The sequence below is a fragment of the Ectopseudomonas composti genome (genome assembly GCF_900115475.1).
GTDB classification, from domain to species: domain Bacteria; phylum Pseudomonadota; class Gammaproteobacteria; order Pseudomonadales; family Pseudomonadaceae; genus Aquipseudomonas; species Aquipseudomonas composti.
In genome coordinates, this window is record NZ_FOWP01000002.1 from 338,393 (window position 1) to 395,527 (window position 57,135).

A 57,135-nucleotide genomic window follows, 5' to 3' on the forward strand; every position below is an offset into this window, starting at 1 on the left:
CTGGTCAGCGTGATGATCTATCTGGTGTTGGTACCGATCCTGGTGTTTTTCTTCCTCAAGGACCGCGAGCAGATCGGACAGTGGTTTCGCGGCTACCTGCCGCGCGAACGCGCGCTGATCACTCAGGTGGCGCAGGAGATGAACCAGCAGATCGCCAACTACATCCGTGGCAAGTTCATCGAGATCATCATCTGCGGTGTGGTCACCTATATCGCTTTCGCTTACCTGGGGCTGAACTACGCCGCTTTGCTGGCTCTGCTGGTCGGGCTCTCTGTCGTGGTGCCCTATATTGGCGCGGTGGTGGTGACGGTGCCGGTGGCACTGATCGGCCTGTTCCAGTGGGGCTGGAGCGATCAGTTCCTGTACCTGATGGTGGTCTACGGCATCATCCAGGCGCTCGATGGCAACGTGCTGGTACCGCTGCTGTTCTCCGAGGCCGTCAACCTGCACCCGGTGGCTATTATCTGCGCGGTGCTGCTGTTCGGCGGCTTGTGGGGCTTCTGGGGCGTGTTCTTCGCCATCCCGCTGGCGACGCTGTTCAAGGCAGTGATCAACGCCTGGCCGCGTACCGAGCCGGAGTCTGTACAAGCCTGATCGGGCGTAGGAGCGGCTTTAGCCGCGAAGGGCGCAAATACCTGTTATCCCGCCCAATGAAAAAGGCCGCAAATGCGGCCTTTTTCAGGATTGCCATTCGGCAGGTGTGACAACTAGGTTTTGGCAGCGACACCGTAGGGTGCGCCGTGCGCACCGACAAACTGCCGTCACCCGCTCAGCCCTTGTTCAGCACCTCGGCTGCTGCCAGTACCTTGTCGACATGGCCGGCGACCTTGAGGTTGCGCCACTCTTCACGCAACACGCCATCCTTGTCGATCAGGAAGGTGCTGCGCACGATGCCCATGTATTCCTTGCCGTAGTTCTTCTTCAGCTGGTACACGCCGAACTGGTCACACAGCTGATGTTCTTCGTCGCTGATCAGCTCGAAGGGGAACGCCTGCTTGCATTTGAAGCTTTCGTGCTTCTTCAGGCTGTCCATCGACACACCGAAGATCAGGGTGTTGGCCGCCTTGAACTGCTCGAAGCGAGCACTGAAGTCCATGCCTTCGGTAGTGCAGCCCGGCGTGGCGTCCTTCGGGTAGAAATACAGCACCACCTGCTGGCCCTTGAGGGCGGACAGCTTAACCTGCAGACCACTGGTGGCTTCGGCCTGGAAGTCGGCAACGGCTTTATCGAGTTCAACGGACATGGAAACTCCTTCATTTAGAGGTTGTCGGCGATCTCGCGAGCTAGAGCCATGCAATACCGATGGCGGCCCCGCAGAAACAGGTGAGGCCGGTCGGAATCACGCTCGACTCCACGAGTTGTAAATGAGCAGGCCGAACCTGTTTCTAACGCAGCAGGGCCGACGCGCAGCAGATCGTCAGGGATTCTGCGGACGCCAGGGCTCGATCAGCGCATCCAGATTCAACGCATCGGCAAAGTCGAGAAACTGATCGCGCAGCCAGCTGATCTGCGTGCCGGCCGGTAGTGTCACGGTCAGGGTGGCATTGAGCATGGTGCCGCCGGTCTGTGGCGCCTGGTAGGTATCGCAGGTCAGGCTTTCCAGCTCGACGCGGTGATCGATGAAGAATTGGCACAGCTCATTGAGAATGTCCGGGCGATACACAGCGCTGACGTAGGCCACATAAGGCAGTGCCTGCGGACGCACCTCGGCGGCGGCGCTACGAGCCACGTCCACGGTGAAGTCATGCTTCTTGGCCAGCAGCGGCAGGCTTGACTCCAGGCGCGCCAGTGCGTCCCAGCTACCGGACACCTGCAGCACCAGGGCGCTGAACTCACCATGGCGGCTCAGGCGAGTGCCGATCACCGCGCAGCGGTTCTCATGGCTGGTGCGGCTGAGCAGGTTGGTCAGGGCCATGGCATCGCGGCCGAGAGCACTGATAACGAGGAATTGTTCGCGAACGGGGGGGGTGGACATGCAGCCTTCCTAAAGCGATGAACGGTCCGCGCACGAGAAGCCACGGACCAAAGACAGCAGGTTAGCGAAAAGCGCCGCTGAGGGGAATGGCAGAGCCTTGTGCATCGGACGACGGCCAGCACCGATAAGCCCTTGTCCGTTGCTTGTGCCGGACTGGTGGCACCAGTACCATTACGGCTCAATTTTTCCGGCAGGAGCAGTTGCATGATTGCGGGCAGTATGGTGGCACTGGTCACGCCCATGGATGCGCAGGGTGGTCTGGATTGGGAGGCCCTGAGCAAGTTGGTGGATTTCCACCTGCAAGAGGGCACCAATGCCATCGTCGCGGTCGGCACCACCGGTGAGTCCGCCACGCTGGAAGTGCCTGAGCACATCGAGGTGATCAAGCGCGTCGTCAAGCAGGTTGCCGGTCGTATCCCGGTCATCGCCGGTACTGGCGGCAATTCCACTCGTGAGTCGGTCGAGCTGACTCGTGCTGCTCAGGAAGTCGGTGCCGACGCTGCCCTGCTGGTCACCCCGTATTACAACAAGCCGACTCAGGAAGGTCTGTACCTGCACTTCCGCCACATCGCCGAAGCCGTGGCCATCCCGCAGATTCTCTACAACGTGCCGGGCCGTACCGTGTGCGACATGCTGCCGGAGACTGTCGAGCGCCTGTCGAAGATCGACAACATCATTGGTATCAAGGAAGCCACCGGCGACCTGCAGCGCGCCCAGGACGTACTGGATCGCGTCAGCAAGGATTTCCTCGTCTACTCCGGTGATGACGCGACTGCCGTTGAGCTGATGCTGCTGGGCGGCAAGGGCAACATCTCCGTTACCGCCAACGTTGCGCCGCGCGCCATGAGCGACCTGTGCGCTGCTGCCATGCGTGGCGAGGCTGCCATCGCCCGTGCGATCAACGACCGATTGATGCCGCTGCACAAGGCGCTGTTCCTCGAATCCAACCCTATTCCAGTGAAATGGGCGCTGCACGAAATGGGCTTGATGGGCGACGGTATTCGCCTACCGCTGACCTGGCTTAGCCCGCGCTGTCACGAACCGCTGCGCCAGGCCATGCGCCAGTGCGGTGTATTGGCTTAACTCAAGGATTCTACGCATGAAGCGACTGGCCGGATTTTCCGCCCTTGCTCTGATCGTCTCCAGTACCAGCGGTTGTGGCTGGCTCTGGGGTGAAAATGGCTACTTCCGTGATCGCGGTAGCGACTACCTGGAAGCGCGCCAGACTGCACCGATGCAATTGCCGGCCGACGTCCAGGCCAAGCGCCTCGATCCGTTGCTGCCGGTGCCTGCCCAGGTTGCCAGTACCTCTGCGACGCCCGCCGAATTCGAAGTGCCGCGCCCACAAGGCTTGCAGGTGCGTGCCGATGAGCGTGAGTTCAGTCTGCAGCGTAGCGGCGATTCGCGTTGGGTCGTGGCCCAGCGCGTGCCGGCTGAGGTCTGGCCGCTGGCTCGCCAGTTCTTCGAAGACAACGGTTTCCGCATTGCCGACGAGCGTCCGCAGGTCGGTGAGTTCACCACTTCCTGGCAGCGTTTCGACGAGCTCTCTGCCGGTATGGCTCGCCGCCTGAGCAGCCGCGTTTCCGGTGTCGCTCCGGATGCCGAAACCCGTGTGCGCGTGCGCATCGAGCCGGGCGTGCAGCGCAACACCAGTGAAGTCTTCGTCACCAGCGCCGAGCGTCCTGCCGGCAGCACGGCCGATGTCGAGTTCGCTGCACGTAGCGGCAACGCCAGTCTTGAAGCTGCATTACTCGACGAAATGCTGGTGAGCATGGCCCGTGGTGTAGAGCAGGGCGGTTCCGTATCGCTGCTCGCCGCGCGCGACTTCGATGCCCCCAGCCGCGTCAGCCTGAGCGAAGATGGCAACGGCAACCCGGTACTCAACCTCGGCGCCGACTTCGACCGTGCCTGGTCGGGTGTTGGCCGCTCACTGGAGCTTGGCGACGTGCGCGTCGACGACCTCAACCGCAGCCTTGGCCTGTACTACATCAACATGGCCGAAGGTGCCCAGATCAACGAAGAGAAGCCTGGCTTCTTCGGTCGCCTGTTCGGCAGCGCGCCGAGCAAGGAAGAGATCGAAGCCCGCGCCGAGCGCTATCAAGTACGCCTGACGCCGGTTGGCGATGGTGTGCAGGTCACCGTGGAAAAAGATCTCAACACCATTGCCCCGGCCGAGGTATCGCGCCGTGTGCTGAGCCTGATCCAGGATAACCTTGGCTGACCGCCGCCAGCAGGTCGTTGAAAAACGGCCTGCAGCGCGCTCCAGCCGTTAATCGATGGGCGAAACCCGTAAAGGTTTCGCCTGTTTTGTTTGCCAGAAACGGAATGCCGATATGAGCACACCCACTACCTTGAGCCTGAAGAAGATCTACTCGGGCAAGGTCCGCGACCTCTACGAAATCGACGACAAGCGCATGCTGATGGTGGCCACTGATCGTCTGTCGGCATTCGATGTCATCCTCGAACAACCGATTCCGGAGAAGGGCAAGATTCTCACCGCCATCTCCAACTTCTGGTTCGACAAACTGGCGGGCGTGGTGCCCAACCACTTCACCGGGGACAAGGCCGAAGACGTCGTATCGGCCGCCGAGCTGCCGCTGGTCGAAGGCCGCGCGGTCGTCGCCAAGCGTCTCAAGCCAGTCGCCGTGGAAGCCATCGTGCGTGGCTACATCGTCGGCTCCGGCTGGAAGGAATACCAGAAGAGCGGCACCGTCTGCGGCATTGCGCTGCCGAGCGGCCTGAAGGAAGCAGCCAAGCTGCCGCAACCGATCTTCACCCCCTCGACCAAGGCCGCTGTTGGCGACCACGACGAGAACATCAGCTTCGCGCAGTGCGAAACCATCATCGGCGCCGAACTGGCCGCCCAGGTGCGTGATACCGCGATCAAGCTGTACACCACGGCTGTTGAGTACGCTGCTACCCGCGGCATCATCATCGCCGACACCAAGTTCGAATTCGGCCTGGACGAAGACGGCACCCTGACCCTGATGGATGAAGTGCTGACCCCGGACTCCAGCCGCTTCTGGCCGGCCGACAGCTACGCCGAAGGCAGTAACCCGCCGAGCTTCGACAAGCAATTCGTGCGCGACTGGCTGGAGTCCACCGGCTGGAACAAACAAGCCCCGGCCCCAGCCGTACCGGCAGACGTGGCGCAGAAAACCGCCGACAAGTACCGCGAAGCGCTGACGCGCTTGACCGAATAACGATAGCGTCAGGCAGGCACAAAAACGCCGCGCTCCCGGAGGGGAGGGCGGCGTTTTTGTATGTCCAGCCAGGAGGCAAGCAGAATACGCTCGCCCGAGAAAGCAAAAGCCCCGAACTGCAGTGCAATTCGGGGCTTTTCTGTATGGCGGGAAGATAGGGATTTGAACCCGTTTTTACGGGTGCCCGTTGCTGCCCATCGTTGCCCAAAGCCAGCAAAATCGGGGCTTTCGCCGCATCGCTCCTGCCCACTGCGGCCCTTTGTCGCCCGTTGATTTCGACACTTTATCGACACTTCTTCTAGACACGCCTGTTTGCTGTAGCTAGCCTCTGGCCATCAACGTGTACGCTCTGATATGTCTGTCAGAGTAAGTCTTCATCCTAAAGTCCGTGCTATTTATCGCTAGTCTTTACAGGAGTGCGTACAGTGACCCCAAGTGCTAGAGCATGCATTGCTTATATTATTGCTTGCTTATCCGGTTCGAGAGCGTCGTCAATTTACGACTACTCACAATCGAAACACATAAACATAAGTGGAAATGTAAGCCATAGAAACATCAACATCTATGATTACGACAGAGGCTGCCATGTTTCAGGATCGCCAACCAATTTATATGATTATGGTAATGGCGCGCACATACAATTGACCATAAACGGCAATAGCTTTACAGGTTACGACTACCATACAAGCAGTCACTTTAGCGGGCACATCAACGGAAGGGCAATTTCAATTTACGATTATCAAACCTCTTCGCACTATAACTTCACTGCTTAAGTTTACATTGGCACACCACGCAGTGATAAGGCCACCCCTATCGGCAAGCCAGATATAGAGCAATACATCCAAACCGAAATAATACTATTACAACCCTATCAGTTAAGGGGTGTTAATTTTGGAAAATAATCTAGATCTATTAAGTTCCCTTGCTCTAGATATAGATAGCGCTATCGACAATGAAAGAGCCGACTTACTGATCACTTTATCCGATCAAATCAATTGCCTTATAAATGACAAAAAGACTGGCTCTGACAATTTCAAAAGCACTCTAACTTTTTATCTGTCAAATATATATCAGTTTCTTGGAGCACGCAAAGGTGACGCCTGGGACAATCCTGACTATGCAAATGCCATTATTTGCCACAGGAAATTTTATAGATACAATGAGCATGCCGAAAATATTTTGCATAAGGTTCAAGTTAATCACGCAAACTCTCTCGAGTATTTATGCAGGATATTTGAGGCTATTCCTCTATGGAAGAAAGGCATAGTTAATCCAGGTGAACCGCAAGAGGTCGCACTATATAGGCTGGCAAGTGGGCTTTTGAATTTATCTAGCTACCTTTATGATGACTCGCATACCTACTACTACCAGCTTTATTCTTATAATTATCTGAAAAAGCTAAAATCTAAAGGTTTCTTTTATCATTCGGGCATACAGTCTAGCTTTACACCAGAAAGTGACTCTCTAATCTCAAAATTCATTGAGCATGCACAGGATTCATTTGACTCCGATCCTGACCTATTAGGTCATGATTACATGCCAAGACATGCTAAAGAAGAAATGAGGTATCGAGCATGGTGTAAGGACAATGTGCTATTTTTGAACCCATTAAACGATCTTGATTCCGCCTGGGTTGTAGATCACGACGTTCTAGGCTTTCCTCCATATAGCACACCAGTCTCTGAGGGCCCTTATCTGTCTGCATCATTTTCCTCTATGAAAAATGAGTACTGCTTTCATCGGCACGTTTTCTATGAAGGTATAACCAAGCAGTACAGGAGATTCATCGACAAAGACAAATACCTTACAGACACTCTAGATGGAGTGCTTTACAATGGACATATCGAGAAAATAAAAAGCGCACTAAGAGGCTGCTTTAGCATCTTAGACAAAATATCAAAATTGCTAGACAAATATTACAACTTAAACAGCAAAGATGTTGCCTTTAATCGACAGTGGTTTTCTCGTCAAGCAATCCTCAAAGACCAGGCAAACCCTTTCTTAACTGCACTTTATTGGTTAAGCAAAGACTTTAGTCCGCATGATGGCAAGGAACAAAGACCCTCATATTGGCTTGAGGATGAGGCATTTGAAGTGCGCGAACTCAGAAATGAGCTTGAGCACGGCTGGGTGCGTGTAGTGACAGAAAAAAATCACCACTCACTGTTTTGGGGTAACGCACATGATTATGCTTACAAGGTCACCAGCTTAGAGCTTATTGACAAAGGCATGTATGTTTTAAAGCAAACCAGAAATGCCCTTATTTATATGTGCCTTGCTATAAATCATACTGAGAAAAACAAGCCCGACAAGGATGACGGCATAACCCTAAGCAATAGAGTTCCAATTATATAGATATGTCTTTTATAGATTTTTAATTTCTATAATTCAGACCTACTTTTGTCTTGCAGTTGCGCCGCTCAATGCTTCCCTCTTTACCCCAGCAGGCCCAATCCTTCAGTTTTTGTTCCTCCTTGATAACCGTCACCTTTACCTTTCCGGCGGGCTTCTCTGGCTCCACCGGCTGATAACTCTCGCGAAGGCTGAGCACGTTGTCAGCCCCTCGCGGGGTGTAATTCTCATCGTTGAACATGGTTTGCTTTATGGCGGGGCTTTCTGAGCTGGTGGGCTGTTCAATTGGCTGCTGAGACATTGCGTCTCGCCTTGCCTGCTGATCTACGATCAGATCCCAGTCCTTGCTAGGTGCTGGTTCTGCTCGGGTGATCTCGGCAACCGGCTTGGGCTTCGGTTGCTGTCTGTTCTCGGACAGGTTCTTTACGGTGGTTTGCATGAAAGCTTGGCCGGCCACAGTCAGTGCGCCAAGGGTAATGACCATGCCAATCACGCCAGCAAGTACAACACCCAGGTTGCCGCTTTTGCGCGGTCGGCTGGTTAGCCATTCCGGGGCGTCGTCTCTGTTAGCCTTCATCCTTGAATCTCCTTTCCTTACGGGCATACCAGCGCCTAGCTACTTCCTGGGTGATCGCTATCCCGCGTCTTGATCGGTCAAGTTTCTGTTGGCCTCGTCGTACTCAGGGCTGGTCTGGCCGATTTCCGGTAGCACCTCACCAGTGCTGATCCACCAGCGATATTGCGGATAAGCCTTACCCAGAATTTCTATCTCATCCGCCCCAACCCTCGCCCTGCCGCGCTTGATGCTCACCCAGCGGTTGTAGTCGGTCTCTCCGGCACGTGTCAGGTCGCTGAGGTTGCTCTGCCCGATAAGTTGAAGCGCTCTATCAGTAATGGTCATTTGATAGCAATTAATCATTATTTGGACTATGTACAGAACATACTCCAAGAGATATTGTTTGCACTATGTCCATGGATATAGTCCATGGCGTTAGCTACCTATAGACCAACATAGTGCAACAAAGGCCACTCCGATGGAAGGAATCCCCCTGACGCTGAAAGACCTTGTGAACCCGCCGCCGATGATGCCGTGGCGTGAGTTCGCAAACTGGATTCGCATGAGTGAAGACCACGACACCGTTCGCGGCTGGATGCGCAACGGCTACATCCCGCACCGCAAGGTCGGGCGCCACGTGATGGTTAACGTCGCGCTGCTCACTCAAAAACTGTTGGAACAGGAGTGGGACGAATGACCGCCACGAACGAAAGCCTCGACCTCTGCAGCGTGAAGACCTTTGCCGAGCTGAGCGGTGTGACGGTGGAAGAGGTCATCAACTGGGTAGACAGCCAGACCATCCCCAGCATGAAGCTGGCCGACTTCCGCATGGTCAACCTTGCTCGCCTCCGCGCCGATCTGGAGAAGGGCAAGACCGTATTCCGCGCGGGGGACTACGCCCATGTCTAAGCCTGCCCTGGTGTTCGACCCCATCACCGCTATCGGCTTCATCGGCCAGACCGTGCTCGTAGAACTGCGCTGGGGCGGCGACAACGACATGCTCTGGCGCTGCTACCACATCGTCGGCGTGGTGCTGCCGGTGCCGGGAGTCTTTGAAGACGGCTACTTCCTCGTCATGCCGTTCGATGGCAGCGAAGACCTGCCGCTAGAGGTCTACTTCGACAACATCAACGTTATCCGGGGCATTCGCGACCGCCATGCCCCCGCCAAGGTGCTGGAGCGCCTGCAGCTAACGCACCTGCTTCAGGGCCAAACCAAGGAAGGAGAACGCCACCATGCGTAAGCCACGTATCCAGCTCGACACGGCCACGGCTCTTAGCTACGTCGGCAAAACTGCGCTGGTCGAAACCGCCTGGGACGCTGAGCCGGAATCCTTCTGGCAATGTATCCAGATTGTCGGCGTGCTGATCCCGACGCCGGATATGCAAGGCGCCCCGTGCTTCCTGGGTGTTGAGCTCAGCTCCAGCACGCGCAACCCGAACGAGTTCTACTTCGACGACATTTGCACTATCAGGGCGATGCGGCACCGCGACCGGCATGGTTCCGGCAACGTACTGGACCGCATGACCCTGACCCATTCCGCCGATGGTTCCGGGTCAGGGGCCGCGCTCCCGGCTCGTCGGAACAGCTCCACCGTTCCGTCGAACGGAAGCACGGGCGCAGCGCACCCTTGACCCACCACGATGACTATCAGCCTGACCACGGGAGTGTGGGGTAGCTTCACCACCCCGCGCTCCCGAGCCCTCGGCGGCAAGAGTGGGATGACAAGGGCAAAGCCCTTGGTGTGTGAGGGCTGCTGAATGAGCACCGTCGCCGTGCAAGTGTGCATGAGCTGGGTGAACCACCCTGACGGCTCGCTCTCCTGCTCCCAGCTTGGCTGGCAGCAGGCTTATCTGATTCCGCCCGAAGCGGCGGGCTACGTCGACATTCTCGTATCCGGTGGCTTTTCTCTAGAGGCTTTTGGTGTGGGCTTTGGCGGCACCTTGCTTGCCTTCGCTATCGGCCTTTCAGGCGGCATGGTCGCCTCAGTCCTGCGCCGCATGCGCTAACCCGGAGTGTTTCCCATGGAAGCCTTTCACCCTCTCTCTTTCCTTCTCCTGCTCATTTCCCTGGCTTACAGCTTTGGCCAGTTCATCAGCCAGCAGCCAAACGATCTACGCCCGCTTAGATGGCTTGAGGAGGAGGTGGCATGCGCGCCGCGAGCGAGCGGTTCAGTTCAGAGGGAGCGAGCGGCGCGCACGCCGCTGACGCCCCTGTAACACGTCAGATAAACGAAGAATGAAGTGGCAAGTAATGGCCAATAAGGAAACCCAGCAATGAGCATCAAAGACTTCGCCCGTCTCGACCTCAATGGAGAGAACAGCTCCGAAGGCCGGATTTTCATTGATCCTGGTACTGCTCAGATCGTCGATCTGTGCCGGGTTCGCCTATTGCGCTGTGGCGTCGATACCGTCCGCCAGCTCTATCGTGGCCTGCTCCGGCCGGAGCTGCTGTGCCTGTTCGACAAACCCGGCACCATTGTCGACTTCGCAGGAGAGCGCTGGCATGCAGGCCGTGTGAGCAAGGATTCTGGCTACCAGTACAAGCTGCAGAACGCCGACCTGGGCTTTGTGCTGCTGCTCAAGAACTACAACGCCAAAGTCGAGAACATCGGCCCACACCTCAAGGTCGAGGTGTCCCCGCATGCCATTGATGCTCTGTCGCCTGAGCGCCTCCAAGCCCGCATGGATTTCTACGCAGAACAGATCCTCACCAACATCGAGCGCAACCAATGCGCCGTCCACCTCGCCCTGGATCTGCAAGGCTGGACCCCGCCCAGCGATATGGTCGCCCGCATGCACTGCCGCGCCCGTGCCGCCCGCGATATCTCCGGCATCAAGGAAATTACCTGGGAGACCAAAAGCAGCGTGTACGGCCGCGGCGAAACCTACATGTTTGGCTCTGCCGGTGGCGTCCAGCTGGCGATCTACAACAAAACCGAACAGGCCAAGGCCACTGACAAGCTCGACTACTGGGAAGGGGTCTGGCGGCGTCGTGACAGCTTCGACGAAGGCGATCCTGACAACTACAACCCGGACCAGACCGTTTGGCGCGTAGAGCTGCGTTACCACCACTCGATCATCCAGCAATTCGCCAGTGGCTCGGTCGATCTGCAGACCGGCAATGCCATCGAGACGAACAGCTTCGCCGCCTTCGCCCCGCACCTCGATGGTCTTTGGCGCTACGGCCTGCGCCAGTTCAAGCTGCTGGCTCGCCCTGGATACTTCGAACCCATCTGGACGTTGATCCGTGACGATGCCCGCGTCGATCTACCGGTCGATTCCCTTCTGGATGACACCGACTACAGGCGCAGCTACAAGACGTCTCGGGGCTTCTCCGGTAAGAATGTGGAACTGTTCCTGGGAAACTTCGTAAGCCTGCTGGCACGGGAGCGAGTGGGCGCTAGAAAGGGTTTTTATCGGCTCAAGGAGTGGGAGTGCTGGCCGGTAATCCGCGATCACTATGCCGCCAAAGGCATGGACGAAGACGCACTCTATAAACACATCAAAGGCATCCTCGAGGAGCGGCATGTGCGGTGGGGCAGGGCGGTCTGATGGCTATCGAGCAACTGCCTGACGGACGCTGGAAAGTCGACGTTGAACCCATCAAGGGCCGGCGTTTTCGTAAGACGTTCAAGACCAAGGGAGAGGCCCAGCGCTTCGAAGCCACCTGCAGGGCCAAGGTCATCAATGCACCTGAGTGGGCGCCCAAGCCAAAGGACCGCCGCAAGCTCTCTGAGTTGATCGACCGTTGGGCAACGCTGCATGCCCACACCCTGAGCGATGGTGAGGCAAGGCGTCGTCTGCTGGATGCGTTGGCCAAAGAGCTTAGCGATCCGGTGGCCATCAAGATGACCGGCAATGAGTACGCTGAGTATCGAACCCAGGCGATCAAAGCCGGTGCCAACCCAAAGACCTTGAACAACCGCCTGGGCTATCTGCGCTCAGTCTTCAACGTGTTGCACCAGCTTGGCGAAATCGACTACGCCAACCCGCTGGCTCGCGTCCGTCCTCTGCGTCTGCAGGAGAAGGAACTGGCCTACCTGACCGATAGCCAGATAGAGACGTTGTTCGCCACCATTCACCGCTATTGCCGGACGCCCCATGTCGCCATGATTGCCGCCATCTGCCTGGCCACGGGTGCCCGCTGGGGTGAGGCTCAGGCCCTGACGCCCGACCGGGTACGCAACCAGCTGGTTACGTTCGTGAACACCAAAGGCAAGCGGGTTCGCTCGATCCCCATCGCCCTGGAGCTGGAACAACAGATACACCGGCACTTCAAGCAACACGGCCAGTTCAGCAATTGCCTGAACAGCTTCGACAAGGCCCTGGGTGAGTCTCGCTTGCCGGTGCCTGCTGGCCAGTCCTCACACGTGCTTCGGCACACTTTCGCCAGCCATTTCGTCATGAACGGCGGCAACATCCTCACTCTGCAGAAGATCCTGGGCCACACCACTCTGGTCATGACTATGCGTTACGCGCACCTTGCACCCGATCACCTGCAGGACGTCGTCAGGTTCGGACCGGCTAGCGATCACCAGCGCTTCCTGGCGATCATCACCCCGGCCGGCTGAGTGCTTTCTTGTGTCAGGTGCTTGGCTTAAGATGCACACAACGTATATACGTTGTAGATACAGCCAAGACATGAGGTGACGCACCATGGCCAAAGAAGCCGTTTTCAACCTGAAGCTTGAACCCGAGTTGCGCGAAGGCTTCATGGCTGCCGCTCAAGCTGCACACCGGCCGGCTTCCCAGGTTATGCGCGACCTTATGCGCGACTTCATTCGCCAGCAGCAACAGGCCAAAGAGCATGATGAGTTCGTGCAACGCAAGGTCGCTGTTGCCAGGGCATCGGTAGAAGCGGGTCGTGGCCGATCCAATGATGATGTGGAAGCTGAATTCGCCGCTCGCCGTGCTAAGGCCTTGGGTCACTGATGCAGGTTATATGGACCCCCGAGGCCCTGCAGGATCGTCTGGATATCTGGGAATATATCGCCACTGAAAACCCTCGTGCTGCCGTGCACATGGACGAGCTATTCAGCGCTGCTGCAGCCTCGCTGGCTGACTTCCCCGAGAAGGGCAGACTGGGAACGGTCGCCGGTACTCGCGAACTGATCCCCCACGAAAACTACCGCCTGGTCTATCAGGCTGAGCGTGACGCCGTCTGGATTCTCGCCCTGGTGCACGTCGCCAGGATGTGGCCGCCGATCCAGAGCTAGCTGCAGTCTCTAGCCGCTTTCGACACTTCTTCGACACCTTGCATGCCGCAGAAAGCAAAAGCCCCCGAAACTCTAGGAATTTCAGGGGCTTAAGCTTGAGATATGGCGGGAAGATAGGGATTTGAACCCTAGGTGCCATTGCTGACACAACGGATTTCGAATCCGTCCCGTTCGACCACTCCGGCATCTTCCCAAGCGGCGCGCATCATAACAGCTCAATCAGCTTTGGCGAAGCTTATTTTGAAAATTTTCTTGTGCTATCAGGTGGTTGGGGTAAAAACCGTTGGGGCTTTGATCCGTGCCTTCCCGACGATTCCGATTCGCTCGCATTCGTTGTATCCACACGGGGGCGCTGTGCCGCCGCTAGTGAGTGGGCTTGGTGATGCCCTCAAGCACCTAATCGAGAGGACAAGGCGTTCAATTGATATGAGAGTCGCGTCAAAAAATAAGCGCCAAAATTATGATGCGTAGTCGTTAACCTCTGCTGAACTCAAATATAAGCTCTGCCTCAACTCGAAGCCGCTGCCACTTAAGGCTTGTGGTTGCCGGGTGGCGGGACTGAGTGGGCCTGTGATGACCCTTTTATCCATGGAGTTCAGTCATGATCGATCTTGCCACCTGGAACCTGACCATCCCCGTAGGCGTGCCTGCGGCCGTCATAGATACGCCCATCCTGGCCGGTGGGTATCAGGATGACTATTTTCAGTCACGGGACGGGCGGATTTTCTTCTGGGCACCGGCCAGTGGTTCTACCACCAGCAACTCGGTGTATCCACGGAGTGAGTTACGGGAAACCTACGCCGACGGCTCTCTGCGTAATTGGCCGTACAGTGCTGCAAACAATATGTTGAGTGCTACCGCCAGAATCACTCAGGTTCCAGGCAGTGGCATGCTGGCGTTCTCTCAGATTCACTCCAAACAGAACACTTCGCCGCCTTTGATGCTGGGGTATCAGTATTCGCCGCAGAGCGGTTATGGAAACGTGGTGATCGCGTTTCGCGGGCATCCTGCTGATGCTGATTCGACCAAGATCGTGCTGTCGAACAAGATCAGGCTGGATCAGGACTTCAGCTATGAAATCCACCTGGCCAAGAACGGCCTGCTCACCATTGGTCTGTTCGAACCCGGTGGGGCAGTGAAAACCTGGAGTCGTAGCTTGAACAAAGCATGGGCAAGCCATGGCCTGTACTTCAAGGCAGGGGTTTATACCCTCGACAACAGCGGTAATGAGACCAACGCGGGAGCGGCAAGCTTCAGCCAATTGAAGGTCGAGCACCGCTAGCCTTCACTTGTGGTTTGGCCAGCGCTGCCGGTGGGTCATGAGGGCTAGTTGTTGCAGCTGGGGGCGTCGGCCACTTCGCCCGCACTCTGGGAAATCTGCAGGTGGCAGCTACGGCGTACCGTGCTGTCGAGTATCTGGCTTTGCAGTGGCAGCAGGTCACCTATCAGTAGGTTTTGCAATAGCGGGGTGGCCTTGAAGTGGTTGTCGCCGAGTATGGTGTTCTGCATGCCTTCCACTCGGATCATGGCTTTGCCGATGCTTTCCAACGTATTGCCGGTGATCACCAGCTTCCCCGTGGCGGGCTGGGCGTTGCGCAGGCTGATGGCGTATTCGGGGGTCGAGTGGATGCGGTTGTCGATAATCAGCGCACCACTCAGTTCTGCTGCGTCGATGGCGTTCAGTTTGCTATTAGCGATCAGGTTGTTCTGGATCAGCAGGCCTGAGCCATCGCCGATCTGCCGCAGCATCAGGCCATAGCCCTGAGATGCGCCCAGGCGGTTACCTTGGATCAGCAGGGCGCCGTTCTGAGCGCTGACTTCGATGGCACTCTTGCCAGCGTGCAGAATCAGGTTGTTTTGAATGCGCCCGCTACTGCTGCCGCTGACACGCACGCCACTGTTGTTCTTCACGCCGTCGATGCGGTTGTCGGCAATCAGAAAGCGGCTGCTGCCCACGTCGATGGCATATTGTTGTTGCTTGGTGAACTGGTTGTTACGAACCAGCGCCTGGCTATGGTTCAGCTCCAGCGCACTGGCCATTTCCTCGAAGCGGCTGTTGTCGATCTGGATCTGGGCAGGGGCGATATTGGCCGACTGTTGCGAGCTCAGGCCGCTGCTGACGCCGCGCGCGAGATTGGCGTTATAGCCGATCCTGACCAGTTGCGACTTTTCGATCAGCAGCCGGCTGCCAGCCCAGTTCATGATGAAGGGGCGGGTAGGGCGATCGGTGGCCGTGGCGCGGCCGTCGCTCCAGCTTTGCAGGCGCGAGTTCTGCACGCGCAGCGACCCCTGATTGATCAGCGCCGTGCCTGATGGGCCGAACAGGTAGAGCACCTGGTCATCGATCAGCAGCGCGGCATCTTCGGCGATCATCAGCGGGTAGCTGAGCAGGTAGCCATCTTCATGGCGACCCAAGACCTTGGCGTCGTTCAACTGCACCTGCAGTTGCTCCAGAGTGACGCTGCCGCCGCGGATGACTACTGCACGTGGATGCTGTGCCTGATAGCCGGCGATGGCTCTGAACAGGCCATTGTGTACGAACGGTTCGAAAGGCCAGCTGCCTGCCTGGGCGGAGTACATGGGCTCCAGGCTGACACTGCCGCGCTGCCTGGGAGCCTGGATGTCGAGCACAGGCGGCTGGCTGCGCTGCATGATCAGGGCACTGCTGTGCTGTTGCTGCTGCTGTTGCCACTGTGGGTCGAGGGTGTGCAAGGCTGCCGGGGCGCCAAGGGCTGCCAGGCTGACGGTACAGGTCATCAGCAGCATTACGCGAGATAGAGTCAGTGCCTGTGACATGGCGACATCCTGGGTCAGTTTAGCTGGGGGTAAAGCGGCTTGAGATCGCCGCCAACCTGGCTGTAGTTGTTGATCTCTTCACCCTCTGCCTGGTACAGGCGGCGGCCCCACTGGTGCTGCGGATAGCGGTTGAGGAAGGGCAACAGCCAGACCATCTTGTGCGGGCCGACATCGCTCTGCCGCTCGGTCAACTCAGGCAGGGTCTTGGGTTCGAGCACGGCGCGGGCGGCGAAATTGGCCAGGCCGGCGAATTTGGCTCGTTCCTGTTCGGTGAGCGGGCGACCGTTGAACTCTGCTGCCTCGACCAACAGCGTCAGCGGAACCAGCGCGTAATGGCTGTAGTCCGCGGCCAGTCGTCCCCTGGCCACTTCCAGTGGCAGGTACTGATAGTCGCCTGCGCCGGGGGTGAGTTGACTGAAGGCCCGGCGCAAGGCGACGTCAGCCCAGGCCAGGCCCTTGTCGTCATCGAGCAGCATGGAGGTGGCGGCGACGGCCCAGGCGGCCCAGTAGTCGTGGTTGTTGAAGTAGACGCCGGTGTCGTAGCGGCGTGGTTCGTACTCGGCGACGACCTTGGCGGAAAGCTGTTGCAGCCAGCGAGTCTGAACAGCACTGAGCTGGTAGCGCTGGTCGCTCAGCGCCTGCACCTTGAGCAAGGTCGAGGCGATGGCGGCCAGGGCCCACTTGCGCGAGGCGACACCGGTCTTGCTGGCGTCATCGCTGAGCAGGGCCGATTTGCTGGCCCAGGCATCGAGCCACTGATCCAGGCAGGCCAGGGCGATGTTGGCTTCGTTGGCCTTGCGGGTGCGCTGGAAAACCTGGGCGGCCTTGATCAAACCGCCTATGTAGCCCTGTACCTGCTTGCGGATGCGTTGGGTGTCCTTGCTCTGCTGCGCGACCAGGCGACTCTTGCTGGCGTCGCTCTGGTCATACTTGCTGTCCAGTTGCAGGTGGCCGGTATAGGCGGCAGGTGGCGTCTTGGGGCAGCGCTCCTGTCGATAGTCGCCCACCAGCCCTGCAGCCACCGTTGATTGCGGCGCCCAGATCGACTGGGTCGCGTTGGCGCTCAGCGAACCGCAGAGCAATAGCAGCAGGGCTGTCAGGCGGGGGCTTACAGGCATAGCTTGGTCTCGACCTTGAAAGGCTGTTCAACGGTCTGCGTGGGTTCAAGCAGCACCGACAGCAGGTTGGCATCGCGAAACTCCGGAGCACGGCTCAGCTCCAGGTAGTACTGCCCACCAGTGACGATGGCCTCTCGACGGAACCACACTTTGTCGCGGGTGCCGTTGTCGTAGTAGGTGATGATGTAGAAGTTCTTGATGTTGGGGTCGCTGATCCGAATGTCGAGCACGGCATTGCGCCCCTTCAGATCCCGGCGTCCTTCGCCCGTATTGCTGAGCAGTTCCAGGCGGTCGTTCAGGCCCATGCTCGGGCGTTCCAGCTGGGCTTCGAGCACGCTGTCGCTGGCCTTGCAGCCACCGTTCACCGCCGGGATCAGCTGGCGGTAGGTCAGCTCTCCGTCCAGTGGGTAGTTGGCTGGCAGCTCCCAGATGATGAGCTTCGGCGCCTTGTCAGGCGAGTAGTTGCTCGACAGCAGGTATTCCAGCAGCGAACCGTCCTGACCGGCACCCGGCAGTGCATAGTTGATCAGGTCGGTGCTCAGATACTGCTTGAGGAATCCATCGAAGTTGAACTGCTTGGTTTCGTCTTCGCGAGCGGCGGAGTTACTGGTACCGACCAGCACCACTTCAGGGTCGGGTTGCTCCTCGAACAACTGCGCGGCGTCATTGCTCTCCGGCACGGTCTGGTAGCCAGGAACGAATTGATAGCCGAAGTGGTTGCCGCAGATTGCCGACAGCCCGAGGTTCAGCGTGCCGTCCTTGTAAAGCGTCAGGGTCTGCTCGGTGACGTAGTTCTTGCGCGGCAGCTGTGCAAAGACAGGGCTCTGGCGAATGGCCTCGGCGGTTACGCGAGCGGTGGACTGTGCGCCCACGGGCGTCCAGTGGTGGTCGCGGCGGAAGAAGAAGTCCTTCGGCGGATTTTCCACCAGGGGCATGATGTCAGGCACGATGGCCCCGGCGTCGCGCATCTGCTGCAGGAACCGGCGCAGGTTGCCGCTGGCTTTCTGGTAGTCGAAGCCGTGTGCCTGTCCAGGCAGCAACTGGGCACGGTGCATCAGACCACGGGTCGGCTGTACGGTGACCGCGACCTGCGTGCCGTGCTTGGCGAAGGCTTGCATCAGGCGCGCGAACTCCGGCTGGGCGGCGGCTGGAATGCCGAAATTATTGGTCAGGTCGACCTCCGAGCGAAACAGCCAGCGGTCCTTTCCGGGCACGATCTGCTTGAGCGCCTTCATGTTGCCCTCGGCATACTCCTCGGGTGCGCTGAGGCGCGGGCAGATCAGGCATTGCAGGTCCTTGCAGTCTTCGGCCTGCTCTGTTGGCGTAACGGCTGGAGTGGCGTGCGCACCCGCGGCAATCAGGCTGCCGATGGCCAGTAGGAAATAGTGCTTCATGCTCTTGGAGGTCATCGTCCACTCACTTGTTTGACCAGGCCTTCGGGATTCATTCCGTAGGATCTATGCTGTTCGCCAGGGTTATCGCGCGGAAGCCGCTACCAGCCGGCAGCAGGGCATAGCTGTAGGAGCGGCCCTTTTTCAAGAACAGCTCGTCGAAGTCGACCAGTTTGGCGTCGCCGGCATAGGCGGCGAATGCGATTTTCAACTCGTTGACCATACGGCTGCCGGTCTGGTCGTGCTCGATCGTGTCGACCACGACATGCTGGCCATCCAGGGTCTTGAGTGCTGCCGGCTTGTCGGTGAAGTTGTAGAAGGCGATCTGGGCTTTGCGTGGCTCGTTGACGAACTGGTCGGCAACCAGCAGCAGCTGGCCGTCGCGATACACCACTGTGCTGGCGGTATTGGCCTTGAGTTCGCGCTCCAGTACCTGGCCGGCGGCGGCGATGCGCTGCATGCCGGGAGCGACGAAGCGATAGCCACCAAACTGCCCGGCAGTGACGGACTGCGGTTTGTTCTTGCCGCTGAGCGTGACCTCGATGTTGCTATCGCTCAGGTTCAGAACCCTGACGAATGCCGAGTTGGCAGGGGCGACCGGGTCGTAGAGGTCGGCGTTGTTGTCCTGGGCGGCCTGGGCGACGGTGGCGCTGAGTAGCAGCAGGGTCAGGATTCGAAGAATGAACATGGGCATACGGATACCTCTTGCTAGTGTCTGGGTATGTCAGGGCGAAGGAATCTGGCGCTGGGCGAGGAGGGTACGCAGGGGGAACTCCCAGATAACCGTTTGCACCTCGCCACCCGCCGCGGCAGGGCCGGCCAGGAACTCGTTCATGGACTCGAATGGGCCGCGTGCTTCCAGGGCGACGGTCACCAGGTCGCGCTGCAGGGCCTGCTTGAGAAAGCCGGCAAAGTTCCAGTCATCGATGCGGGTGTAGCTGGTGCCGACCAACGCCAGGGAAATGGCCTCTTCACCGAACAGGCTGTCATCGAGGCCGCCCTTCTCCTGTTTGAGGGTTTCATGCAGCTGGATGTACACCGGCTCGAAATAGCTGGGGGCCAGCCTCGGGTCGAATTTCAGGTAGTTGAGCAGGTCGCCGCTGATCTGTTTTTCGCCGGCGGCTTGGGTGATGTAGGAGGTGTCACCCTGCAGATCGGGGAATTGCTGCGCCAGGGTCTGCGCAGCCACCTCGGCCCCTTTCGGGCTCCAGTGGGTGTCGTTGCGCAGGAACAGCGGTTCGGAGGCTGCGACGTTCTGGTAGGTGCTGCGCAGGTCCACCGTGTCGATGCCGCGCTCGGCCAGGCGCTGGCTGAAGTGCTGATAGAGGTCGCTGATGGGTTCGCTGGGCACGTAGGTCGAATGCTCGGCGTAGGTGTCGAGTTTCATCGGCACCGGCAGCATGATCAGGCGCTTACCCTTTTGCGCCAACTGCTGATGAATCTTGTCGATCAGTGCCAGTTGCTTGTCCAGGTTCTGCTCCAGATCGCTGGGTACCAGGTATTCCTGGTTGGTGAACAGCCAGCCATCGCGGCCCAGTACCACGCCACTCGCACCCTCGCGGAAGATGGCCTGCTGGATATTGGCCCACAACTCGACCGATGGATCGCGCAGGAACAGACGCTTGTCGTAGAAATGCTCGAACTTGCGAACCAGCTTGCCGTCGAGAAACAGCGACATGGCCTGTGTCTGGGTGCTGGAGAAGGCGAGCACCGCGGGCAACGAGTACAGGAACATGCCGCACAGCAGCACGCAGAACAGGATCCCATTGATCTTGCTGGCCGAGCTCATTACCGGAAACATGTCGGCAACCTCAGAACTGGAAGTACAGGAAAGGGGAGAACGAATTTGCCGCCAGGCGTGTGATCGTCAGCAGGAAGCCGAGCCACAGTAGCAGCGTGCCGAAGCCGCTCACGTGCTGCATGAAATACGGTTGCTGGCCCGCGCTGGCGTAGTAGCGGATGTTGATCGAGCCGGCGATGACGATCCACAGCAGGGCAATCAGGGTGAAGGTCATGGTCATGGCAGAGGTGCCGAACCAGTAGAGGTCCAGTGAGCCAATGCCATTGAGACCAATCAGTGCCTTGTAGATCTGTAGGGCGTGGGGCAGGGCGCCGGTAAAGAACAGCGGCATGCAGGACGCCAGGAGGAACATGCAGCGGGCGTTGCGCCAGAAGTTGTAAGGCGTGTTGATCTTGGTGGCGATGCCCAGCCGGCGTTCTATGACCATGGCTATGCCGAAGAACAAGCCCCAGAAAATGAAGGCGAAGCTCGGGCCGTGCCAAAGACCAGAAAGCATCATGGTGATGACCAGGCCGGTAAGCATGCCGACCAGGCGCTTGCGTACCAGTGGCATGTACACGTAGTCGCGCAGAAAGTCGGCGAGTGTCATGTGCCAGCGCTGCCAGAACTCGGTAATGCTTTGCGCAATGTAGGGCTGGTTGAAGTTCTCGGCGAAACGGAAGCCCATCATCATGCCCAAGCCGATAGCCATGTCGCTGTAGCCGGAGAAGTCAAAGTAAAGCTGTAGCGCGGAAATCAGCAGGCCGAACCAGGCGTCCGCCATCTGTAGGTCGCCACCGCCGATGAACAGTGTATTCATCGGTGCCAGGGAGTCGGCAATCAGTACTTTCTTGATGAAGCCGAGCATGAAGCGGCAGGCGCCCAGGGAAAACAGTTCCAGGGAGTGGCTGCGATTCTTCAGCTGTTTGTCGATCAGGCTGTAGCGCAGGATTGGTCCTGCGATCAATTGCGGGAAGATGGCGATATAGGCAGCGAAGTCGATGAAACGATCGGTGGGGTCCGCGTTGCGCCGGTAGATGTCGACGATATAGCTCAAGGCCTGGAACACATAGAATGAAATGCCCAGTGGCAGGATGATGTGCTCCAGAGTGAAGGTATTGATACCCAGCGGCTCAAGCACCGCGACCAGCACGTCTGCGCCGAAGTTGGCGTACTTGAAATAGCCGAGGGTGGCGAGGTTACCGATCACGCCGACGGTCAGCAGGCGGAAGGCGACCTTCTTCTGGCCTGCGTCCATCCGTGCCTTGATGCGCAGGCCGAACCAGTAGTTCCAGTAGGAAATCGCCACGAACAGCAACAGAAAGTCGGGGCGCCACCAGGCGTAGAACAGGTAGCTGCCGAGCACGATGACGTAGGAGCGCCAATGGTCCCTGGCCAGGTAGTAGCAGAGCAGGAAGACCGGCAAGAACAGGAACAGAAAGACATTGGATGCGAAGATCATGCTGGCACCGTTCTCGGTCAATAGGTCAGGGTAATGCCCAGCGTCACCTGGTAGTCATCACCGATTTCCAGTGCACTACCGGCCCTGAAGTAACTCAGGCTGGTCAGGGTGTTGAGTTGGATGCGCTTGCCGTCGTAAGCCAGCGGGAACATGCGCCAGTAGTGGTTGATATCCATTACTTGGCCCAGGTGCGATGAGCCGGTATCACGTACCACGCCTTCGTTGGTGGTGCGCAGCGGCAGTTGTGCCGAAGCGTTTCGCAGGCGCAGGTCGCTCAGGCGCACGTCCAACTGGCTACGGTCGGTTGGCCGGGTTTCCAGGCCGACACCGTAGAAGGCCAGGTTGCTCAGGTTGACGCTGACCAGGTTGCTGACCAGGCGACTGCTGTAGCTGAACGGGTCGTTGCGCCGGTCCGACTGAATGCGGTTGAGGCTGAAACCATCGTTGCCGCTGTCGTCCGGGCGGTCGGTCAAGCCGGCGGTGAGGCTGACGCGCGGTGTCCAGGGCAGGCTTTCAACGCGTTTGCCAACGTCGCCGACTACTGCCCAGCCGCGTTTGTCGCCGCGATCACGCTGGCCGTTGTTCTGGGTGATCTCCTGTTTGCCGTCGAGTCTGACGACTTCCAGTTGGTAGTCGCTGACCAGCGAGGTCAGCTGACGTGTATCGCCGCGCAGGAAAATGCCATAGCGCAGGCCATCGAAGTCCTGGCGATCATCCGGCGAACTCCCCGAATAATCGTCCTCGTGCAGCAGGCGGGCGCCGATCCAGTGATCGGCGTGCCAGCGCCAGGCGTACTCGGCCATCAGGTAGCGGATGTCCTTGTCACGCGGGTCGAGGCGGTTGTCGTCGGAGTTGTAGTAGTAGAACTTCTCGGCGACTGCGACGAAGCCGCTGGCAAAACTGTCGTTGTAGTCCAGGCGCATGGCTTCGATGCTGTCGTCCCACCAGATGCCGAAACGATCACTGAAGCGCTGACGACCGAAGGTGGCGGAGAAACGTGGGTCGTCGCCCAGCAGGTTGCGGCGTACGTAGAACTCGCGGGCCTCGCTGTAGGCATGACGACGGCGGCTCAGGTTCTCGTCGTTGCCCTCGTTGTCCTGCAGGGCGTTCGGATCGGTGTCGTAGTTGAGCCACAGGCGACCGAAGGCTTCCCACTTGGCCCAGCGCTGCTCGGGCGAGAACCAGCGGTAGGACGGTTCGTAGCGCAGGCTGAAGAAGGTGCGGCGATCTTCGCCCAGGCGGGTCTCGTCGGGGCCGTAGCCGGTGCGCATGAAGACCTTGTGGGTCAGCAGCGAGGTGACCGGTTCGAGCTCGGGCGACAGGCTGCTGGCTGCCGCCGGTTGATTGTCGATTTCCTCGGCTTGCGCCAGGACGGGGGGCAGGCAAGCGATCAGCAGTGCGGCGCAGCGCAGGGTATTGGGGCGGATCACAGGGCGAACTCCTCGATGAGACGATTGCCATCACGGGTGGCAGTGGTGCGTTGCTCGGGCGTGAGCCTGGAGCCAAGTGCCTCTACCAGCGCCGCAGCGCGTTGATCGCCCAGTTCCTGGGCGGCGAAAGCAAAGGTGTAGGCCTTGGCGTTGTCACGGCAGATGGCGCGGCCGTAGGTGTAGAGGCGAGCAATGCGCATCAGGGCATTGATCGACCCGACCTTGGCTTCCTGCAGGTACAAGGCCAGGGCGCGCTCCTGATCGGGTTCATTCAGCACACCCTGGCTGTACATGTCGCCTTCGAGCAGGGTGGCCTCGGGGTAGTGTTCGGCCTGCAGCTCGGCGATCAGGCGCTGGCTCAGGTGTGGGTCGAGGGTGCGCCACAGCACCATGTGCAGCCTGGCGCGCAGTGCCTTGATGTTTTGCGCGGTGATGGGCTGTTCACGCTCGGCCATGCTCAGGCTGAGGTTCTGCCCCTGGCGCTGTTCCAGGCGTTGGACAAGGTCTACAACCGGCTCCGGGCCGTAGCGGTCCGGGGCGGTCATCAGGAAGTTGGCCTTGCTCATCATCGCCGGGCCGAAGTCCCGGGCGATGGCGTTATCCAGCCACTGCAATACTTCACGGTCGAGCTGCTCGACGAGGCTGGCATGCGCCTGGGCTTTCAGCTCGCGGGCCTGTTTTTCGTCGTCGGTCTGCGCGCGTGATTGCGGGCGGCTGTTGTTGTAGGCGCTGATCTCGGCGTTACGCACTTCCGTCAGTTGCTGGGCGATGCGCTGCACCAGATCGACCGGCAGCGTATCCATGCGCGGCGCCAGTTGTTCGGCGAAGGCGCGGAAACGTTCGTTACGCGCCTCACCGAGAAAATCGTAGTAGCGGTACACGGCGCGCGGGTCGTTTTCGACCGCCAGCCGGAACCATTTGTCCGCCGCTGCCGTGTCCCCGGCGCGTGCCGCCGCCACTGCGCGATAGAGCGGTGCGTGGCAGTACATCAGACAAGCGCGGTCATAGAGCTCGATCAAGTGCGCGACTTCCGCCTCGCTGAACAGGTCGGGAAAGACCAGAAACACTTCCAGGCGGGTGTCGACGTTGACGAAGTCGCGTCCAGCCGGGAAACGCTGTAGCGCCTGGCGCATGTAGGCGCGGTTGGCCTGCTGCCAGCGTGGTTTGTAGTCCACCAGGCGTGCCAATGGCACCAGTGCGCCGATGTCTCCGCGGCCATCGGCGAACGCCTGCTTGAACAGCTCGATGGCGCGCGCGGCGTTTGCCGGGCTGCGGCCGGCCAGTACTTCACCGAGCAGCCGCGTCGCGCCCAAGTCGCCACGTGCGGCCAGGGCCCGCAGATCCTCTTCGACTGCTGCCTGGTTGTCCTGGAACAGCGCGTAGCGAATCTGATCGAGGCTGCGGGCCGCGTGCGCCTGGCTGGCGATCGCCAGCGACAGGGCAGTGGTACAAAGGAGGGATCTGAGCGACATGGTGACCTCAGAATGCCCAGCGCAGAGGCAGGCCAAGTTTGAACTCGACAGCCGCCGGCAATTGATAGTCACTGAGTGGCAGCTGGCGATCAGGCTTGATGGTCAGCTCGACCATTTGCCGTTGAGCATCCACGCGGCTGGAGACGATCTCGCCGGAGAAGGTCTCGTCGCTGCCGAGTACGCGCATTTCTACCGCACGAACCCGCTCGAGCTTGTCCATGCGATCAAAGGGCACGCTGGCCTTAATGTTCAGCGGCTGGCCCTGTGGCAGCAGGTGTACCAACTCCTGCTGTTTGTAAGCGAAGCCATCCAGGCGCGGCGCCGGGAAGTAGAGACTGCAATCGCATGGGCTGGCAATTACGGTTTCCACCGTCACTCGACCCAGCAAGGCAGCGGCGTCCTGTTCATTGAGATTGGCCACCGCAGCGATGTCCGCTGGGCTGGTGAGGCTGCTGGCCAGTTGCGTGGAGACGCTGGCCAGGGGTTGCCCGGTGCTTACACTGGTCTGCTCGGCATTGATCAGATAACGCAGATTGCCGTTCTCCGGCATGCTGATGACATAGGCGTTGGCGCTGACGACCGCTTGTGCGGCGGGCATCTGGAAGAACAGCAAATAGCTCTTGTAAACGATCAGGGTCAGTGCGCCGGCGCCGGCGCAGAAGAACAGCAACGAGCCGAGGGCCGCCTTAAGGCGCTCGCCGGGCGTACGCGCATTGGCCTGTTTGGTCTTGCGCTCCTTGATGTAGTTCTCGCGCTGCATGACGTTGAACAAGCCATTGATGTCGGCAATGTCGCCGGACATGTAGGCGGAAATGATGTAGCGCAGGATGTCGCGCTTCTGCCGGTCGAGTTCGACGAACTCGGCTCCGACCTCACTGCCCCGCTGAGAAACGATCTTCAGCTTGGTGTCGATGTTCAGGTCGACCGTGTGCAGCTTCAGCTTGATCGAGCCATTGAACAGGCTGCCGATCTTCAGCGGTTGATCCAGCAGCAGGCCGATGCCGCCCAGGGAAATATCCTGAATCTCGCATTCCAGATCCTTGACGCCGTTACCTTGCAGGGTCAGTCGGGCAGGGATCTTGGCGCGAATGAACTGGCGTTCATCGATCGCTTCATGAACAACGTTTGCAGGGAGGACAGTAGTGCTACTCATGGCATTCGCGCCTTTGCTTAAGGTTGCGTGAGTTCCAACAGGACCGAGATGACCCCGAAGAAAATGGCAATGGAGGACAGCAGCATGGTTTTCGACGTCCAGCGATTGAGGGCCGCATCGAAGTTCACGTTGCCGTTGCTGATCGTGGTCTTCTGTCGTGTCCAGCTTTGCTGGTCCATGTGGAACATGGTGTAAACCTTCATCACCGAGCCGACGATCTGGTTGTAATAAAGAACGAAGGGATAGATCGGATCGACCGGGTGTTTGGTGAAGAAGAACAGCAGCGTCACCAGGGTGCGCGATAGCAGTACCCAGAACAGGTAGATCAACAGGTACTGCACGCCGAACAGCAGGCCGGCCACCACTGAGGCGCTGAGCCCCATCAGGCAGGTCCACATGGACACGCGCTGGTCGTACAGCACGTACATGGTGAACAGGCCCAGGCGGTCGAGGCCCAGCAGGCGGGTGGCGCGGAAGTTCTGCCGCAGTGAGTTGCCGTACCAGCGATACATCAGCTGCCTGGTGGCACGCAGGAAGCTGTTATCTGGTGGATGCTCGACGGTCAGCGTATGGCTGTCCGGTACGTAGAAGGTGTCCCAGCCGGCACGCATCAGGCTGAACCAGGAGGATTTGTCGTCGCCGGTGAGAAACTGGAAGCGCCCCAGCCGCCAGTGATCGAGGAAGTCGGCTTCCACGTCCTTGATGAATTCCGGGTTGGTCATCACGCTGGCGCGGAAGAACGACAAGCGCCCGGTCATGGTCAGTACGCGTTTGCTCAGTGCCATCGAGCACATGTTGATGTGCCGCTGGACGAAGCGCATGGTGTGCCACTCCTGCATCAACTTGCTGCCTTCCACCTCGCAGAACTCGTTGGTGGTGATGCCGCCTACGCTGGGCAGATAAGCGAACAGGGTGACGGCGCGCTCCACGCAGCCCGGCAACATCATGGTGTCGCCGTCGACGACGCCGACCACGGAGTTTTCCAGGGGCATTTGCCTGGACAGGGCGCGGAAGGCGTGCGCCAGGCCATCGCGTTTGCCTGTGCCGCGAGCGCGCACGATGATCAGCTTGATATCGTCGCGATCACGCACCTCCTGGCGCATGATGTCCTTGATGAAATTCTCGTCTCCCTTCTCCACGATCGAAGCGATGATGGTGCAGGGCACTGGCATGCGCTGTACTTCCTGGAACACCGACTGGTAGACCTTGAAGGTGGTGTGCGTTGGAATACGGAAGCTGGTCACCACCATGAACATGTGTTCGGGCAGTGCGGCGTCGCCCATGCGTTCGACGGCCTTGCGCATGCGCGGGAAGCGCCAGTGCAGGAAGTACATGCCACGCAGGTAGTGGGTCGCTGCGTTGCCATAGCGCCACATACCCAATGCACCGATCAGGAAGATGAATTTCTGGTGTGACGGGTCCAGGTAGCTGGGGTCAACCATCTCCGAGGCGAGTGCAATGAGTGCGATCAGGCAGAGCCAACCGCACAGTTTGACGAAGCCGGGTGAGGCCTCGAACCATCCCAAGGGTGCTGTAAAAAGCCTGAGCATGGGCGTGCTTCCTCCATTGAAGCCGTGTGGGCACGTCTTGCCGTTGTTAACTGATCGTCACGTCGTCGGTGCGACCGTAGACATCCTCGAAGCGCTCGATGTCGTCCTCGCCCAGATAGCTACCCGACTGAACCTCGATGATTTCCAGAGGAATCTTGCCGGGGTTGGCCAGGCGGTGAACGGCGGCGATGGGGATGTAGGTCGACTGGTTTTCCCAGAGCAGGAAGGTCTTGTCGTCGCAGGTCACACGGGCCGTGCCGGATACCACGATCCAGTGTTCGGCGCGGTGATGGTGTTTCTGCAGTGAGAGGCTGGCGCCCGGTTTCACCACGATGCGTTTGACCTGGAAGCGATTGCCGCTATCAAGCGAGTCGTAGCTGCCCCAAGGGCGATAGACCTGACAGTGGTTGTCTGTCTCGCTGCGGCCCTTGCAGGTGAGGTTGTTGACCAGTTGTTTAACGTCCTGCACGCGATCCTTGTGCGCGACCATGACGGCGTCCTTGGTCTCCACCACTACCACATCGTCAAGACCGACCAGAGTTACCAGTTTGCTTTGGCTGTGCACCAGGCAATTGCGGCTGTCATGAATCATCACGTCGCCAGAGCGGCTGTTGCCGTTGTCGTCTTTGTCCTGAACATCCCATAGCGCGGCCCAGGAGCCAACGTCGTTCCAGCCTGCGGCGAGCGGTACCACGCAGGCACGATCGGTCTTCTCCATCACGGCGTAATCGATGGAGTTGTCTGGGCAGCATTCGAATGCGCTCGGGTCGATACGGATGAACTGCATGTCGCGCGTGCTGCGGCTCAGCGCCAGTTGACAGGTGTCGTAGATGTCCGGGTCATGACGCTGTAGCTCCTCGAGGTAGCGGCTGCAGCGGAACAGGAACATGCCACTGTTCCAGACATAGTCGCCTTGCGCGACGAATTCACTGGCTGTCTCCAGGTCGGGCTTTTCCACGAAAGCCTCGACCGAGAGGACGCCGACTGGAAGTCCGGCGGCATCCGGACCGGTCTTTATGTAGCCATAACCGGTTTCTGGCCGTTCAGCCGGTACGCCGAACAGCACCATCGCTCCTTGTTCCGCGGCCTTGCGAGCTACACCCAGCGCCTGATGAAACACTGGCACATCGTCGATCACGTGGTCGGCTGGCAGGACCAGCAGCAGTTCGTCCCGACCTTCGGCCAGCAGGTGCATGGCCGCGATCGCAACCGCGGGGGCGGTATTGCGTCCGAAGGGCTCCAGCAGGATGGTCTGGGCGTCTTGAGAGATGCTCGCGAGTTGTTCGCTGACGATGAAACGATGATCCTCGTTGCACACCACGATGGGTTTGCTCATGCCCTCGATCGCCAGGCGTCCGAGGGTCTGCTGCAGCATCGTCTCCTCACCGGTGAGGGCGAGAAACTGTTTGGGGTACTGCTTGCGTGATAAGGGCCAGAGGCGAGAGCCGCTGCCACCAGACAAGATCAGAGGAATCATGTTGTCACTCCTTGTAGTCACCGATTCAGGGCTGTTGGCAGGAAAGCGGCAGACGACGCCATAACCAATCGAACGGCCCCTGATGGAGCCGTCTCTGTTTTGTTAGTTTTCGCTTACCAGCAGATGCCTTCCTTGTTCGCCTGAGTGGCGTGCTCCATGAAGCCGATCAGATCGATGATCTGCTTGTCCTGTCCGATGTTCTTCACCACATCGGCGAAGCGTGGCTCACCGTTGCCGATGATCACCACGTCGGAGGCGGCTACCACGTCGTCCAGCTCCTTGCACAGCAGCGAGGAGACGTGCGGAATCTTCGATTCGATGTAGTCCTTGTTGGCGCCGAACACGCGGGCGTACTCAACGTTGCTGTCGAAGATCCTCAGTTCGTAACCCTTGCCGATGAGCATTTCGGCCAGTTCCACCAGCGGGCTTTCACGCAGGTCATCGGTGCCGGCCTTGAAGCTCAGCCCCAGTAGGCCGATGCGGCGCTTGTCGTAGCTTGCGACGATGTCGAAGGCCTTCTTCACTTGGACGGCATTGCTGCGCATTAGCGAGCCGATCAGAGGCGCCTCGACGTCGAGGCTGCCTGCGCGGTAGGAAAGGGCGCGGACATCCTTGGGCAGGCAGGAGCCGCCGAAGGCAAAGCCAGGCTTCATGTAGTACTTGGAAAGGTTGAGTTTGTGGTCCTGACAGATCACGTCCATCACTTCGCGGCCATCGACGCCAACTGCCTTGGCGATGTTTCCGATCTCGTTGGCGAAGGTGACCTTGGCTGCGTGCCAGACGTTGCAGGTGTACTTGATCATCTCGGCCACTTCGATGGACTTGCGGATGATCGGAGCGTCCAGCTCGCTGTACAGCTCCTGAAGCAGATCGCCGGACTGTTCGTCCAGTTCACCAATTACGGTCATCGCCGGGAAGTCGTAATCCTTGATCGCTGTGCTTTCACGCAGGAACTCAGGGTTGGTGGCCACGCCGAAGTCGATACCGGCTTTCTTGCCGGAAGCTTCTTCGATCAGGGGGATCACCACATTCTTTACCGTGCCTGGCAATACCGTACTGCGTACGACCACGGTGTGACGTTCCTGCTTCTCACGCAGGGCTGCACCGAGCTGTTTGCAGACCGACTCCATATAGCCAAGGTCGAGATCGCCATTGCGCTTGCTCGGGGTGCCGACGGCAATGAATGAGAGCTCGCTGGCCAGAACGGCCGCGCTGACGTCGGTGGTGCCGCGTAGCAGCTTGGATCGTACGCCGGCGTCTAGCAGCTCAGCCAGGCCGGGTTCGACGATGGGCGACTTGCCCTGGTTGATCAGGTCGATCTTGGTCTGAGACACGTCGACCCCGATGACCTCGTGGCCGCGGGCCGACAAGCAGCCAGCACAAACAGCGCCCACATAACCCAATCCAAAGATGCTGATTCTCATGGTTCCATATCTCTCAGTAGTTGAGCCGGTCGGTTTCTAAGTACTGACCAACATCCGTGTTCATGATCGCACCCCTAAGATTGCAGGCTAATTACTGTGGCAATCTATTGGTTGGATCTGAGATGGCGCGGATACTAAGTTGGCTGTTTTGGCATTTCAAGCAAAACATGAACCAAGCTTTTGATTGTTCAGGTTTAATTTTTGTTTTTATATTATTTTCAATAAAAACAATAAGTTATATTTTGGTGTTATTTGGGCGTCAAAAAATAGTCGTGTTCTTTTGCGTTATTTTTATGGCGCCATAAAAATATCAATATTTATTGCGTGCTTGTGTGGCACGGGTTGATTGGCTTGCTCGAAAGTTGTGCGTATATATTGGCTTTATGTAACTGTTAACATTCGGCGCACGCGTGAGATGAATGTGCGCACATTACGCGGGACTGAAAGAGTGCTTGCTATGTGAGCGGCGCCACGAAATTGGTGCTTGGCACAGTGCCACTGCCTGAACTACTCTCCGGTCACCGGGCTAACGAAGTGGTCAACAGGCAGGATGCCGGCCCCATACACTTCGTTAGCTCGGTGTTCATTCCTTTCGCTGGCCAGAGCGAGGCGAGTGGAAAAACAAAGCCCTCCGAGAGAGGGCTTTGTCGTTTCTGCAAGACGCATTGCGCGTTTGCTGCTTGTTAAAAGCATCCTTGCTGCCTTTCCATCCCCGCCCTTAACCTTCGTTGCTGGTTAGCCTAGGCGATATCTGGCGTTTTGCCATGTGTCTGCCGGCTCCTGCTTCAGTCGATGCTCTGCAGTTGTGCCTTGTCCGGTCGCGGGGCAATGAGGTGTTCGGGCAGGTCGAGCAGGTCGGTGTCGTAGGTCTCCAGCGGTGGCGGGCGGCGTTCGAAGCGGGCGCCGAGTACCAGCATGCAGGGCGTGAGCAGCAGCGTAAGCACCGTGGCGAAGGCGAGGCCGCCGGCGATGGCGCTGGACAGCTGTGTCCACCACTGGGTCGAGGGTGCGCCGAAACCAAGGCTTGGGGTGACCAGGTCGACGTTGATGCTGAGCACCATGGGCATCAGGCCGAGGATGGTGGTCACAGCCGTCAACAGTACTGGGCGCAGGCGCAGGCTGCCGGTTTCCAGCGCCGCTTCGCGCGGTTCCAGGCCCTGGCGACGCAGCTGGTTGTATGTGTCGATCAGAATGATGTTGTTGTTCACCACGATGCCGGCCAGGGCGATCAGGCCCATGCCGACCATGACGATGCCGAACGACTGGCCGTTGATCAGCAGGCCCATCAGTACGCCCGCAGTGGAGAGGACGATGGCCGACAACACCAGTGCCGCCTGGTAGAGGCTGTTGAACTGGGTCACCAGGATGATCGCCATAAGGAAGATGGCGACCATGAAGGCGGTCATCAGGAAGGTCGCTGCCTCACGCTGGTCGGCGTCCTCGCCAGCGAATTTCACCTTGACCTCCGCTGGCACTGCGCCAAGTGCCTCGCGCAGTGCCTTGAGGCGTTCGTCCAGGCGCGCGCCTTCGGCCAGGTCGGCTTGCAGGGTGATGGTGCGATCCCCGTCGACGCGGCGCAGCGTGCCGACCTTGGGTGCCGGCTGCAGGTCAACGAAGTTGCTCAATGGCACTTGGCCCGCCGGGGTGTTCAGCGTCAATCGGCCAAGCTGGTCGAGCGAGCGCCAATTACCGGGCAGACGCACGCGAATGTCCACTTCGTCGGTGGCATCTTCGGGACGGTAGGTGGCCAGCTTCAGGCCATTGGTGATCATCTGTACCGCGTTGCCGACACTGAGCACATCGGCGCCAAAGCGCGCGGCGGCTTCGCGGTCGACCTTTATGCGCCATTCGATGCCGGGCAGGGCGCGGTCGTCTTCTATATCGACGAAGCCGCCGAGTGTGTGCATTTCCCCTCGGATACGCTCAACCCACTGTTCGCCGAGCGCGGGGTCCAGCGAGCTGATCTGCAGTTTCACCGGTTTGCCGTCAGTGGGGCCCTGTTCCTGCTTGCGAAACTCCAGCACCACGCCGGGGATGCCGGCGGTGCGTTGGCTCATATCGGCGAGAATGTCCTTGGCCGGACGGCGCTGGTGCCAGTCGACGAACTGGAATTGCAGGGTGCCGATCACGTCGGCGCCGAGCTGGCCTTCAGGCTGCGCCAGGGAGCGTGCGTACAGTGCCTTGACCTCGCGCATGCCCAATACCTGCTTCTCGACCTGTTTGAGCAGGGTGTCCTTTTCCTGCACCGACAAGTCGCCGCGTGCGCGTAGCCATATTTGTGCACTCTCCGGTTCGACATCGGGGAAGAATTCCACGCCATGGTTGAAGCGGCCGTAGCCGACATAGATCAGGGCGACCAAGGTGAGCATGCCGAGGAGGGTCAGGCCCGGACGCTTGAGCAGCGTTTCCAGCAATTTGCGATAGGCACTGCCTGCCGCGTTGGTCGACGCAGCGTGCGGCCGAGGCTGGCCGCCGCTGACGGCGCCGAGCACCGGCAGAAAGACCAGCGCCATGGCCAGTGAAGCCAGCAGGCAGATGATCACGGTGGCGGGCAGGTACTTCATGAATTGCCCGACTACGCCTGGCCAGAACAGCAATGGCAGGAACACCACCAGGGTGGTGGCGGTGGAGGCGATCACCGGCCAGGCCATCCGCGTGGCAGCGTTGGCCCAGGCCTGGCGTGGTGTCTGGCCCTGCTGCAGGTAGCGGTCGGCCAGTTCGGAGACGACGATGGCGCCGTCGACCAGCATGCCGGCCACCAGAATCAGGCTGAACAGCACGACGATATTGAGGGTGAAGCCGAGCATCCAGATCAACAGGATGCCGCTGAGAAACGCGCCGGGAATGGTCAGGCCGACCAGCAGCGCCGAGCGCATGCCCATGCTCGCCACCACCAGGATCAGCACCAGCACGATGGCAGTCAGCACGTTGTTCAGAAGGTCGCCGAGCATGCTCTGCACTTCCTGCGACTGATCCATGATGTAGCTGACTTCCACGCCCGGCGGCAGCAGGGGTTTGGCCTGCTCCATCAGTGCCTTGACCTGGTCGATGGTCTCGATGATGTTGGCGCCGCTGCGTTTGGCGACCTCCAGCACGATGGCCGGCTGGCCGTTGATGCGGGCGAAGCCGGTCGGGTCCTTGAAGGTGCGGCGGATGGTGGCGACGTCGGCGAAGGTGACCACGCTGTCGCCGACCACTTTGATCGGCATGTTCATCACGTCTTCGAGGTCTTCGATGACGCCCGGCACCTTCATACTCATGCGCCCGGCACCGGTATCCAGGCTGCCGGCCGCGACCAGGCGGTTGTTGCGACTGACCAGGTTGAACAGCTCGTTGTAATCGATCCCGTAGCTGTCGAGCACCTGCGGGTCGACGACGATCTCCAGCAGATCCTCGCGGTCACCACCGATCTCCACCGACAGCACTTCGGCAATGCCTTCGATGTTCTCTTTCAGGCGCCGCGCGATATACACCAGTTCGGTTTCGGCAATCGGCCCGGACAGCCCCACTGACAGCACCGGGAACAGTGCCACGTTGACCTCGGTGACGATCGGTTCGTCGGCCTCTTCAGGCAGTTTGCTGCGAGCGGTGTCGACCTTCTCGCGCACGTCGGCCAGCGCCACCTTGGCATCGAAGCCCGCGTCGAACTCCAGTGTCACCGATGCATGGCCTTCGCTGGACACCGAGCGCATTTCCTTGACGCCTTCGAGGCTGCGCAGTTCCTGCTCCAGCGGACGTACCAGCAAGCGCTCGCCGTCCTCCGGGCTGATGCCTTCGAGGGTCACCGAGACGTAGATCATCGGGATGGTGACGTCGGGGTTGGACTCCTTGGGCATGGCGATGTAGGCCACCAGCCCGCCGCAGAGCAGGAACAGCAGGATGAGGATGGTAGTGCGGCTGCGATCGAGTGCAGCAGCGATCAGTGCGTGCATCTCAACTGCCCTCGGCCGCGAGTTGTGTGCGCACCTGTTGGCCGGACTGGACGAAGCCCTGGCCAAGGGTGATCAACGCCACTTTCGGCGGCAGGCCGCTGACCCAGGCGCCCTGGTTGTCGACGCTGATCAGCTCGACCGGGGTGAACTCCACACGCTGTGCGTCATTGACCCACTTGACGCCGTGGCGGCCGCTTTCGTCCAGGCTGAGCAGAGCAGGGGACAGGCGATGAGCCATGGCTTCGCCGGTCTGGATATGCAATGTCGCGCTGGCGCCGGCCAGGCGCAGGCCATCCGGGTTGTCCACCTTGACCTCGATGCGGAAGCTGCGCGAGCCAGGGTCGGCGGCTGCGGCGATGAAGTGCAGCTCTCCCTCCAGCGTGCGTCCGTCGAGCAACTCCACCTTTGCTGATTGGCCCAGTTCGAGCTGGGTGACCTGCTGCTGGGCGATCTGTGCGCTGACCTTGAGGCGGTCGATATCCACCAGGGTCAGCAGGCTTTGTCCGGGTTGCACGAAGTCGCCCAATTCGACCATGCGCTGGTCATAGATGCCGGCAAACGGCGCCTTGATCTTTGTGTTGCGCTGCTGCAAGCGGGCGCTATCGAGTTCGGCGCGGGCCTTGGCCAGCTCGCTTTCCAGGCGCATCAGTTCATTGGCCGAGATCAGGCTGCGTTCGCGTAGACGCTTGGCGGCCGTGACATCGCTCTGACGTTGGCGTACATCGGCCTCGCTGCGCGCGACCTGCGCAGGGCGGTCGTCCGGCGAGAGGCTGAGCAGCAGTTGGTCGGTAGCGACGCGGTTGCCCTTGTCCTGATCGAGCTTCTGCACGCTGCCACTGACCTGGGCGCGCAGCTCCACCCGGCGCCAGGCTTCGATCTGCCCCTGCACCACGTGCTGGCGCTGCATGGGTTGGGCTTCCAGCCATTGCACCTCGACCCTGGCCAACTCGGCTGTTGCGGCAGGCTTGTCGGGTTCGGCCTCGACGCTGTCGCGGGCGACGAAGCGGTCTCCGCCGAGCAGCCAGAGCAGCAGCGCGATGGCGATGACGACGGCGATGATCCAGGGGCGTTTGCTGAGTTGCGCGAACATGGCAGTGGCTTACTCGTTAAAGGCGGGCGCTGCCAGCAGCGCGGCGGCCTGGCCTTGTAGGCCGGCAATGATGAAATCAGTGACGCGATCGAAGTAATCGTCGAGCGCGATGTATTCGCCCCAGTGCTCGAAGCCGCCGGAGGCGATACGCGCCACGACACCATTGACGCAGGCCTCCACGCCCCACAACAGATGTTGGCAGTGCGCAGGAGAGAGCTGCAGGCCGAAACTGTTCTGCAGAAGGCCGCTGAACAGCGTCATGTACTGACCTTCCAGCTCGATGAACTGGTCGCGGTAGAGCGCCTCCAGGCGCTCCTGAAACGCAGGGCGATCACACAACAGGCAAAGCTGTGCTTGCAGCGGGTCGGCCTGGAGCAGCTCGAAGGCACGACGAATCACCAGGCGCATGGCTTTTTCTGCGGGGGCAGTACGGGCGATTTCCTCCATCTCGGCCAGGTGCTGGCGCGAGCAATCCACCACCAGGCGCGCGTAGAGTGCTTCCTTGCTGGAGAAGTGTTTGTACACGGTGCCCTTGCCGATCCCGGCATGACGCGCCACCTCGGCGATGGTGACGCGGTCCCAGGAGTGATCCTGGAACAGCTGGCGGGCGGCTTCGAGCAGGGCGTTTTCGCGTTGCTGGAAGAGTTGATCCTGGTAGCGCATGGACTTTCCGCTGAAGGTTGTGACCGGCGGTCATGCTATGACTGCTGGTCACAGTGCGGCAAGGTGGGAGTTGTAACAAGGCAATTAGCGGGTTGATGCCGATCAGATGGGAATGCCCGGTACGCTGCGTGGCTCGGGGAAACCCATATGTGTCGCTGGTGGTGCTGCGAAACCGTAGGAGCCGGCTTGCCGGCGATGCTTTTCTGAAAATGGTAGAGGGCGGATCGCCAGCAAGCCGGCTCCTACACACTCACCTTCACATGCGTGCCTCTGTCTTATGCCTTAGCGCGCCACGCTGACGCCTTCGAGGCTGGCGAACGAGGTGTCCTTGGCGGTGAGCAGGAAGTCGCGCATGAACGGTGCGTCGAGCATGTCGGTGCGGATCGCCGCGTAGAGCGTGGCGAACAGGCCTTTTTCTCCCAGACGCTTGGCGCTGACGTAACCACGCGAGCTGTACTCGTGCAGCGCCCAGTTGGGCAGGCCGCATACGCCACGCCCGCTGGCCACCAGTTGCATCATCATCACCGTCAGTTCGGAGGTGCGCACCTGCGCCGGCTCGACATCGTTGGGTTCGAGGAAGCGGGTGAAGATGTCCAGGCGGTCGCGTTCCACCGGGTAGGTGATCAGGGTTTCCGTGGCCAGATCCTGCGGTTGGATAAAGGCCTTGTGCGCCAGGCGATGCTGGTTGGCTACGGCGAGCATGGCTTCGTAAGTGAACAGCGGCACATAGGTGATGCCCGCCAGCTCGATGGGATCTGAGGTCACCACCAGGTCCAGATCACCACGGGCCAACGCCGGCAGTGGTGCGAAGGAGAAACCCGAGGCCAGATCCAGCTCCACCTCCGGCCAGGCATCGCGGAACTGGTCGATGGTCGGCATCAGCCACTGGAAGCAGCTGTGGCATTCGATGGCCATGTGCAGGCGGCCGGCAGTGCCGCCGGCCAGACGCGCCAGGTCGCGCTCCGCACCGCGCAGCAGGGGCAGGGTGGCGTCGGCCAGTTGCAGCAGGCGCAGGCCGGCGCTGGTGAAGCGCACCGGCTTGGTCTTGCGCACGAACAGCTGCAGGCCGAGGCGCTCTTCCAGCTCCTTGAACTGGTGCGACAGTGCCGACTGGGTCAGGTGCAGGCGCTCGGCGGCGTCTACCAGGCTGTCGGTTTCGCGCAGGGCGTGCAGGGTTTTCAGGTGGCGTAGCTCGAGCATGGCGATTCTCGGAAAGGTTTTCGCTCATCCAATACGGAGGCTGGATGAAAATGACTCATACAGCCTACATGAGTAAATCTTTAGATCAAGACGAAAATCTTGAGTTTGTCTCACTCGCGCTCGATGCCGAGAATGGCGCCATCTCGATTGATTCTGGAGTTTCACCACATGGCCCTGTCCCATTCCCTAGGTTTCCCGCGCATTGGCCGCGACCGCGAACTGAAGAAAGCCCTCGAAGCGCACTGGAAAGGTGAGCTGGATGAAGCCGGCCTGCGCGCCGTCGGCAAACGCCTGCGGGCCGAGCACTGGCAACTACAGAAAGATGCCGGCATCGACCTGCTGCCGGTGGGCGACTTCGCCTGGTACGACCAGGTGCTCAGTCATTCCCTGGCCTTTGGCGTCATCCCCGAGCGCTTCCGTCCGGCCGCCGGCAAGCCGACGCTGGATACCCTGTTCGCCATGGCGCGTGGCACCAGCGCTACTTGCTGCGGCGGTGCTCATGCCCAAGAGATGACCAAGTGGTTCGATACCAACTACCACTACCTGGTGCCGGAATTCAGTGCGGATCAGCAGTTCGCCCTGAGCTGGGAACAGCTGTTCGAGGAGGTGGATGAAGCCCGCGCCCTCGGTCATAGCGTCAAGCCGGTGCTGATTGGCCCGCTGACCTATCTATGGCTGGGCAAGGCCAAGGGTGGCGACTTCGACAAGCTTGAATTACTTGAAAGCCTGCTGCCGGTCTATGGCGAGATCTTCCAGCGCCTGGCTGCGCAGGGCGTGGAATGGGTGCAGATCGATGAGCCGATCCTGGTACTGGATCTGCCGCAAGAGTGGAAGAACGCCTTCGAGCGCGCCTACAACCTGATCCAGCGTGAGCCATGCAAGAAGCTGATCGCCACCTACTTTGGCGGCCTGGAAGACAACCTCGGCCTGGCCGCCAACCTGCCGGTGGACGGGCTGCATATCGACCTGGTGCGTGCGCCGGAGCAGTACCCGACCATTCTCGACCGGCTGCCGGCTTATAAAGTGTTGTCGCTGGGCGTGGTCAACGGGCGCAACGTCTGGCGCTGCGATCTGGAGAAGGCCCTCGAGGTGCTGCGTCATGCTCACGAACGACTGGGCGAGCGGCTGTGGGTCGCGCCGTCCTGCTCGCTGCTGCACAGCCCGGTGGACCTGGCCCGTGAAGACAAGCTCGATGCCGAGCTGAAAGGCTGGTTGGCCTTTGCCGTGCAGAAATGTCTGGAGGTCGCCTTGCTCGGCAAGGCCCTGGAGGCGCCGCAGGATGCTGCCGTTCACGCTGCACTGGAGGCGAGCCGCGCAGTGCAAGCCGCCCGTGCTGCATCGACGCGTATTCACAAGCCCGAGGTGCAGGCCCGCCTGGCGGCGATTCGTCCGCGTCATGCCCAGCGTCAGTCGCCGTTCGCCGAGCGCATCGAGCAGCAGCGTGAATGCCTGCAATTGCCATTGCTGCCGACCACCACCATTGGCTCCTTCCCGCAGACTTCGGCTATTCGCCTGGCGCGGCAGTCGTTCAAGCAGGGTAAGCTCAGCGCGGCCGAGTACACCGAGGCCATGCACAGCGAAATCCGCCATGCGGTACAGGTGCAGGAACGCCTGGGGCTGGATGTGCTGGTGCATGGTGAGGCCGAGCGCAACGACATGGTCGAGTACTTCGCCGAGCAGCTCGACGGCTACGCCTTCACCCGTTTCGGCTGGGTGCAGAGTTATGGTTCGCGCTGCGTCAAACCGGCGGTGATTGTCGGTGATCTGAGCCGGCCCAAGGCCATGACCGTGGAGTGGATCAAATACGCTCAGGGCCTGACCAACAAAGTCATGAAGGGCATGCTGACCGGCCCGGTGACCATGCTGATGTGGTCGTTCCCGCGCGAGGACGTGTCGCGTGAAGTGCAGGCCAGGCAACTGGCGCTGGCGATTCGCGACGAGGTGGTGGATCTGGAAGCCGCCGGCATCAAGATCATCCAGATCGACGAAGCCGCGTTCCGCGAAGGGCTGCCGCTGCGCCAGGCTGCCTGGCAGCACTATCTGGACTGGGCCACCGAAGCCTTCCGCCTCACTGCCAGCGGTGTGCGTGACGAGACGCAGATCCACACCCACATGTGCTACAGCGAGTTCAACGATGTGATCGAGTCCATCGCGGCGATGGATGCCGACGTGATCACCATCGAAACCTCGCGTTCGGACATGGAGTTGCTGGAGGCGTTCGAGCGCTTCGACTATCCCAACGAGATTGGCCCGGGCGTCTATGACATTCACTCGCCGCGCGTGCCTGATAGTGCCGAGATGGCCGGGCTGCTGCGCAAGGCGGCGCGGCGTATCCCGCTCGAGAGGCTGTGGGTCAACCCCGATTGCGGGCTGAAAACCCGCGCCTGGCCGGAAACCGAGGCAGCGCTGGTCAACATGGTGGCCGCAGCCAGGCAGCTGCGTGTCGAACTGGCCTGATTTCCCGGCACTCGTCGCGGCTGAAGCCCCTCCTACAGATAGGTAGGAGGGTGTTCGCGACGCTCTGGCTCGCACCTCTCGTCACCATCCGGGCAACCGTTCGTCCCCCTTCATCAAACTGTCACGCGGATGTGGCAGCGCCATCGAATGACTTTCACCAGAATCGCGCTTCAGTGGGGTTCTGCGTTTCTGGTGTTTTGTCATGCGTGTACTGATCTTTCTCACCGCATTGCTGTGCGGCCTGCCGTCGTTTGCGGCCAATCGTTGTGATGTGAATGAGCCAACTCGCTATGCGAACGTCGGCGACGTGCGCCTGGCCTATCAAAGCGTTGGCAGCGAGCTCGACCCAGCGCTGCTGCTGGTGATGGGCCTGGGTGGGCAGTTGATCCACTGGCCTGACGAGGTGGTCGAGCGTTTGTGCCAGCAGGGCTTTCGCGTCGTGCGTTTCGACAACCGCGACGTTGGGCTGAGCAGTTGGCGCAAGCCTGCTCCCAGCATCAACCTGCCATACGAGGTGTTGCGCTATCGCCTGGGGCTCTCGCTCGGGGCGCCTTACCACTTGCGTGACATGGCCGGCGATGCGTTGGGGCTGATGGACCTGCTCGGTGTCGACAGCTTCCATGTGTTGGGCGCGAGCATGGGCGGCATGATCGCCCAGCACCTGGCCGACCTGGCGCCGCAGCGGGTGCTGAGCTTGACGCTGGTGATGACCAGTTCCAGTGCCCAGGGTTTGCCTGCGCCCAGCGATGCACTGGTGGCGCTGCTGGCGCGGCGCGAGGCGGGCAGTCGTGAGGCCGCCTTGCAGCAGCAGGCGGACCTGCTGGCGGCCTTGGGCAGCCCGGCCGTGCATGATGACCGTGCCTTGCTTCTGCACCAGGCCGAAGTCGCCTATGACCGTGCTTTCAACCCCGAAGGGGTGCAGCGCCAGCTGTTGGCGATTCTCGCTGAATCTAGCCGGGTCGAGCTGCTCAATCGCCTGAAGGTGCCGACATTGGTGGTGCACGGTACTGCCGACCCGTTACTGCCAGTGATGCATGGCGTACACGTGGCGGCGCATATCAAGGGGGCCGAGCTCAAGTTGATTCCGGGCCTGGCTCACCGTTTTCAGGATGCCTTCAAGGAGCCGCTGCTGGCTGCGGTCTTGCCGCACTTGGCGGCACACCGAGGCGATCTGGGTTTGGCGCATCTATGAGAGCAAGAGCGTTCAAAGCTCCTGATTGTGCTTGATCGCTTCGCGTCGCTGCAGGTTGTCGATGTGCTCGCTGCTATGACGCATCAGTTTGTCGGCCATGACCATGCGTTCGATATAACGGGTGATGCTCTGTTCTGCGTCATGGCGAGAGAGGTAGGGGCCCTCCAGCGTACCTTCGCGCGTGGCGAAGAAGTACTGGCCATTGACGGCGCTCACGCGTGAGCTGCGGTAGTGCGTTCCCGGTTGAGGGTCGAGGCTGCGTTGGCCGAACATGGCGGGAACTCCATCTGCAGGTGCTGGATGATCTGAGTCTACTGTGGGCAATACGGTCTGCTTGGCAAAACGACAGATGGTCGACTTTGGCGGATTTTTAGCAGGTTTTGCCGGATTTTCTGTGTTTTTGACGCCGGTTGGCTGGCGTTTTGCGAATGTCGAGCAGTACAGTTTCGTTCGGCAACCGGGCTGAACTGTTGCTGTGCCGGTGTGCATGCCTCTCCTAGAATGCTCTGCTGCGGTCGACATGCTCTGTTGGCTGCCTGCCCGAGGTTGCCATGCACATTTCCTCCGGCCGTTGGATGTACGGCCTGCTGCTCGCCCTGATCACTTCCGTGCTCTGGGGCATCCTGCCAATCAAGCTGAAAGAAGTTCTCCAGGTCATGGATCCGGTAACGGTCACCTGGTATCGCCTGGCCGTGGCAGGTTCTCTGCTGTTTGCCTACCTTGCCGCGAGCCGTCGGTTGCCGCGTTTTCGTCCGTTGGGGCGCAAGGGCGGTTGGCTGCTGGCGCTGGCCATCGGCGGGCTGACGGCCAACTACGTGCTGTATCTGGTCGGGCTCAATTTGCTCAGCCCCGGCACCACGCAACTGGTGATCCAGGTCGCTCCAATCCTGCTGCTGATCAGCAGCCTGTTCGTCTTTCGCGAGCGCTTCAGCCTGGGCCAGGCGCTTGGCTTGATGGTGATGTTGCTGGGCTTCGGCCTGTTCTTCAATCAGCGCCTGGGTGAGCTGCTGACTTCGCTGACCACCTACACCACCGGGGTGCTGACCGTGCTGGCGGCTGCTTTCGTCTGGACGTTCTATGGCCTGGCGCAGAAGCAGCTGCTGACCAAGTGGAATTCGGTGCAGGTGATGATGGTCATCTACCTGGCTTGCGCGCTGTTGCTGACGCCTTGGGCGCAGCCGCTACAAGCGCTGCAATTGAGCCCGCTGCAGGGTTGGCTGCTGCTGGCTTGCTGCCTGAATACCCTGGTGGCCTATGGCGCCTTCGCCGAGGCCCTGGCGCATTGGGAGGCTTCGCGGGTCAGCGCGACCCTGGCGCTGACGCCGCTGGTGACTTTCGTCTCCGTGGCGCTGGCCTCGACCTGGTGGCCAGACCACGTGCTGCCTGAGCAGGTCAACTGGATCGCCTACGCCGGCGCCGTGGTGGTGGTGCTGGGCTCGGCACTCACCGCGCTCGGCCCATCGCTACTGGCGGCTCTGCGGGCGCGCAAGGCCAGGCGCCAGGCCTAATGCCGATAGACGTAATGTTTGGCACGGATGGCCTTTGTAGGGTGCGCCGTGCGCACCAATGACGGCAACACCGGCATTTCGGTGCGCCTACCTAACTGTATCCCGACACTTAACTGACTGGCATTAGCCGCCAGGGCCAGTCTTAATCCAGCGGTAGCTCGGTGGTGCGTTTGACCTCGCTCATGGCGATATGCGAGTGCGCTTCGTGCACGTGCGGGCGCTGCAGCAGGTGGTCACGCAGAAAACGCTCGTAATCGGCGATGTCCTTGGCCACCACCTTGAGCAGGTAATCCGAGCCGCCGGCCATGCTGTAGCACTCCAGCACCTGCGGGTAGCCCACCACTGCTTGCTCGAACTCATCCAGATTGCCGCGACCATGGGCCGACAGCTTGATGTCGACGAACACCGTGATGCCGAAGCCCAGGCGCTTGTGGTTGAGCAGGGCGACCTTGCGTTCGATCAATCCCTCTTCCTGCATGCGGTTGATCCGCCGCCAGCAGGGCGACTGCGACAGCTCGACCTTTTCCGCCACCTCGGCGGCGGAGAGGTCGGCATTGTGCTGCAGCAGGCGGAGAATCCGGCGGTCGATGGGGCTGAGCTTTTCCTGCATGATTTTTTCCAATTTATTGTGATTGTTGGAAGGATCATGCGAAGTATCGCCTTCGCTACTCAAAAATAGAAAGAAAAAAGCGGAACCCTCCGGTCATGATTTAGGCAAATCCGCCGCAGTGATCCTGTCGTGGAAATCAACGGAGCGTGTTTACCGTCGCGCTCCTCGTGCTCGCCATAAGAATAAAAGGAGCGCTCCATGTCACTGGCCGAAATCCGCCTGGATGACAAATACCGCCTCGCTACTGGTCACCTTTACCTGACTGGCACTCAGGCGCTCACCCGCCTGCCCATGCTGCAAAAGCAGCGTGACGCCGCCTTCGGACTCAATACCGCCTGCTTCATCTCCGGCTATCGTGGCTCGCCCCTGGGCGGCCTGGATAAGAGCCTTTGGGATGCGCGCGAGTACCTGAAAGAAAACCACATCCACTTCCAGCCCGGCGTCAACGAAGAGCTGGGTGCGACGGCGGTATGGGGCAGCCAGCAGGCCAACCTGTTCCCTGGCGCGCGCTACGACGGCGTGTTCGCCATGTGGTACGGCAAGGGGCCCGGCGTCGACCGCAGTGGTGACGTATTCAAGCATGGCAACTCGGCCGGCGTTTCCAAGCATGGCGGTGTGCTGGTGCTGGCCGGCGACGACCATGGCTGCAAGTCCTCGACCATCGCCCACCAGAGCGAGCATGCGTTCATCGCTGCGTCGATGCCGGTACTCAACCCGGCCAACGTCCAGGAAGTGCTCGACTACGGCATTATCGGCTGGGAGCTGTCGCGCTACAGCGGCTGCTGGGTGGCGCTAAAGACCATTGCCGAGAACGTCGACTCTTCGGCTGTGGTGGACGTCGACCCACTGCGTATCCAGATCAAGATTCCCGAGGATTTCCAGCTGCCCGAAGACGGCGTGCACATCCGTTGGCCCGATCCGCCCCTGGCCCAAGAAAAACGCCTCAACGTCTACAAGATCTACGCCGCGCGCGCCTTCGCCCTGGCCAACAACCTCAACCAGGTCAAGCTCGATTCGCCCAACCCGCGTCTGGGCATCATCACCACCGGCAAGTCCTACCTCGATGTGCGTCAGGCTCTGGATGATCTAGGCCTGGACGAAGCGCTGTGCGCCAAGGTCGGCTTGCGTGTGCTCAAGGTCGGCATGAGCTGGCCTCTGGAGCCGGTGTCGGTGCATGGCTTCGCCGAGGGGCTGGACGAAATTCTGGTGGTGGAAGAAAAACGCAGCATCATCGAAGACCAGCTCACCGGTCAGCTCTACAACTGGCCGGTGGGCAAGCGCCCGCGCGTGGTCGGCGAGTTCGACGAGCAGGGTAATTCGCTGTTGCCCAACCTGGCCGAGCTGACCCCAGCGATGATTGCTCGGGTGATCGCCAAGCGCCTCGCGCCGATCTACAGCAGCCCGACTATCGAGGAGCGGCTGGCCTTCCTCGATGCCAAGGAGAAGGCCCTGGCTGCGCCCAAGCACAAGACTGCGCGCACGCCGCATTTCTGCTCCGGCTGCCCGCATAACAGCTCGACCAAGGTTCCGGAAGGCAGCCGTGCTCTCGGTGGCATCGGTTGCCACTACATGACTCAATGGATGGATCGCAGCACCGACACCTTCACCCAGATGGGCGGCGAGGGAGCCACCTGGATCGGCCAGGCGCCATTCACCGATACGCCGCACGTGTTCCAGAACCTCGGTGACGGCACCTACTTCCACTCCGGCCACCTGGCTTTGCGCGCAGCCGTGGCCGCCGGGGTCAACATCACCTACAAGATTCTCTACAACGATGCGGTGGCGATGACCGGCGGCCAGCCCATCGACGGCGAGCTGCGTATCGACCAACTCAGCCAGCAGGTGCATGCCGAGGGCGTCAAACGTATCGCCTTGGTCAGTGACGAGCCGGACAAGTATCCGACCCGCGCCACCTTCGCCCCAGGCGTCACCTTCCATCACCGCCGCGAACTGGACGCCGTGCAGCGCGAGCTGCGCGAGGTCAAGGGCTGTTCGGTGATCCTCTACGATCAGACTTGCGCCACCGAAAAGCGTCGTCGGCGTAAGCGCGGCAAGCTGGTCGATCCGGCCAAGCGTGCGTTCATCAACCCGGCGGTATGCGAGGGCTGCGGTGATTGCAGCGTCAAGTCCAACTGCCTGTCGGTGCTGCCGCTGGAAACCGAGCTGGGACGCAAGCGCGAGATTGACCAGAACGCCTGCAACAAGGACTTCAGCTGCCTGGAGGGCTTCTGCCCGAGCTTCGTCACCGTGCATGGCGGCAGCCTGCGCAAGCCTGAGGCCGTTGGCCTGGGCGCGCTGTTCATCGCCTTGCCGGAGCCAAAACAACCGGCCCTGAACCGGCCTTGGAACATCCTCCTGCCGGGTGTTGGCGGCAGCGGCGTGACCACCGTTGGCGCGCTGTTGGGCATGGCGGCGCATATCGAAGGCAAGGGCTGCACCGTGCTCGACCAGGCAGGCCTTGCGCAGAAATTCGGCCCGGTGATCACCCATATCCGCATCGCTGCGCGGCAGGGCGATATCTACGCGGTGCGCATCGCCGCCGGGGAAACTGACCTGCTGCTGGGCTGCGACCTGGTGGTGTCGTCCAGTGAGGAGGCGCTGGCCAAGCTCAACGACAAGATCGCCCATGCGGTGATCAACAGCCATGAAGCGGCCACCGCCGAATTCACCCGCAACCCGGATGCCCAGGTGCCTGGCGCAGCCATGCGCGAAGCGCTCAGCGAGGCGGTGGGCGAGGGCAAGACCCGATTCGTCGACGCCACGCGCCTGGCCACTCGCCTGCTCGGTGACAGTATCGCCACCAACCTGTTCATGCTCGGTTACGCCTATCAGCAGGGCCTGGTGCCGGTATCGGCAGAGGCGCTGAACAAGGCCATCGAGCTCAACGGCGTGTCCGTTCAACTCAACCAGCAGGCATTCCTCTGGGGGCGTCGCGCCGCGCATGACCTGGCTGCAGTGGAAAAACTCGCCGCGCCCAAGGTCGTCGAAGCGCCGCATTGCAGCACGCTGGAGGAGATCGTCGCCGACCGTGTGCAGCGCCTGACCGCCTACCAGAACGCCGCGTATGCCGAGCGCTATCGCGAGCTGGTCGAGCGTGTACGCAAGGTCGATACCGACGCTCAGCAGCACCTGAGCAAGGCCGTGGCGCGCTACTACTTCAAGCTGCTGGCCTACAAGGACGAGTATGAAGTGGCGCGGCTGTACAGCGATGCGACCTTCCGCAAGCAGCTCGAAGCGCAGTTCGAAGGCGACTACCAGCTGCAGTTCCACCTGGCGCCGAGCTGGCTGAGCAAGCCGGATGCGGTCACCGGCCAACCCCGCAAGCGCAGCTTCGGCCCCTGGATGCTCAAGGCGTTCGGCGTGCTTGCGCGCTTCAAGTTCCTGCGTGGCAGCGCGCTCGATCCGTTCGGTCACAGCGCCGAGCGTCGCCTGGAGCGCGAGCTAATCGAGGAATACGAAGCCAACGTGGCCTACCTGCTGGGTGAGCTCAATGCCGGAAACTACCGCACGGCAGTGGCGCTGGCCGAAATTCCCGAGCAGGTCCGCGGTTACGGCCACGTCAAGGAAGCGGCGCTGGCCAAGGCGCGCGAACAGGCGAGCCAGCTCAAGGCACGCCTGACCGTCAGCGAGATCGCCGCGGTACAGCTGTTCGAACCAGCAGCCTGACCGCTCACTCATCCCCTTTGCCACCCTCTCCCATACGGGGGAGGGGCGGCTTTTTACATCCGAGGTAACCCGATGTCCGTCTTCAATCACGTCGACTTCGATCAGCACGAACAAGTGGTCTACGGCCACGACAAGGCCAGCGGTCTGAAAGCCATCATCGCCATTCACGACAGCACCCTCGGCCCTGCATTGGGCGGCTGCCGCATGTGGAACTACGCCACGGACGAGGAGGCACTGCGCGACGTGCTGCGCCTGTCGCGCGGCATGACCTACAAATCGGCGCTGGCGCGTTTGCCGCTCGGTGGCGGCAAGGCGGTGATCATCGGCGACCCGCACACCGGCAAGAGCGAGGCGCTGTTCCAGGCCATGGGTGATTTCGTCGACAGCCTGGGCGGGCGCTATGTCACCGCGGCGGATTCAGGCACTGGTGTGGCCGAGATGCGCATCATGGCCGAGCGCACTCGCCACGTGGCGGGCGCAGGGCAGCGTGAAGCTTTTGGTGGTGGCAGCCGTGACGGTGATCCGTCACCCTCGACCGCCTATGGGGTATTTATCGGCATTCAGGCGGCCGTGGCGCATCGCCTTGGCCGCCAGGATCTCAAGGGCGTGCGTGTGGCCATCCAGGGCGTCGGCCAGGTCGGCTTCGGCCTGGCCAAGTTGCTCAAGGAGGCCGGTGCGCAGTTGTGGGTGACGGATATATTCGAAGCCAACGTGCAGCGCGCAGTGGGCCAGTTGGGCGCTACTGCGGTCGGCCAGCACGACATCTACCGCCTCGACGTGGACGTGTTCGCGCCGTGTGCACTGGGCGCCATCATCAACCTGCAGACGCTGGAAGCCCTGCGCGCGCCGATCATCGCTGGTGCGGCCAACAACCAGTTGGCCGACGCCAGCCTCGCCGAGCTGCTGCGCCGCCGCGAATGCCTGTACGCGCCGGATTACGCGATCAATGCCGGCGGCATCATCGATGTCTGCTACGAGCGCACCGGTGGCAGCGCCGCCGAACTCAAGGCGCATATCGAAGGCCTCGGCCCGACCCTGACGGAAATCTTCCAGCGCGCTGAGCGCGAGGGTGAGACCACCACCGCGATTGCCGATCGTATGGCACTGGAGCGCTTGCGTGGCGGCCTGCAACCGGTGCGCGCTGCAACGACCACCAAGGTGGTTTCCCAGGGTTGGCAGCGTTAGGAAGTGAGCGGTGGCGGCATGACAAATGTGCGCGCCGCCGCTAAGATGCGGCCCGGTCGTAGCCAATACGGCCGTGTCCCCTTAGTTCAACGGATAGAATAAGCCCCTCCTAAGGGCTAGATGCTGGTTCGATTCCAGCAGGGGACGCCATCGACTTAGCAACGAAAAAGCCGGCTACTGCAGCCGGCTTTTTCGTTGATGGCCTCCTGTCTGGTAGCCAGATGCGCAGGGCTGGTTCAGGCGTATTCCAATTCCTGGTCCAAGCGTTGTACGGGCAGCAGATCCAGGGTGCGGGTATGCAACGCTTCCAGCGAGGCGCGATGGCCGACGCTGATGATGATGGCGTCCGGTAAGGCATGGCGCAGTTGCGTGTAGCAGCGCCTTTCGCTTTCTTCATCCAGTGCCGAGCTGCTTTCATCAAGGAACAGCACCTGCGGGCGCAATAGCAGGGCGCGCACGAAGGCGCAGCGCTGTTGTTCACCGATGCTCAGGGTCTGCGACCAGTCGAGTTCGCTATCCAGGCGTGCACTCAGGTGGTCGAGGCCGCACTGGTGCATCGCCTCCAGCAGGCGGGGATCGTCCTGCGGATGCGTCGCCGAGGGATACCAGAGCATGTCGCGCAGGGTGCCGAGCGGCAGGTAGGGCTTCTGTGCCAGGGTAAGGGTGCTGCCCAGATCGTAGCGTGCCACGCCGCTGGCATGGTTCCAGATGCCGGTCAGCGCTCGTATCAGTGTGGACTTGCCGAAGCCGGACGGGGCCCTGATCAGCAGGCTTTCACCGGGCTGCAGGCGCAGTTCGACATCGGTGAGCAGCGTCTGGCCATCCGGCAGCCAGAGCGAAAGACCTGTGGCTTCGAACCCTTCAGCATTGTGCTCGAGGCAGACGCCCCCCCCATCGCTGACCTGGTCCAGGCGTCGCTGGAAACCGATCAGGCGATCGACCACCGCTTTCCACTCGGCCACCTCGGGGAACACCTTGACCAGATAGGCCATGGCCTCGTGCACCTCGCCAAATGCCGCGCTGAGCTGCGTCAGGCGGCCGAGAGGGAAGGCGCCAGCGAAGAATTGCGGGGCCATGATGAACATGGGAATGATCATGGCGCTGCGCATGTAGAAGGTGGAGTAGCCGAGCACGATCTTCTGCTGCTTCACCAAGGCCCAGAAGTTCTCCAGCGCGGCGCCCAGGCGTTGGCTGAAACGGGCATGCTCTTCGCTCTCACCCCGGTACTGGGCCACGGCCTCGGCGTTTTCGCGCAGGCGCATCATGGCGAAGCGGAAGTCCGCTTCACGGCGCTGCTGAATGAAGTTCAGGCGCGGCAATGTGCGCCCCAACCAGAAGGCGCCGCCGGTGCCGAGGATGGAGTAGAGCAGGGCGGCCCACACCAAGAGGCCGGGGATCACCAGCTCCTCGCCGGCGAAGGGAATCTTCACCAGGCTTGAAGCCTGCCAGAGGATATGCAGGAAGGAGAACAGCGAGACCAGAGCGGTCATCAGGCCCAGGCTGAGCTTCAGCGACAGGCTGATGAGCAGGTTGATGTCATCGGCGATGCGCTGGTCGGGGTTGTCCGTCTCTGGCACGCCGAGCTGCAGCTTGAGGTAGCGATGGCGTTGCAGCCATAGCTGCAGGGTGTTCTCGGTGGCCCAGCGGCGCCAGCGCAGAGTGAGTTTCTGCTGGAAGTGGAAGGCGGCCACGGTGAACGTGGCCAGGCCCAGTTGCAGGAAGAGGAACTGCACTCCGCCGATCAGGAAGGCATCGTAGTCGAGCGCCTGCAGGGCGTTGTAGAAGTGCAGGTTCCAGAAGTTGTACAGCAGGTTGACCCCGACCAGACACAGGTTCATCAGGATCGTGCCGAACAGCAGTAGGAAGGCGGGGCGTTTTTCGGCAGACGACCAGAACGGCCGGGCGAGCAACCAGAAATCACGTAATGTCTGCATGTGGCCTCAAGTTGCCCAGCATAAAACGCGTTGAGTTTATAGAGGGGCAGCTTTACCATCAACGCTAATCGTTCTCATCATTTTTGACCCACTGTGGCGGAGGCCAGCCATCGAACTACCGGACTGGTTGTGCCAAGCATGGCCACCCATCCAGCGTGTGATACAGGTCGAACGCCAGGGGCTGGCGTCGGTGGCGCTGCCTGAGTTGGCAGAGATAAGCGTGTTGTATCCCATGCTCGAACGCTTCGCCGAGCTCTATCCCGGTATCAAGCGCCCTCCAGTCGCCTCTCAATGGTCGATGAACTACCTCAGTGTCATGTTGCCGGCCATGCTGGCGGCCGTGTTGACGCGCGAGCGAGGTATCGCCTTCTGGGAGCAGGAGGTCGCGTTGTTGCATGACGCTGGTCAGCCGCGAGCGCTGTGGCTGCCGACGCTACCGGCTTCGCTTGCTGCCCAGCAGCGAGATGATTACTGGGCGCGCCTGCTGCATGAACACCTGGAACCGCTGTTCGCTGGCATTGCAGCTTGGGGGGGATTGGCGCCGAAGGTACTTTGGGGCAACTTTGCCGCCATCTGGGATGGCGCCTTCGCTCGCCTTGACACCAACCTGGAACGTGAAGGCTTCGCCGAGGCTCATCGCTGGCTGGAGCGGGCCGTGGTCGCTGACGGGCGGATCAAACCGAGAAGCCTGCAGTGGATGGTGGATTCGCCGGCGCCAGAGGTATGCGCACGCATTCCCCTGCGTCGTCATTGCTGCCTGCATTACCAGTTGCATGCCCCAGTGGTCGACAAGCCACAGGTGCTGTGCGAGTCCTGCCCGAAGTTGCATCGCTTGCCGCAGGCGGAGCAGGCGAACTATCTGCGCTACATCTACGGCGCAGAGGGCTAGTTCGCTCGCGTTATCCAGGCGCTTAGCCCGAGGCAATCCGGGCGGATTGCCTAGCGGAAGGCAATTTCCCTGATTTCATTCGGACTACTGCGCCATCTCGGCGACGCCTCGATTTGCCGATGTCATTACAGCGCCTCGTCCAGCTTCCGCTTCACCAATTCCAACACCTGTTCTGGCTGCTCGAAGACGAAGAAATGGCCGCCCTCGAAGCGATGCAGTGCGCAGCCTGCACGGTTTTCCGCCTGCCAGTCGTGCAGCGTTTCTTGGCCTACATGGGCGTCGTCTTGTCCGGCCAGCACGCTCATTGGTACGTCCAGGCGCGGGCGCGGCTGGTAGCGATAATGGCGCAGCAGGGCGAAGTCGGCGCGAATGGCCGGTAGCAGCAGGGCCATCAGTTCCTGGTTCGCCAGCACCTCGGGAGGTGTGCCGGCGTAGCCGCGCAGTTTGATCAGCAGTTCACCATCGCTCAGCAGATCGTAGCGCGGCGCACCAACGCGGTGACGCGGTGCGCCGCTGGCCGAGACGAATAGATGGCGTGGCGGCGCCAGTCCACGCCTGACGCAGTGATGCGCCAGTTCGAAGGCGACCAGAGCGCCGAGGCTGTGGCCGAAGAAGGCGTAGGGGAGGTCGTCATACCCGGCGATGACCTCGCCCAGGCGTTCGATCAGTGTGGCGAAGTCATGCACGGGCGGCTCGCCGAAGCGCGCGCCACGTCCTGGTAACTGGATGGCACAGAGCTGGACGTGCGGCGCCAGTTGCGTAAACCAGGGCATGAAACTGCCGGCACTGCCGCCGGCGAACGGGAAGCAGAACAGGCGTAGGCGAGCAGCGGGCAGCGGGCGGGTGTGGATCCACGGCGAGAGTGAGGCGGGCTGGCTGGATAACACTTCGGAATGCATGGCTCAGCATTCCTCGGTTGAAAGCTGCCGCGAGCGGCTGGGGCTGGCTTCGGACACGCTGCCCTGATCCACCTTGATCAGCCGGTCTGCAAGCGAGAAGTAGGCATCGTCGTGGGAAATCACGATCACCAGTTTGCCGCGTTGGCGCAGGTCAGGAAGGATCTTGGTATAGAAGAAGCGCTTGAACACTGGGTCCTGATCCGCCGCCCACTCGTCGAACAGGTAGCAGGGGCGGTCATCGAGGTAGGCGGCGAGCAGGGCCAGGCGCTTGCGCTGACCGGTGGACAGATCCAGTGTGGACAGGCGCCCGCCGTCGATATTGACCTTGTGTGCCAGTTGCAGGTGCGCCAGGTAGTCACGGGCTTGCTGCATCAGTTGCGGGTCGTCGCCGTCAAGCAGATGCTCGAACAGACAGAAGTCGGTGAAGATCGCCGAGAAATGTTGGCGGTAGAGATGATTCTGGGTGCTTGAGGATACCTGGCCGTCGAGCAGCAGGTCACCGCCCTCGGGCTGGTACAACCCGGTCAGCAGCAAGGCCAGGGTGGTCTTGCCGCTGCCGTTGCCGCCAGTGATGAAAACCACCTCGCCGGCGCGCAGTTCGAGGTCGAACGGGCCAAGGGTGAAGCGGCCGTCCTCGCCTTCACGGTAGTAGGTATGGCGCACCTCGTGGCAGCTCAGCGAGCCCACGCTACGTGCAGGCACCAGGCCGTCGCCTGGTGTGCCGGCTACCTCCAACTGCCCTTCGAGGGCGCGGATCTTGCGCAGTGAGACGCTGGCCCGGCCCAGGGTGGGCAGGGCGTTCATCAGTTCCGATAGTGGCGTGATCATGTACAGCAGGCTGAGGATATAGCCGGTCACCAACGTGGCACTCAAATCGATGAACTGTGGCGCGAGGAACAGTACCGTACCGATCAGCAGATAGAAGATGCCATTGCCCCAGTTGAGCACCAGAGCGTAGATGCTCATGCCGCGCACGAAGTCGCGGCGGTACTGCTGGCTGATGGGGTAGAGCAGGCGCTCGAAGAATTGCACGCGACGTGAGTGGTTGAGCTGGAGCTCCTTGCTGCCGTCGGTGAGCAGGCGGTACTGGTCAAACAACTGATCTTTCAGTTCACGCGCCTTGCCGATGGAGGTCAGGGCCTTGCGCTGTGGCCAATGAAAGCTAGCAGCACCGAGCAGGATCAGGGCGACGGTGAGCCCCAGCAGCGGCAGGCTGAGCCAGCCCAGGTAGCCCAGGCAGGCCAGCACGATGCCGCTGTTGACCAGCAGGATCGGAACCAGTTCGACGGCTTGGCTGATGGTCTGCGTATCGTCGGTGAGCATCGCCAGCAGGCGGTGCTTGCCCAGGCGTTGCAAGCGCGGATAGGGCGTATCGATCAGCTTGCCGCTCAGGTGCAGACGCATGTCGCTGACCGCCGTTTGCCCCAGCCGCAGCAGGCTGACATCGGAGACGATACGCGCGGTCACTACCAGTGCCACCAAGCCGGCGAACAGCAACCCATCGGCTGGTCGTAGCTGGCTGAAACCGGCCAGGGAGTGGTTGATGTTGGCGATCAGACCGGCCGCCGCCAGACCACAGGCCAGACCGGTGGCGGTGGCGATCAGCAGGGTACGCCAGGAGCGGCGTGCCAGTAGCAGTAACAGATCCATTTCCGTTGATCATCCAGATCGTTGAGAGAGGCTGGGCAGAATGCTGTGTTTGACTATAAAAGCAAATCATTCTTGTAAAGAATGCAAATTATGTTGAAATGATAGCGATTTGTATTCCGTCGCTTTGTCGGGATAGGGGGAGGTTGGAGCATGTCGTTGCGGCCTTCAGGTACCAAATAAGACCCATGAGAACTACGGCTCGATGATCATATTCAAGAAGAACACGTTGGCGCTGGCTGTAGCGTCCGGTCTGATGGCTGCGACTCCGCTGCTGGCAGCCGAAGAGGCCAAGAAAGAGGAAACCCTGCAGCTCAAGGAAGTGGTCATCACAGGGGAGAAGATTCAACGCAGCCAGGACAAAACGCTGTCCAGCGTTGCGGTGGTGACCAGTGAAGACATGCGCATCCATGGCGATCAGGATCTTCAGGGCGTGCTGGATCGCACCCCGGGCGTTTACGCTCAATCGGGTAACGAGAACTGGGGGATTCGCGGTATTCCGGTGAGTGGATTCGATGACCAGGGGCCGGCTGCGATGAACGGTGCCGTGTCCGTCTATGTCGACGATGCACTGCAGGTCAATCGTTTGCTCACTCACAATCCGATGCAGCTCTGGGACATGGAGCAGGTGGAGATTTACCGTGGTGCCCAATCGACCACCCAGGGACGTAACTCTCTGGCAGGTGCCATCATCATGAAGAGCAAGGATCCGACGTTCGATCCAGAGTTCTCGGTGAGAAGCAACGCAGGCAAGTATGGTGAACGTGGGACGTCGGCCATGGCCAACGGCTCTTTGGTCGATGGCATCATCGCCGGGCGCTTGGCTGTCGATTACCAGACGTCTGACGGCTATATCGAGAACGAATTCCTGGACATGGACGCCAACCAGCTGCGCTCGTCCAATATTCGAGGCAAGTTCCTCATTCTGCCGTCCGACGATATGGACGTGCTGCTGACCTTCAGCCGCACCAAGCAGCGCAGTGGCCTCAATGCGACGGCCGCATCTAACGGCAAGCCCGATTACTACAGCATTTACGAAAACACCGAGACCTACAACACACTGAACCAGAACACCGCTACCGCCAAAGTCGATTATCGTCTGGACGACTTCTGGACTCTGACCAGCGTCACCTCTGGCACCTGGTCCAAGTACGACTCCATTCTCGATTTTGACCGCACGACTGCTGTCAACCCCACCCAGACCGCTCCCCGTCACCATGAGCAGTCCCTGGGTAGTCAGGAGTTTCGCCTGGGTTACGCCTCGGATCGTGTAGATGGCGTAATCGGCGTATATCTAGGGCGCTCCAAAGGCGAGATCGACGATCAATTGGTCAACAACGGAACGGTGTTGCTGAACCAGAAAGGTGAGATCAAGATCAGGAGCCAGGCCTTGTTCGGTGAGCTTAATTGGGAGTTCGTGGACGACTGGAAACTGATCACCGGGCTGCGTTGGGATCATGAAAAGAACAACACCAAGATCAACTATCCGATCCGGGTGGTCTCCGTTACAGACCCTGTCGTAGACGAAGACATCAGTTCTAGCGTGCTGCTGCCGAAGATTGGCATCAGCCATGATCTCACCGAGAACCAGGTACTCGGTCTGACCTGGCAGCGTGGCTATCGCAGCGGTGGTGTGAACATTCGCAGTCGCGCCCGCCACGATAGCTACGATCCTGAGTTCACCAGCACCTATGAGCTGGCCTGGCGTGGCAACTGGCTGGACCGCCGCCTGCGTACCACGGCCAACCTTTACCACACCACGTGGAAGGACCAGCAGGTGTCGTTCCGCAATATTGCCGATGGCACCACTCAGGTAGCCAACGCTGCCGAGAGCCGTATGGTGGGCCTGGAGTTCTCCGCTGAGTATCTGGTGACATCGCAGCTGCTGGTCAATGCTGGTTTCGCCTACAACGACACCAAGTACAAGTCCTTCGTCCGCGATGGTGTGGATCTCAGTGGCTACGAGTTCGTCTATGCGCCAAAGCAGATGGCTAACCTGGGAGCCAACTACACCTTTAATAACGGCCTGATGATAGGTGGCAATGTCGTTTACCAGGGGCGGAGCATTTCCAACTTCGATGCCAACAACGCACGTGAAATCACCAAGGTACGTCGCAACGACAGCGTCACCCTGGTGAACCTGAACGCTGAACTGCCTATCGGCAACCTGACCCTCAGCGGTTATGTGCACAATCTTTTCGATGAGGAATACATCACCAACAACCAGAGCGACGACCTACTCGATGTTGGTGCGCCAATGACCTTGGGCGTGGCTGCGCGCTACGACTTCTAAGGACGGCTCTCGTCCCGGGAAAGGGCGGCGGTATTGATGCCGCCGCCCGCAACTCACTCCAAGTTCGTTGTTTTGTCCTGTCAGGCGCGCGAGCGATTCACTCATGGGGGTACGCCCTCAGGCTACTGGTATGGGGTGTAGCCAAGGAGCGACGCTGGAGCGCCGTCTTCGATCCGTGTCCTTTCGTCACACCGCAGCAGTGAAGACTGAGCTGGGGGAGTGGATGGCGGTTTCTGCCGAGCCCTGCATGGCGGTATCACTAGCAATTGCGAACAGGCCGGCAAGTCAGTGGGATCGACTGGAAGTTGGAGGCTTTCGGCGTCAGGGCATGTTGTAAATAGTGAAACGCTCAAGGCCCATTATCACGGGTCTTGGAGGCTCAGCAGGGGCCATCTCTCCGGCCTTTTGCACCAGTGCCCAATGGACGCGTTGTTTATCTTCCCTGCTCGATTCAGCGCGCCTTGCTCTCCATGCGTTTTAGCGATTGCCGACAGTGCAGCAATGCGTCGCGCACCATGAAATTCACCAGCGTGGGTGATACCCCTAGCTCCTTGGCGATGTCGTTCTGCGTGCGCCCGTGCAGTTTGTACATCTCGAAGGCGTAGCGAGTGCGTTCGGGCATTTGCGCCAAAGCCGAGGAGAGCATTTCCAAGGTCTCTCGACTCTCGTGGCTGGTCTCTGGTGAGGCGCCAGGGGCCGCGATATACAGGCCTTCTTCCTCGCTGCCGGAATAACGTTTTTCCAGCGCTTGGCGGCGATAGAGGTCAATCGCCAGGTTGCGCACCACGCGCAGCAAGTAACTGCTTTGTGACTGTATGCTAGGCGCCATGCTCGCGGTGCTGAGCTTGATGTAAGCGTCGTGCACCACGTCTTCGGCGTGACTACGGCAGCCGAGGATACGCGCTGCCGCGTTGATGAAGGTGTGCCTGCGGGTGACGAACAGGTCGTGCAGGGTTAGATGCTGCTGAGTGGGAAGCGTCTTGGGCATGAGATGTTTCCTATGCGGCCAGAGCGTGAGGGGCGTCCACATGGGGTAGATCTGGCGCGAATCCAATGCTCGGGTCTTCAGCCCTGCCTGGCGGTTCCTGCGCCGGTATCGAGGCGGCCAAATCTAATGTAGTTGATAATTATTATCAACTGTCGCGCTGCCTCTGACTCATTCCATGATCAAAGCGTTCAGTCGGATGAGAATATTCTCTCAATTGGGATTTATGATAATTAATCTCATAGGTTAATCCTAATTATTAGCTCTTCTCCTTCGTCTTCATCGGAAAGGCGCCCAACCCGGGCGAGAAGGAGATAGAAATGGCATTTGATCGCGACGACGCGACATTCAAGGTTCTCGTCAATCACGAGCTGCAGTATTCCCTGTGGCCTGCCGACAAGGCTGTGCCCGCCGGCTGGCGTGAGACGGAGCAGCGGGGCAGCAAGGCAGATTGTCTGGCCTACGTTGAGCGGGAGTGGGTCGACATGCGCCCGCTTAGCTTGCGTCAGGCGATGAGCGGCCAGGCTGCGGAGCAGTGATGATGCCCGGCCGCCTGCACCTGTACTGCCTGCCATATTCCGGTGCCAGCGCGATGGCTTATGCGCGTTGGCGTCGTTCACTGCCGGCT

General features: G+C 60.3%; 49 protein-coding genes, 2 tRNA genes and 1 pseudogene (2 of these 52 only partly in view). 25 read left to right on the forward strand and 27 right to left on the reverse strand.

Going from position 1 to position 57,135, the window contains the following annotated elements; genetic code table 11:
* On the forward strand, positions 1-594 hold the 3' portion of the coding sequence (locus tag BM059_RS05205) for an AI-2E family transporter (RefSeq protein ID WP_037000525.1). Its footprint begins 474 nt before the window's first position; only the last 594 of its 1,068 coding nucleotides appear in the window; its start codon lies beyond the left edge, outside the window; the stop codon is at positions 592-594.
* 175 nt (positions 595-769) lie between these two features.
* On the opposite strand, the gene BM059_RS05210 is transcribed toward BM059_RS05205, so the two are convergent.
* Positions 770-1,243, reverse strand: a complete 474-nt coding sequence (locus tag BM059_RS05210) for a peroxiredoxin (RefSeq protein WP_074937179.1) — start codon at positions 1,241-1,243, stop codon at positions 770-772.
* Positions 1,244-1,417: 174 nt separating this feature from the next.
* Complete coding sequence (locus BM059_RS05215) at positions 1,418-1,975, reverse strand: glycine cleavage system transcriptional repressor (RefSeq protein ID WP_037000523.1); 558 nt, start codon at positions 1,973-1,975, stop codon at positions 1,418-1,420.
* 204 nt (positions 1,976-2,179) lie between these two features.
* On the opposite strand from BM059_RS05215, the gene dapA reads away from it, so the two are divergent.
* From dapA to BM059_RS25155, 4 genes are all read left to right on the forward strand, one after another.
* Positions 2,180-3,058, forward strand: a complete 879-nt coding sequence (gene dapA / locus BM059_RS05220) for a 4-hydroxy-tetrahydrodipicolinate synthase (protein WP_074681415.1) — start codon at positions 2,180-2,182, stop codon at positions 3,056-3,058.
* 16 nt (positions 3,059-3,074) lie between these two features.
* Entirely contained in the window at positions 3,075-4,196 is a 1,122-nt protein-coding gene (bamC, locus tag BM059_RS05225; protein WP_074937182.1) for an outer membrane protein assembly factor BamC, read from the forward strand.
* Positions 4,197-4,308: 112 nt separating this feature from the next.
* A complete protein-coding gene (locus BM059_RS05230) occupies positions 4,309-5,178 on the forward strand; it encodes a phosphoribosylaminoimidazolesuccinocarboxamide synthase (RefSeq protein WP_074937184.1) in 870 nt (289 codons plus the stop codon).
* An 891-nt stretch (positions 5,179-6,069) separates the two neighbouring features.
* Positions 6,070-7,533, forward strand: a complete 1,464-nt coding sequence (locus BM059_RS25155; protein ID WP_139220705.1) for an LA2681 family HEPN domain-containing protein — start codon at positions 6,070-6,072, stop codon at positions 7,531-7,533.
* 19 nt (positions 7,534-7,552) lie between these two features.
* On the opposite strand, the gene BM059_RS05245 is transcribed toward BM059_RS25155, so the two are convergent.
* Together BM059_RS05245 and BM059_RS05250 are read right to left on the reverse strand one after the other, a co-directional pair.
* Positions 7,553-8,107 (reverse strand): hypothetical protein, encoded by a 555-nt coding sequence (locus tag BM059_RS05245; RefSeq protein WP_074937193.1) that lies wholly within the window; start codon positions 8,105-8,107, stop codon positions 7,553-7,555.
* A 57-nt stretch (positions 8,108-8,164) separates the two neighbouring features.
* Positions 8,165-8,431 (reverse strand): DNA-binding protein, encoded by a 267-nt coding sequence (locus BM059_RS05250; RefSeq protein ID WP_074937430.1) that lies wholly within the window; start codon positions 8,429-8,431, stop codon positions 8,165-8,167.
* Positions 8,432-8,564: 133 nt separating this feature from the next.
* Between BM059_RS05250 and BM059_RS05255 the strand changes: the two genes are divergently transcribed.
* The 9 genes from BM059_RS05255 (at position 8,565) to BM059_RS05305 (ending at position 13,304) form a co-directional block, all read left to right on the forward strand.
* Positions 8,565-8,783, forward strand: coding sequence for a MerR family transcriptional regulator (locus BM059_RS05255; RefSeq protein ID WP_074937196.1), 219 nt, complete (start codon positions 8,565-8,567; stop codon positions 8,781-8,783).
* Positions 8,780-8,995, forward strand: coding sequence for a hypothetical protein (locus BM059_RS05260; protein ID WP_074937198.1), 216 nt, complete (start codon positions 8,780-8,782; stop codon positions 8,993-8,995). Before BM059_RS05255 ends, BM059_RS05260 begins: the two co-directional genes overlap by 4 nt.
* Complete coding sequence (locus tag BM059_RS05265; protein WP_074937201.1) at positions 8,988-9,329, forward strand: hypothetical protein; 342 nt, start codon at positions 8,988-8,990, stop codon at positions 9,327-9,329. Before BM059_RS05260 ends, BM059_RS05265 begins: the two co-directional genes overlap by 8 nt.
* Positions 9,322-9,720: a hypothetical protein gene (locus BM059_RS05270; RefSeq protein WP_074937204.1), complete on the forward strand. Its 399-nt coding sequence runs from the start codon at positions 9,322-9,324 to the stop codon at positions 9,718-9,720. Before BM059_RS05265 ends, BM059_RS05270 begins: the two co-directional genes overlap by 8 nt.
* 126 nt (positions 9,721-9,846) lie before the next feature.
* Positions 9,847-10,095 carry a hypothetical protein gene (locus BM059_RS05280; RefSeq protein WP_074937207.1) on the forward strand — a complete coding sequence of 83 codons (249 nt, stop codon included), beginning with the start codon at positions 9,847-9,849 and terminating at the stop codon, positions 10,093-10,095.
* 267 nt (positions 10,096-10,362) lie between these two features.
* Positions 10,363-11,640, forward strand: a complete 1,278-nt coding sequence (locus tag BM059_RS05290; RefSeq protein WP_074937212.1) for a hypothetical protein — start codon at positions 10,363-10,365, stop codon at positions 11,638-11,640.
* Complete coding sequence (locus BM059_RS05295) at positions 11,640-12,659, forward strand: phage integrase (RefSeq protein ID WP_074937432.1); 1,020 nt, start codon at positions 11,640-11,642, stop codon at positions 12,657-12,659. Before BM059_RS05290 ends, BM059_RS05295 begins: the two co-directional genes overlap by 1 nt.
* 85 nt (positions 12,660-12,744) lie before the next feature.
* Positions 12,745-13,020, forward strand: coding sequence for a hypothetical protein (locus BM059_RS05300; RefSeq protein ID WP_037001419.1), 276 nt, complete (start codon positions 12,745-12,747; stop codon positions 13,018-13,020).
* Complete coding sequence (locus BM059_RS05305) at positions 13,020-13,304, forward strand: type II toxin-antitoxin system RelE/ParE family toxin (protein WP_037001418.1); 285 nt, start codon at positions 13,020-13,022, stop codon at positions 13,302-13,304. The genes BM059_RS05300 and BM059_RS05305 overlap by 1 nt, the downstream gene beginning before the upstream one ends.
* A gap of 103 nt (positions 13,305-13,407) precedes the next feature.
* Here the strand turns inward: BM059_RS05305 and BM059_RS05310 are convergent.
* A tRNA-Ser gene (locus tag BM059_RS05310) sits at positions 13,408-13,497 on the reverse strand.
* Between the two features lie 408 nt (positions 13,498-13,905).
* Here BM059_RS05310 and BM059_RS05315 point away from each other — a divergent pair.
* Positions 13,906-14,586 carry a polysaccharide lyase family 7 protein gene (locus tag BM059_RS05315; protein WP_074937215.1) on the forward strand — a complete coding sequence of 227 codons (681 nt, stop codon included), beginning with the start codon at positions 13,906-13,908 and terminating at the stop codon, positions 14,584-14,586.
* Positions 14,587-14,630: 44 nt separating this feature from the next.
* On the opposite strand, the gene BM059_RS05320 is transcribed toward BM059_RS05315, so the two are convergent.
* The 16 genes from BM059_RS05320 to metR all read right to left on the reverse strand — a co-directional run bounded on the left by BM059_RS05320 (position 14,631) and on the right by metR (position 37,242).
* Positions 14,631-16,100 (reverse strand): right-handed parallel beta-helix repeat-containing protein, encoded by a 1,470-nt coding sequence (locus tag BM059_RS05320; protein ID WP_037001415.1) that lies wholly within the window; start codon positions 16,098-16,100, stop codon positions 14,631-14,633.
* A gap of 14 nt (positions 16,101-16,114) precedes the next feature.
* The gene (locus BM059_RS05325; protein ID WP_037001413.1) at positions 16,115-17,218 is read right to left on the reverse strand and encodes a polysaccharide lyase; all 1,104 of its coding nucleotides are present in this window, start codon (positions 17,216-17,218) and stop codon (positions 16,115-16,117) included.
* On the reverse strand, positions 17,209-18,627 hold the full coding sequence (locus BM059_RS05330; RefSeq protein WP_074937217.1) for an alginate O-acetyltransferase AlgX-related protein: 1,419 nt from the start codon (positions 18,625-18,627) through the stop codon (positions 17,209-17,211). The genes BM059_RS05325 and BM059_RS05330 overlap by 10 nt, the downstream gene beginning before the upstream one ends.
* 34 nt (positions 18,628-18,661) lie before the next feature.
* The gene (locus BM059_RS05335; RefSeq protein ID WP_241766119.1) at positions 18,662-19,297 is read right to left on the reverse strand and encodes an alginate O-acetyltransferase AlgF; all 636 of its coding nucleotides are present in this window, start codon (positions 19,295-19,297) and stop codon (positions 18,662-18,664) included.
* Positions 19,298-19,333: 36 nt separating this feature from the next.
* A complete protein-coding gene (locus BM059_RS05340; RefSeq protein WP_074937221.1) occupies positions 19,334-20,410 on the reverse strand; it encodes an alginate O-acetyltransferase in 1,077 nt (358 codons plus the stop codon).
* Positions 20,411-20,420: 10 nt separating this feature from the next.
* Positions 20,421-21,851 carry an MBOAT family O-acyltransferase gene (locus BM059_RS05345; RefSeq protein ID WP_037001428.1) on the reverse strand — a complete coding sequence of 477 codons (1,431 nt, stop codon included), beginning with the start codon at positions 21,849-21,851 and terminating at the stop codon, positions 20,421-20,423.
* A 17-nt stretch (positions 21,852-21,868) separates the two neighbouring features.
* Positions 21,869-23,281, reverse strand: coding sequence for an alginate export family protein (locus BM059_RS05350; protein WP_083413233.1), 1,413 nt, complete (start codon positions 23,279-23,281; stop codon positions 21,869-21,871).
* Positions 23,278-24,753: an SEL1-like repeat protein gene (locus BM059_RS05355; RefSeq protein WP_074937224.1), complete on the reverse strand. Its 1,476-nt coding sequence runs from the start codon at positions 24,751-24,753 to the stop codon at positions 23,278-23,280. Before BM059_RS05355 ends, BM059_RS05350 begins: the two co-directional genes overlap by 4 nt.
* Before the next feature lie 7 nt (positions 24,754-24,760).
* Complete coding sequence (locus BM059_RS05360; protein ID WP_037001408.1) at positions 24,761-25,906, reverse strand: PilZ domain-containing protein; 1,146 nt, start codon at positions 25,904-25,906, stop codon at positions 24,761-24,763.
* A gap of 17 nt (positions 25,907-25,923) precedes the next feature.
* Positions 25,924-27,456, reverse strand: a complete 1,533-nt coding sequence (locus tag BM059_RS05365) for a glycosyltransferase (RefSeq protein WP_074937226.1) — start codon at positions 27,454-27,456, stop codon at positions 25,924-25,926.
* Between the two features lie 46 nt (positions 27,457-27,502).
* On the reverse strand, positions 27,503-28,933 hold the full coding sequence (locus BM059_RS05370) for a mannose-1-phosphate guanylyltransferase/mannose-6-phosphate isomerase (RefSeq protein ID WP_074937229.1): 1,431 nt from the start codon (positions 28,931-28,933) through the stop codon (positions 27,503-27,505).
* Positions 28,934-29,046: 113 nt separating this feature from the next.
* Complete coding sequence (locus tag BM059_RS05375; RefSeq protein ID WP_074937232.1) at positions 29,047-30,357, reverse strand: nucleotide sugar dehydrogenase; 1,311 nt, start codon at positions 30,355-30,357, stop codon at positions 29,047-29,049.
* Between the two features lie 785 nt (positions 30,358-31,142).
* Positions 31,143-34,289 carry an efflux RND transporter permease subunit gene (locus BM059_RS05380; protein WP_074937235.1) on the reverse strand — a complete coding sequence of 1,049 codons (3,147 nt, stop codon included), beginning with the start codon at positions 34,287-34,289 and terminating at the stop codon, positions 31,143-31,145.
* Position 34,290: 1 nt separating this feature from the next.
* Positions 34,291-35,379: an efflux RND transporter periplasmic adaptor subunit gene (locus tag BM059_RS05385; protein ID WP_074937238.1), complete on the reverse strand. Its 1,089-nt coding sequence runs from the start codon at positions 35,377-35,379 to the stop codon at positions 34,291-34,293.
* A 9-nt stretch (positions 35,380-35,388) separates the two neighbouring features.
* Positions 35,389-36,042: a TetR/AcrR family transcriptional regulator gene (locus tag BM059_RS05390; protein WP_074937241.1), complete on the reverse strand. Its 654-nt coding sequence runs from the start codon at positions 36,040-36,042 to the stop codon at positions 35,389-35,391.
* Between the two features lie 282 nt (positions 36,043-36,324).
* Positions 36,325-37,242 carry a transcriptional regulator MetR gene (gene metR / locus BM059_RS05395; RefSeq protein ID WP_037001402.1) on the reverse strand — a complete coding sequence of 306 codons (918 nt, stop codon included), beginning with the start codon at positions 37,240-37,242 and terminating at the stop codon, positions 36,325-36,327.
* A gap of 168 nt (positions 37,243-37,410) precedes the next feature.
* On the opposite strand from metR, the gene metE reads away from it, so the two are divergent.
* On the forward strand, positions 37,411-39,699 hold the full coding sequence (metE, locus tag BM059_RS05400; RefSeq protein WP_074937245.1) for a 5-methyltetrahydropteroyltriglutamate--homocysteine S-methyltransferase: 2,289 nt from the start codon (positions 37,411-37,413) through the stop codon (positions 39,697-39,699).
* Positions 39,700-39,901: 202 nt separating this feature from the next.
* Positions 39,902-40,891: an alpha/beta fold hydrolase gene (locus BM059_RS05405; RefSeq protein WP_074937248.1), complete on the forward strand. Its 990-nt coding sequence runs from the start codon at positions 39,902-39,904 to the stop codon at positions 40,889-40,891.
* Positions 40,892-40,993: 102 nt separating this feature from the next.
* On the opposite strand, the pseudogene BM059_RS05410 reads toward BM059_RS05405, so the two are convergent.
* Positions 40,994-41,164: pseudogene (locus tag BM059_RS05410) on the reverse strand (DUF6316 family protein); the annotation flags it as partial.
* 278 nt (positions 41,165-41,442) lie between these two features.
* Between BM059_RS05410 and BM059_RS05415 the strand changes: the two are divergent.
* On the forward strand, positions 41,443-42,399 hold the full coding sequence (locus BM059_RS05415) for a DMT family transporter (protein WP_074937253.1): 957 nt from the start codon (positions 41,443-41,445) through the stop codon (positions 42,397-42,399).
* A gap of 142 nt (positions 42,400-42,541) precedes the next feature.
* Here BM059_RS05415 and BM059_RS05420 read toward each other — a convergent pair whose 3' ends face one another.
* Complete coding sequence (locus BM059_RS05420) at positions 42,542-43,009, reverse strand: Lrp/AsnC family transcriptional regulator (RefSeq protein ID WP_037001397.1); 468 nt, start codon at positions 43,007-43,009, stop codon at positions 42,542-42,544.
* Positions 43,010-43,207: 198 nt separating this feature from the next.
* On the opposite strand from BM059_RS05420, the gene BM059_RS05425 reads away from it, so the two are divergent.
* From BM059_RS05425 to BM059_RS05435, 3 genes are all read left to right on the forward strand, one after another.
* Positions 43,208-46,675, forward strand: a complete 3,468-nt coding sequence (locus BM059_RS05425; protein ID WP_074937256.1) for an indolepyruvate ferredoxin oxidoreductase family protein — start codon at positions 43,208-43,210, stop codon at positions 46,673-46,675.
* Positions 46,676-46,747: 72 nt separating this feature from the next.
* Positions 46,748-47,860 carry a Leu/Phe/Val dehydrogenase gene (locus BM059_RS05430; protein WP_074937259.1) on the forward strand — a complete coding sequence of 371 codons (1,113 nt, stop codon included), beginning with the start codon at positions 46,748-46,750 and terminating at the stop codon, positions 47,858-47,860.
* Positions 47,861-47,935: 75 nt separating this feature from the next.
* A tRNA-Arg gene (locus tag BM059_RS05435) sits at positions 47,936-48,010 on the forward strand.
* A gap of 86 nt (positions 48,011-48,096) precedes the next feature.
* On the opposite strand, the gene BM059_RS05440 is transcribed toward BM059_RS05435, so the two are convergent.
* Positions 48,097-49,794 (reverse strand): ABC transporter ATP-binding protein/permease, encoded by a 1,698-nt coding sequence (locus BM059_RS05440; protein WP_074937262.1) that lies wholly within the window; start codon positions 49,792-49,794, stop codon positions 48,097-48,099.
* Between the two features lie 232 nt (positions 49,795-50,026).
* Here BM059_RS05440 and fhuF point away from each other — a divergent pair, with 232 nt between their 5' ends.
* Entirely contained in the window at positions 50,027-50,683 is a 657-nt protein-coding gene (gene fhuF / locus BM059_RS05445; RefSeq protein WP_074937264.1) for a siderophore-iron reductase FhuF, read from the forward strand.
* A 125-nt stretch (positions 50,684-50,808) separates the two neighbouring features.
* On the opposite strand, the gene BM059_RS05450 is transcribed toward fhuF, so the two are convergent.
* On the reverse strand, positions 50,809-51,582 hold the full coding sequence (locus tag BM059_RS05450) for a thioesterase II family protein (RefSeq protein ID WP_074937267.1): 774 nt from the start codon (positions 51,580-51,582) through the stop codon (positions 50,809-50,811).
* 3 nt (positions 51,583-51,585) lie between these two features.
* Entirely contained in the window at positions 51,586-53,232 is a 1,647-nt protein-coding gene (locus BM059_RS05455) for a cyclic peptide export ABC transporter (protein ID WP_074937269.1), read from the reverse strand.
* 202 nt (positions 53,233-53,434) lie between these two features.
* Between BM059_RS05455 and BM059_RS05460 the strand changes: the two genes are divergently transcribed.
* On the forward strand, positions 53,435-55,522 hold the full coding sequence (locus tag BM059_RS05460; protein ID WP_074937272.1) for a TonB-dependent receptor: 2,088 nt from the start codon (positions 53,435-53,437) through the stop codon (positions 55,520-55,522).
* Between the two features lie 451 nt (positions 55,523-55,973).
* On the opposite strand, the gene BM059_RS05465 is transcribed toward BM059_RS05460, so the two are convergent.
* Positions 55,974-56,510 (reverse strand): RNA polymerase factor sigma-70, encoded by a 537-nt coding sequence (locus tag BM059_RS05465; protein WP_074937275.1) that lies wholly within the window; start codon positions 56,508-56,510, stop codon positions 55,974-55,976.
* A gap of 317 nt (positions 56,511-56,827) precedes the next feature.
* On the opposite strand from BM059_RS05465, the gene BM059_RS05470 reads away from it, so the two are divergent.
* Both BM059_RS05470 and BM059_RS05475 read left to right on the forward strand, forming a co-directional pair.
* Positions 56,828-57,046 carry an MbtH family protein gene (locus BM059_RS05470; protein WP_074937277.1) on the forward strand — a complete coding sequence of 73 codons (219 nt, stop codon included), beginning with the start codon at positions 56,828-56,830 and terminating at the stop codon, positions 57,044-57,046.
* A 2-nt stretch (positions 57,047-57,048) separates the two neighbouring features.
* Positions 57,049-57,135: the 5' end (the start) of a thioesterase II family protein gene (locus BM059_RS05475; protein WP_074937435.1), read on the forward strand. It continues 645 nt past the right edge of the window; 87 of the gene's 732 nt are visible here — the first part of the coding sequence; it begins with the start codon at positions 57,049-57,051; its stop codon lies beyond the right edge, outside the window.

Excerpts from the sequence above, each read along its gene's own strand:
- BM059_RS05210 (WP_074937179.1), bottom strand. The coding sequence starts at position 1,243 with ATGTCCGTTGAACTCGATAAAGCCGTTGCCGACTTCCAGGCCGAAGCC.
- BM059_RS05215 (WP_037000523.1), bottom strand. The coding sequence starts at position 1,975 with ATGTCCACCCCCCCCGTTCGCGAACAATTCCTCGTTATCAGTGCTCTC.
- dapA (WP_074681415.1), top strand. The coding sequence starts at position 2,180 with ATGATTGCGGGCAGTATGGTGGCACTGGTCACGCCCATGGATGCGCAG.
- bamC (WP_074937182.1), top strand. The coding sequence starts at position 3,075 with ATGAAGCGACTGGCCGGATTTTCCGCCCTTGCTCTGATCGTCTCCAGT.
- BM059_RS05230 (WP_074937184.1), top strand. The coding sequence starts at position 4,309 with ATGAGCACACCCACTACCTTGAGCCTGAAGAAGATCTACTCGGGCAAG.
- BM059_RS05245 (WP_074937193.1), bottom strand. The coding sequence starts at position 8,107 with ATGAAGGCTAACAGAGACGACGCCCCGGAATGGCTAACCAGCCGACCG.
- BM059_RS05250 (WP_074937430.1), bottom strand. The coding sequence starts at position 8,431 with ATGACCATTACTGATAGAGCGCTTCAACTTATCGGGCAGAGCAACCTC.
- BM059_RS05255 (WP_074937196.1), top strand. The coding sequence starts at position 8,565 with ATGGAAGGAATCCCCCTGACGCTGAAAGACCTTGTGAACCCGCCGCCG.
- BM059_RS05260 (WP_074937198.1), top strand. The coding sequence starts at position 8,780 with ATGACCGCCACGAACGAAAGCCTCGACCTCTGCAGCGTGAAGACCTTT.
- BM059_RS05265 (WP_074937201.1), top strand. The coding sequence starts at position 8,988 with ATGTCTAAGCCTGCCCTGGTGTTCGACCCCATCACCGCTATCGGCTTC.
- BM059_RS05270 (WP_074937204.1), top strand. The coding sequence starts at position 9,322 with ATGCGTAAGCCACGTATCCAGCTCGACACGGCCACGGCTCTTAGCTAC.
- BM059_RS05280 (WP_074937207.1), top strand. The coding sequence starts at position 9,847 with ATGAGCACCGTCGCCGTGCAAGTGTGCATGAGCTGGGTGAACCACCCT.
- BM059_RS05290 (WP_074937212.1), top strand. The coding sequence starts at position 10,363 with ATGAGCATCAAAGACTTCGCCCGTCTCGACCTCAATGGAGAGAACAGC.
- BM059_RS05295 (WP_074937432.1), top strand. The coding sequence starts at position 11,640 with ATGGCTATCGAGCAACTGCCTGACGGACGCTGGAAAGTCGACGTTGAA.
- BM059_RS05300 (WP_037001419.1), top strand. The coding sequence starts at position 12,745 with ATGGCCAAAGAAGCCGTTTTCAACCTGAAGCTTGAACCCGAGTTGCGC.
- BM059_RS05305 (WP_037001418.1), top strand. The coding sequence starts at position 13,020 with ATGCAGGTTATATGGACCCCCGAGGCCCTGCAGGATCGTCTGGATATC.
- BM059_RS05315 (WP_074937215.1), top strand. The coding sequence starts at position 13,906 with ATGATCGATCTTGCCACCTGGAACCTGACCATCCCCGTAGGCGTGCCT.
- BM059_RS05320 (WP_037001415.1), bottom strand. The coding sequence starts at position 16,100 with ATGTCACAGGCACTGACTCTATCTCGCGTAATGCTGCTGATGACCTGT.
- BM059_RS05325 (WP_037001413.1), bottom strand. The coding sequence starts at position 17,218 with ATGCCTGTAAGCCCCCGCCTGACAGCCCTGCTGCTATTGCTCTGCGGT.
- BM059_RS05330 (WP_074937217.1), bottom strand. The coding sequence starts at position 18,627 with ATGACCTCCAAGAGCATGAAGCACTATTTCCTACTGGCCATCGGCAGC.
- BM059_RS05335 (WP_241766119.1), bottom strand. The coding sequence starts at position 19,297 with ATGTTCATTCTTCGAATCCTGACCCTGCTGCTACTCAGCGCCACCGTC.
- BM059_RS05340 (WP_074937221.1), bottom strand. The coding sequence starts at position 20,410 with ATGTTTCCGGTAATGAGCTCGGCCAGCAAGATCAATGGGATCCTGTTC.
- BM059_RS05345 (WP_037001428.1), bottom strand. The coding sequence starts at position 21,851 with ATGATCTTCGCATCCAATGTCTTTCTGTTCCTGTTCTTGCCGGTCTTC.
- BM059_RS05355 (WP_074937224.1), bottom strand. The coding sequence starts at position 24,753 with ATGTCGCTCAGATCCCTCCTTTGTACCACTGCCCTGTCGCTGGCGATC.
- BM059_RS05360 (WP_037001408.1), bottom strand. The coding sequence starts at position 25,906 with ATGAGTAGCACTACTGTCCTCCCTGCAAACGTTGTTCATGAAGCGATC.
- BM059_RS05365 (WP_074937226.1), bottom strand. The coding sequence starts at position 27,456 with ATGCTCAGGCTTTTTACAGCACCCTTGGGATGGTTCGAGGCCTCACCC.
- BM059_RS05370 (WP_074937229.1), bottom strand. The coding sequence starts at position 28,933 with ATGATTCCTCTGATCTTGTCTGGTGGCAGCGGCTCTCGCCTCTGGCCC.
- BM059_RS05375 (WP_074937232.1), bottom strand. The coding sequence starts at position 30,357 with ATGAGAATCAGCATCTTTGGATTGGGTTATGTGGGCGCTGTTTGTGCT.
- BM059_RS05380 (WP_074937235.1), bottom strand. The coding sequence starts at position 34,289 with ATGCACGCACTGATCGCTGCTGCACTCGATCGCAGCCGCACTACCATC.
- BM059_RS05385 (WP_074937238.1), bottom strand. The coding sequence starts at position 35,379 with ATGTTCGCGCAACTCAGCAAACGCCCCTGGATCATCGCCGTCGTCATC.
- BM059_RS05390 (WP_074937241.1), bottom strand. The coding sequence starts at position 36,042 with ATGCGCTACCAGGATCAACTCTTCCAGCAACGCGAAAACGCCCTGCTC.
- metR (WP_037001402.1), bottom strand. The coding sequence starts at position 37,242 with ATGCTCGAGCTACGCCACCTGAAAACCCTGCACGCCCTGCGCGAAACC.
- metE (WP_074937245.1), top strand. The coding sequence starts at position 37,411 with ATGGCCCTGTCCCATTCCCTAGGTTTCCCGCGCATTGGCCGCGACCGC.
- BM059_RS05405 (WP_074937248.1), top strand. The coding sequence starts at position 39,902 with ATGCGTGTACTGATCTTTCTCACCGCATTGCTGTGCGGCCTGCCGTCG.
- BM059_RS05415 (WP_074937253.1), top strand. The coding sequence starts at position 41,443 with ATGCACATTTCCTCCGGCCGTTGGATGTACGGCCTGCTGCTCGCCCTG.
- BM059_RS05420 (WP_037001397.1), bottom strand. The coding sequence starts at position 43,009 with ATGCAGGAAAAGCTCAGCCCCATCGACCGCCGGATTCTCCGCCTGCTG.
- BM059_RS05425 (WP_074937256.1), top strand. The coding sequence starts at position 43,208 with ATGTCACTGGCCGAAATCCGCCTGGATGACAAATACCGCCTCGCTACT.
- BM059_RS05430 (WP_074937259.1), top strand. The coding sequence starts at position 46,748 with ATGTCCGTCTTCAATCACGTCGACTTCGATCAGCACGAACAAGTGGTC.
- BM059_RS05440 (WP_074937262.1), bottom strand. The coding sequence starts at position 49,794 with ATGCAGACATTACGTGATTTCTGGTTGCTCGCCCGGCCGTTCTGGTCG.
- fhuF (WP_074937264.1), top strand. The coding sequence starts at position 50,027 with ATGCTCGAACGCTTCGCCGAGCTCTATCCCGGTATCAAGCGCCCTCCA.
- BM059_RS05450 (WP_074937267.1), bottom strand. The coding sequence starts at position 51,582 with ATGCATTCCGAAGTGTTATCCAGCCAGCCCGCCTCACTCTCGCCGTGG.
- BM059_RS05455 (WP_074937269.1), bottom strand. The coding sequence starts at position 53,232 with ATGGATCTGTTACTGCTACTGGCACGCCGCTCCTGGCGTACCCTGCTG.
- BM059_RS05460 (WP_074937272.1), top strand. The coding sequence starts at position 53,435 with ATGATCATATTCAAGAAGAACACGTTGGCGCTGGCTGTAGCGTCCGGT.
- BM059_RS05465 (WP_074937275.1), bottom strand. The coding sequence starts at position 56,510 with ATGCCCAAGACGCTTCCCACTCAGCAGCATCTAACCCTGCACGACCTG.
- BM059_RS05470 (WP_074937277.1), top strand. The coding sequence starts at position 56,828 with ATGGCATTTGATCGCGACGACGCGACATTCAAGGTTCTCGTCAATCAC.